This is a genomic window from Sphingobium sp. D43FB, from assembly GCF_002312805.1.
In the GTDB taxonomy this organism is placed as follows: Bacteria; Pseudomonadota; Alphaproteobacteria; order Sphingomonadales; family Sphingomonadaceae; genus Sphingobium.
In genome coordinates this window covers 55,516-103,686 of sequence record NZ_NMUA01000018.1, presented here as the reverse complement: position 1 = coordinate 103,686, position 48,171 = coordinate 55,516, and the positions used below count along the sequence as shown (strand labels likewise).

The window sequence follows — 48,171 nt, the reverse complement described above, 5'->3', positions numbered from 1 at the left end:
ATCAGCGACAATCAGAGCGAAGAATCGCCCTTGCCAGCGACAATCTAACCCGGCACCATGAACCCGCCGCGACAATCTGTTCTCATCCTGATAGTCGCTGACCTCTCACCCAGATCGTCGCGCTATATGCGGTAGAGCCTCAGCGTGTATCGCCTGAACTTTCCCTTCCGGCCGGACGTGATGCAACCACGCCTCGTCGGGCGCGCGGGTCGCAGGCGCCCGCGGCGAAGCCAACCACCATGCTGGGGCCTAAAGCAGGCGCGCGCACCGTTCCGCTGTTCCGCCACGGGCGCGTCGATGACACCCCCGATGAGGCCGAACCGGCATGATTCATCCCCGGCGCCTCTCCGGCTCGGCCGGGAACATCGCCCGCTATTATTCGGTGGGAGATTATTACTCGAAAGGCGAGGGAGAACCCAGCGAATGGGGCGGCCTCATAGCGCGCGAACTAGGCCTTGAAGGGCAGGTCGATCCCCAGCGCTTCAAGGAACTCTTGGCTGGCAGCGTCGCTGGGCAGACGCTGGGCAGACACAGGGCGGATGGTTCAGTTGAACATCACCCAGGGTGGGACTTTGCCGTTAATGCGCCAAAGTCGGTGTCGATCATGGCGCTTGTCGGCAAGGACGATCGAGTGCTCGATCTTCACGAGCAGGCTGTCGGCGCGGCGCTTGGCTGGCTCGAAGAACATGCGGCGTTTCGGTACCGCAAAGAATGCGGGATCACCCATGAGACGACCGGCCGCCTTCTCTTCGCGCGCTTCACCGAACATGCCAGCCGCGAGCTTGATCCGCATCTTCACACCCATGTCGTCGTGATGAACATCACCAACCGAGCCGATGGCGCGCAGATGACAAGCCTTGAGACGCGGGCCATGTTCGCCGAGCAGATGGTAGCGGGCCAGGTATACCGCAATGCCTTGGCCCATGGCCTTCGCGAACTGGGATATGAGATCGATGCTGATCCGCAGCGCGGGTTGTTCGAGATCAAGGACGTCCCTCAAAAGCTGATCCAGCGGATGTCGCAGCGCGCCCAACAGATCAACCAACATGCCGCCGAACATGGCCATGCCGGCCAGGCGGCGAGGGTACGGTCCTTTTACCAGACCCGCCGCTCCAAGGAGAAGATCGGCCTGGATGATTTGCATGCCCAATGGCGGGAACGGGCCGGGAAAGAGCTAGCGTCCCTCACCCAGCTTCGTCAATCCGCTGGATATGGCGAGCGAGCGGTATTTGCCGTCGAGCCGGCACTCGCGATCCGGGCCGCGCTGTTTGGGTTGCGGCACAGTGAGACGGGCGAGGCCGTCAACAATCAGGGCCAGATCATCCGATCGGGACTCGCCGCCCATGTCGGTGAGGTTAGGCTCAGCGACCTTCGGCCATATATCCAGGAGCATGAGGCGAGGGGAAAGCTCCTTGCAGGGCGCCATCAGAGCGGGGACGCGATCCTTACCCGCGCAAGGACCAGCCGCAGGACTGTGCGACTCGAACTCGCCCTCTCAAATCACTTGGCCCTTGCTATCGACGATGCGCCGCGCCTGGCGTCCAGCGATCGCCTGCTGCTCGCTCTTGAGGGGGCGGGCCTTACACCGCCCCAGGAACAGGCGCTCGCGCTGCTCGCAGGTTCCCGAGATCGGCTGCTTGGTATCCACGGCGTCGCCGGCTCGGGGAAGTCCACCCTGGTGCGCGTGCTGGCGGCATCGCTAGATCCGCAGACCAGGATCCAGGCAATCGCGCCGACCTCTTCGGCGGCGGCCGAGCTGGGAGAGAATGCAGGGATATCCTCGCGGACGGTTGCCAGTCTCTTGGCGTCCGGCGGTCAGAGGCTCGACGGCAATGATCTGCTCGTCCTTGATGAGGCGGGGCAGGTGGGTAACCGTCAGGCACTCAGGCTCCTTGAGATCAGCCGCGATACCGGCGCACGCATCCTCCTTCTGGGCGATAACAAGCAGACCGGCGCCATAGAGCAGGGCAAGGCGTTCTGGCTTCTCCAGACGCTGGGGCTGCCCAAGGCAGAGCTCACCGAACCTGTGCGCCAGCAGTCCTCCCTCATGAGAGAGGCTGTGATGCAGGCCCGGCTTGGAGATTATGCTGGCGCGATTGATCGTCTCGACAAGGTCGTGACGGGCATGACCGCTGATGCCCTCGCCGGAGACCTTGTTTCGCAATGGGTTCGTCTGAAACCTGCAAACCGCGACTCGACGAACATCCTTGTTCTCGACAACGCCACGCGCCTGGTCGTGAACGACCAGATCAGACAGGCCCTTCGTGCCGAGGGCGGGATTGCGGCGCAGGACAGTCGGTTGCAGGTCCTGACGCCGGCCCGGATGTCGGTCGAGCAAAGGAAGATGGCGCGCTTTTATTCAGGCGGCCAGACGGTAATGTTCAGCCGTGACGACCATCGCTTGGGCGTCACGCGCGAGGCCGAGTATCGGGTCGTGGGGGTAGGGCGGGAACCCAACGGTCGTCCCATCGTGCGACTTGCTGATGAGCAGGGCAGGCAGATCCGTTGGGACCCTCGACTGAGCCGCGCGACACAGGTGAATGTCTTCAACAGCGAACAGCGCGACCTTGCCCAGGGCGATCGCATCCAATGGCGTCTTGCGACCAAGGCGCTCGATCTCAAGAACGCCGAGCGCGGCACCGTCGAGCAATTGCAGGGTTCGGTCGCCGCAATCCGATGGGATCGGACCGGCGAGGTGCGCGAGGTCGATCTCTCACGGTTCAAGACATGGGATTATGGCTATGCCGAAACCGTATTTTCCTCGCAATCCAAGACTTACGCCCGCGTTTATATTTTGGCACCGGTCGCTTCACCCCTTGTGAACGGCCAAAACTTCTACACCGCGATCACCCGCGCCCGGTTTGGGGTTAAGCTCTGGACCGAGGATGCAAAGCGGCTGACAGATAAGCTCGAGCGTCGCTCCGGCGAGAAGAGTTCGGCCCTTGAAGCCCTTGGGAAACTGAACAACCGGAAGTCCGATGCACTCCAGGCACGGTTTGGTCCGCAGATCGAAAAGGCTCGGTTGTTAAAGGCGGAAGGACGCCGAGACCGCGCACTCGATCGTTCAGGTTACCCTGTAGAGACGGGTTCGGCCGCCGCAGTCCGCCAGGCTATGGAGACCATGGCTCGCCTGTCCCGAGCACTGGTGAAAGGTCAGCCCGAACAGGCCGATGAGCGACCGGCAACCAAACAGCATGATCCCGTGCATCAGCCACGAAAAGGTTTGGAACGATGATCACCAAGATTTCAAGGGCGTCAGTGAGTTTTGCGGTGCTGCCCGTATTCTTTGTCGGGATCTTTGCCATGCCCGCTAGCGCGAGAATATCCGTGCCCCCATCAACAGACGCCCAGGAGCTTTTGATCGGCCAGTGTATCCGTCACCATTCTGAGGGGCGTAGATGGCTGGCGCACACCCTCTTCGCGCTGCGGCAGAAAGAGGATGGTTGGATCGGGGCGCAGGTTCGCAACAGCAATGGTAGCTTCGACCTCGGCCCCATGCAGGTAAATGACTGGTGGGTTTCAAAAATTGCGGCGCTCATCGATCGCGATGTTGTGTCTGTCCGGAATTGGCTGACAGATGATCCCTGCTTCAATGTGGGTGCGGCCAAATGGATATTCCTCTCCGCACTCTCACAAACCAAAGACTATTGGCAGTCGATCGGCGTCTATCATAGCCCGAACAGACGGCGGCAGATCGCGTATGCGCGAGACGTGGCGAGACTTCTCAGGGTCATGCCTCGCACGGTGGCCGCCAGACCGAACATTCTTGGCACCGGCGATTGACGTATCCCACCTGTGTGGCGAGGCGGCCGACCATCTGGAAATGGCTATCAAGGCCTAAGAGCGATATGGTCTTTTTGGAGTGAAGTGGGTAGAAGAGGGGAGCGGAAAAAGCATTGCTAGGTTGCGATGTTTGGCCGCTGCCTCGGGATAAAAACTGGGGTAAAATCAAAATGGCGGGATGAAATATCTTTTCTTCTCATGGGATTAACACTTACTGATCGGTTGCTGCCGGGCCCACCAAATCTTCAAACAGATAAAATGCGCTGACAATTTCTTGTAAAGACAAGGGGTTGGCTTTTATTTTGGCTTGGACCGCGTGCGAGGCGCATCAGCGTTTTCGGACGTTAGCGGCAAGCATCATCATGGAATCTCTCCGTCTAACGGCAGCGTAGCGTTGCCACCGACGCCAACAGCATGACGCCGGCGGCGAATGCCATGGTCCAGATGGGTTCGGTCGGAAAGGCGTGGCGCATGATGGTGCCCATGACGGTGGCGACCAGCAGTTGCGGGATGACGACGAAGGCGTTGAACAGACCCATGTAGATGCCAAGCTTCGCCTGCGGCACGCTGGACGCGAGCATGGCATAGGGCATGGCGAGGGTGGATGCCCAGGCGATGCCGATCGCGACTTCCGAGAGCAGCAGCATTTGCGCGTCGCGCAGGAACAGGAAGGACAAGAAGCCCAGTGCGCCCAGCATCAGCGCGATGGCATGGGTGTTCGCCTGGCCGATGCGGCGGGCGAGCGGTTGGAGCAGGAAGGGGGCGGCGAGAGCGGCGACGCCATTATAGGTCGCGAACAATATGCCGACCCAGTTGGCCCCGGCATTATAGGCGGGGCTGGCGGGATCGGCCGATCCGAACATATATTGGGCGACGACCGGCGTGGTATAGATCCACATGATGAACAGTGCGGACCAGGTGAAGAATTGGACGAGCGCCAGTTTCTTCATCAGCGGCGGCATGGCTGCGAAATCGCCGACGACATGGCTGAGCAGATTGTCGTTGCGACCCTGACCATGGAGCCAGCGGGCGACGAGGCGCGCCACGCCATAGGCGGCCAGCAACGCGCCGAGCAGATACAGTTCCTTTTCCAGCGACCAGGTCCACACGATCGCCAATATGGCGACGCCTGTCGCGATCCAGCCTGCTCCACCCGCAGGCATGGCGCGTGTCGCCGGTGCGAGGCCTGCGGCGTCGTCATCGGCCCGCGCAAAACGGGCCATCTGGTCGGGCGCATATTCGCGCGTCGTCAGCACGGTCCATAGCACCGCCAGGAACAGCGCGCCCCCGCCGATGTAGAAGCTGATCCGTACCGTGTCGGGCACCCCCGGCCCGACGGCGACATTGGCGACACCCATCTGGTCAAGCATCCAGGGGGTGGCAGAGCCAATCACCGCGCCCGCACCGATGAAGGCGGTTTGCAGGGCATAGCCGGCCATATGCTGATCCTTGTCCAGCATGTCGCCGACAAAGGCACGGAACGGCTCCATCGAGATGTTCAACGATGCGTCGAGTATCCAGAGCATCATCGCTGCCGCCAGCAGACCGGGGGCATTGGGCATCCCGATCAGCGCTGCCGCCGCGAACAGGGCACCCACAAAGAAATAGGGGCGGCGACGACCGAACCGACACCAGGTCCGGTCGCTATAATGGCCGATGATCGGCTGGACCAACAGGCCGGTCAGGGGCGCAGCGATCCACAGCAACGCCAGATCGTCCAGGCTTTCGCCCAGCGACTGGAAGATGCGGCTCATATTGGCGTTCTGAAGGGCGAAGCCGATCTGGATGCCAAAGAAGCCGAAGCTGATATTCCACAGTCCCGCAAAACCCTGTCGGGGGCGGGTTATCTGTGTGCTGTCATGTTGCCCGTCCATCCCGCATCCGCCCCTTAACTTCGCATATTTCCCGGCAATTTCGATATTTTATTGCCCGTTTCTGATCCTATCGGAAAGTCGGACGTCGATGCAGGCCGCGGTTGGCAGCATAGAGCGCGCGCGGCCTGTAGGACAGGAAATAGGATGTCAGCGCCGGCGTGGTTTGCCGCCCGCTACGAAACGGATCGCCTGACCGCCACCGGGTGCCAGCGCGATCGTCAGCCGGTCGCCCTTCCTGACCGTCTTCTTCTCGATCACGATCGCGTGGCGCGCGTCGGTGCGATAATCCGCGCCTGGTCCGTCACGGTAGATTTCCGCGACATAGCTGCGCCCGGCATCCAGAAAATCGAGCGTCACCTGGCTGGCGCGGGCTTCTTCGTCGCCAACCGCACCCAGATACCAGTCATCGCCGCCCTTTTCCTTGCGCGCGATCGTGACATAGTCGCCGACTTCGCCGTTCAGGACGCGGGTGTCGGACCAGTCGGTCGGCACATCCTTGATGAATTGGAAGGGGCCGGGATATTTCGCGTAATTTTCCGGCGTATCGGCGGCCATCACCACGGGCGAATACAAGACCACATAGAGGGCGAGTTGCTTGGCAATCGTCGATTGGATCGTGCTGCCTTCCGACCCGGACAGGCTCAGCACGCCGGGCGTGAAGTCCATCGGGCCGCCGAGCATCTGGGTGAAGGCCAGATTGGCTTCATGTTCCGGCGGGTTCTTGCCGCCGACCCAGGCATTATATTCCATGCCCCGGCCACCTTCGCGCGACACCCAATTGGGGTAGGTGCGGCGCAGGCCGGTGTCCTTGACCGGTTCGTGGCTGTCGATGCTGACCTTATATTTGGCGGCGGCCTGTACCACGCGCAGATAGTGATTCACCATCCATTGGCCCTCATGCCATTCGCGATGTCGGGTGCCATCGGCATCGACGCGCTCGATCTGCCCGGCATCAGTGACATAGCCGGTCTTCACCACCTGTTCGCCATGGTCGGCCGCCCATTTAAAGGCGCTGTCGAGTTGCGCGTCATAATGGCTGGCCGATCCGCCGGTTTCATGATGGCCGATCAGCGTGACGCCCTTCGATCTGGCATAGGCCGCCAGCGCATCCGCGTCGAAATCCTCGGTCGGTTGGGAGAAATTCATGGCATTGCCATCGCCGAACCAGTTGCCGTCCCAGCCGACATTCCATCCCTCGACCAGCACGGCGGGGATGCCGCTGGCGGCGGCAAAGTCGATATAGCGGCGGACATTGGCGTTGGTCGCACCATGTTTGGGACCGCGCGCCCAGCTCCATTCGCCCTTGATCATGTTCCACCACACGCCGACGAACTTGCCCGGCTTGATCCAGCCCGACACGTCGCCCAGCTTGTTAGGCTCGTTCAAGTTCAGGATCATGTGGTTCATGTAGAGGCCCGCCGCATCGTCGGCGATGGCGATGGTGCGCCAGGGCGTCGAGAAACCCGCATCGCGCGAGACTTTGGCGGTGCCAGCGCCCGGCGTCAGGGCGGCGCGGAACATGTTGCCCTGCACCCGCGCCAGGTTCATTGCGCTATAGTCGACCAATGCCGCTTCATGCAGCGCGACATGGGTGCCGCTGGCCAGCTTTACCGTCATGACGGTCTGCGCCGTGCCGACCGCATCGAGCGACGTCTTGTCGTAGAGATATTCCTCCCGGTTCCATTCAAAGGCGGGCTTCCACCAGGCGGTGCCGGGCTGGGCGAAGGCGAACTGGGTCAGTTCCTCGGCGATATTGGCATGGTGCAGATTGGGCTGGTCGGGCAGCGTGTAGCGGAAGGCCACGCCATCGTCGAACAGGCGGAAGGTCACATCCATTTCACGCTGAAGGTCGCTCTTTTCGCGGAAGGCGAGGCGGATTTCGCTGTGATTGTCACGAATGGTCGACCATTCGCCCCAGGGCTGCGTCCATGTCGTGTCGCGCCGGTCGCGCTTCGTGTCCGCCAGCGTCAGGTTGCGCTCGATCTTGGGCGCGTCGGTGAGCATGAAGCCAAGGCGGCTGTCGGCGATCAGCGGCTGGCCGTCGCGCTGCACGGCGTAGCTGGGGCGGCCCTCGCCATCCAGGCTGACGGTCAGAGTGATGCGACCATCGGGCGAGGCGGCCTTGGCGACGACATCGGCGCGCGCGGCAATCGGGGCCAGCGACAGGGCGAAAAGCGGGATGGCCAAAATGCGGAGGGTGGGCGCAGTCAGTCGCGTCATGCTATATGTCCTTGATAGTGGGCGACGAGGGCGGCGGCGGCGGGGAAGTGCCATGCCGTGGCACCCCCGCATGTCAGCATCGGCTGCCAGCGTTCCGCATCGTGCGGCGTCCAACTGACCGGCTGATCGCCAAGGTTGAAGATGCAGAGCAGCTGTTCGCCGCCATGGCTGCGTTCGAAGGCGAGCAGGTCACCGGGCATCTCCCGAAAGTCCACGGTGCCGGCGCGCAGGGCAGGATAGGCCTTGCGCAAGGCGAGAACCTCACGAGTCCAGTGCAGCAGGGAGGCGGCGTCCACCTCCTGCCGGTCGACGGCGAGCGGGCGATGCGCTTCCCCGATCGGCAGCCAGGGTTTGGCGTCGGAGAAGCCGAGATAGGGCGCATCGGCGATCCACGGCATCGGCGTGCGGGCGCCGTCGCGGGACAGGGTTAGCGGCCAATTGGCGATGGCTTCGGGGTCTTGCAAATCCTCGAACGCGATATCGACCTGCGACAGGCCCAATTCCTCGCCATAATAGAGGAAGATATTGCCGCGCAGGCAAGCGAGCAGCAGCATCTTCATCCGGCAATAGGCTTGCGGGTCATGATCCTTGGCCCAGCGCGATACGGCGCGGGGGGCATCGTGATTTTCAAAGGCCCAGCTCGGCCAGCCGATCCCCTGTTCCGCTGGCCATTTTTGCAGCGCGCTTTTCATCAAGTCGCTCGTCAGCGCAGGGGCATAGAGGAAGTCGAAGCCATAGGCGGTGTTGAGGCGCTGGTCGCCCTGGGTAAAGGCTTTCATCTCCCGGTCGCTGTCCGCGCCGCCGACTTCGGCGACGGTGAAGCGATCAGGATAGGCGTCGAACACGCTGCGGACCTTTTCGAGGAACAGCGGGATGTTCGGGTGGCTCTGATTATAGGTTTTGAGCTGGAAATCGAACGGGCGGGTGCGCAGGCTGCCATCGTCGGGTGCGGGCGGATTATCGCGCAGCTCTGGATCGTGCATCGAATGGTTGATCGCGTCGATGCGAAAGCCATCGACGCCCCGGTCGAGCCAGAAGCGGATGATGTCGAACACGGCGGCCTGCACATCCGGGTGGTGCAGGTGCAATTGCGGCTGTTCGCGCAGGAAGCTGTGCATATAATATTGGCCACGCCGTGCGTCCCAGGTCCAGGCCGGACCGCCGAAGACGGACTGCCAATTATTGGGCGGCGATCCGTCCGGCTTGGCATCGGCCCAGACATACCAGTCGGCCTTGGCATTGTTGCGGCTGGCGCGGCTTTCTACGAACCAGCCATGCTGGTCGGATGTATGCGCCCAGACCTGATCAACGATGACGCGCAGGCCCAGCGCATGGGCACGGGCGACCAGCGCATCGAAATCGGCGAGCGTGCCGAAAATCGGATCGACATCGCAATAGTCCGACACGTCATAGCCGAAGTCGCGCATCGGGCTTTTGAAGAAGGGCGACAGCCAGATCGCATCGACCCCCAGTGACGCGACATAAGGCAGGCGGGCGGTAATGCCGTTGAGGTCGCCGATACCGTCGCCATTGGAGTCGGCGAAGCTGCGCGGATAGATTTGGTAGATGGCGGCACCCCGCCACCATGGTTCAGGCATGTCGGTCATTCAGGGGACTTTGCAGATGGGGAAGACGGCGCGCGGACAGCGCACAGGCTGTAGCCGAGAGGGGGGAGGGTGACGGCCAGGCTGCCGGGGGCAGCGGCAGGGCCAGCGCAGGGTGCGCCCGCCAGCGTGGCGAAAGCGTCCGAGCGGACATCGACCTGGACATGGGTCTGGATCGGCGCGGTCGATGTGTTGAAGGCGATCAGATATTCAGCGCCGGTGTCGGGATCGAAGCGGGAGAGGGCGAACAGGCCGGGTTCTTCCGATCGGGCGCGCACCACCTGCTTGCCCCGGCGCAGGGCAGGGTGGGCGGTGCGCAGGCGGGCGAGCGCGGCGATGGTGCGATAGAGGCTGTGCGAGGGATCGAAGCGGGGCGTGGCGGTCGTGGCATCCGTGCCGACGAGGCGGTTGTCATTGTAGATGGCGACCTTGCTGCCGAACATATCCTCGCGCGCGTCCTGATCGCCGCCGTCACCGGTAAAGCCCTGTTCATCGCCATAATAGAGCGTCGGTGCGCCGCGCAGCGTCAGCATCATGGCGTGGCCGAGCGTGACGCGGTCCAGCACTTCCTGTTCGCTGGCGGCGGGAAAGGCGCGGCGGACGAAGGTGGCGAAGCGGCCATTGTCATGATTGCTAATGAAGGTCGGCAGTTGCCGCGCGGTGGCTTCACCCTGGACATAGAGGGCATCGCCCTGGAGCATCTTTTCCCACAGGGCGGTTGCGCCCTTGCCCGCGACGGTCTGGATCGCGACCTGGTGGAAGGCGAAATCGAGGACCGAGGAAAAGCCGCCCTCGCGCGTGTGCCAGGCGAGTGGGCCGGACAGGATATCGCTTTCCGACACTTCGCCGAAGATGTGGAAATTGGGGATGCCTTTGGCTTTTGCGCGGGCCTGCATGGCGGGGACGAAGGCCCGCCAGAAATGCGGGTCGACATGGCGGGCGGTATCGACGCGGAAGCCATCGACACCGAAACGGTCGATCCAGTCGCCGAATATCTCGATCATCCCCGCAATGACGCGCGGATTTTCGGTCATGAGGTCGTCCAGCCCGACAAAGTCGCCCATCGTCGCGCTTTCGCCGCGATAGGTCGTTTCGCCCCTGTTGTGATAGAGGGTGACGTCGTTCAGCCAAGCGGGCGTCTTGGTCTGTTCCTCGCCCTTGGGGATATAGGGCGTATAGGCGTAGGACGGATCGGTCAGCTGGGCGAAATTGTCCGCGCGATGGTCATTATCGCTGGTGAAGCCGGGATTGATCGGCTGGCCGGTGACGCCGCCGCGCCGTTGATAGGGATAGTCCGCGCGCGAGCGGTAGGTGCAGGCGGAAACGGCGCATTCGCGATATTGGATGACGTCGGCGGTGTGGTTGGCGATGATGTCCATATAGACTTTCATGCCCCGCCTGTGCGCGGCCTCCACCAGTGCCGCGAAATCGGCGTCGGTGCCGAAATGCGGATCGACATGGGTGAAGTCGGTGATCCAATAGCCGTGATAGCCTGCGCTTTCCTGGCCCTTGGCACCCTGCACCGGCTTGTTGCGGAAGATGGGGCCGACCCAGATGGCGGTCGCGCCCAGCCCCTGAATATAGTCTAGCCGTCTGGTGAGGCCTTTGAGGTCGCCGCCATGGAAAAAGCCCTTGGCCGTGGGGTCATAGCCATGGGTCAACCGGTCGCCGCGAAAGTCGCCCTTGTCATTGCGCGGATCGCCATTGTCGAAGCGGTCGGGCAGGACGAAATAGATGATTTCATCCTCCGGCAGGCGGGCGCGAAAATCTGCGGGAGCGGGCGGTGCGGCGGGTGCTGACAGGGCGGGGGTGGCCAGCGCCATCAGCTCGGCAAACAGCATGGGATTGCGCTTTCGCATTCCTCTTCCTCCTCTGGTCCGCACTGGCCTGATCGCCACGGTCTTATGCCCCCTTCTTAGTCGGCCTTTGTCGGTGCGGCCAAGGATGCGACATACGTATTCAAAGCCCGGCTTTCCAAGCGTGCCGGAGCGGCGTAGGATCAAGCGATGGCCGTCAATGAGAAAATCACGTCGTTCGACATCGCGACATTGGCCGGTGTTTCCCAGCCGACCGTATCGCGCGCGCTGCGCGGCGACCCCACGGTCAGCGAGGGGACGCGCAAGCGGATCGAGGCGATCGCCCGCCAGCTCAACTATGCGGTGGACAAGAATGCGTCATCGCTGCGCCGGGGAAAGAGCAACACGCTGGCGCTGCTGTTCTTCGAGGATCTGCTGCCCGACGAAAGCTGGATCAATCCCTTCTTCCTGTCGATGCTGGGGCCGATCCTGCAAACCTGCGCCAAGCGGGGCTATGACCTGCTGACATCCTTTCAGCAATTATCGACCGACTGGCATGTCGATTATGAAGATAGTCGCAAGGCCGACGGCATCATCCTGCTCGGCTATGGCAATTATGAGATTTATCGCGTCCGGCTGGAACAGCTGGTGGCGCAGGGGACGCATTTCGTCCGCTGGGGTTCGGTCGATGACCATGCGTTGGGCATGACCATCGGTTGCGATAATCGGCAGGGTGGGCGCGATGCGGGTCGGCATCTGATCGAACGCGGCCGCCGCTCGATTGCCTTTCTGGGCGATGCGTCCAACCGCTATCCCGAATTTCGCGATCGTTATGCGGGGCTGACCGAGGCGATGGTGGAGGCCGGCCTGCCGGTCGATCCGGGTCTGCATGTCGATGCGCTGTCGATCGAACATTCCGGCCATGAGGCGGCGCGCCGCCTGATCGCGCGCGGCATTCCGTTCGATGCTATTTTCGCCGGGTCGGATCTGATCGCGATCGGCGCGATGCGCGCGCTGGAGGAGGCGGGGATGACGGTGCCGAACGATGTGGCGATGATCGGTTTCGACGATATTCCCGCGGTCAGCCTGACGCGCCCGCCGCTGACCACGGTTGCGCAGGATTATCTGCTTGCGGGCGAGGTGCTGGTCGATGCGCTGATCGCCCAGATCAAGGGCAAGCCGGTGACGCCGACGCTGCTGGCGCCACGGTTGGTCAGCCGGATGACCGCCTGATCGCGTTTCACAGATTCGCGCAGCCCGAACGGCGGAAATCGGCAATGTTGCTGAAAAAAAAGGGACCGCCCTCTCCTGAAAGAAGCGGCGGTCCCGGCACTGCCTGCGTGCAGTCAGGCAGATTAGAGGGGCATCCTCCCCCGCCGGGAAGGATTTGAGAAGCGTTAGAGCGGGATGACGTTAAGTCGCATTACTCCGTTCGCCCTGAGTAGGGGCTGAGCTTGTCGAAGACCCGTATCGAAGGGTCGGCTGCGCTTATATCCTTCGATACGCCATTTCGACTTCGCTTAATGCCTGTCCTGAGCGCCTGCCTTGGCAGGCAGTCGAAGGGGCTACTCAGGACGAACGGTTCTGAGTAAAGTCATCACGCTCTAGAATTTGTAGGTGAGGCCCAGATAATAATCGCGGCCATAGCGTTGATAGTCGATGACCTGGCGCGGGTCGTCATTCTGGTAGGTGACGAAGGGCTGGTCGGTCAGGTTCTTGCCCTGGAGCAGGATCGACAGGCCGGTGAGCGGACCCGACTGGAATTCATAGCCGATCTGCGCGTCCAATATGCCCTCCGCCTTGGCCGTGCGGAAGGTGGGGGCTGCCGACAGGCCAGCGACTTCGCCCAGGAAAGATGAGCGGTAGCGATAGCTGACTCGTGCCTGGAAGCCGCTGCGTTCGAAATAGGCGGTGCCGCTGGCGACCCATTTGGAGAGGCCCGGCAGGGTCACGGTCGCGCCGGGATTGCTGCCATATTTGACTTCGCTGTGGGTGTAGGAGCCGCTGGCGAAGAGGCCGAAACCGTCAAGGGTCTCGGTGAACAGCTTGAAGGGCAGCGATGCGGTGGCTTCCGCGCCGATGATCGTGCCTTTGCCGTTGTTGGCGGGTGCCTTCAACAAGCCGATGGCGCCGCCATTGGCGATGATTTCGTTGCGAATATCCGCAGGCAAGGCGGGCAGAAGCGACGAGAAGTCATAAGCGATATTGTTGTTGGGATCGACGAAATCCGTCAGATTCTTGAAATAGCCCGACAGCGAGACATAGCCGCCATTGCGGAAATAGCGTTCCACCGACAGGTCGATATTGGTCGATTGATAGGGACGCAAATTGGTGTTGCCGCCGTTCGAGCTGAACGGGCTGTTGAACGGGTCGGAACCCAGGCCGATCTTCGAGGGATCGAAGCTGAATTCCTGGTTCACCCGCTCCTGGTCGAGGCGCGGGCGGACCATGGCCTGCGCGGCGCCGAGCTTGATGAAGAAACCCGGTTCCAGCTCGACCGACATCTGCGCGCTCGGCAGGAAATCGGTATAGCTGGTCTTGCCCGAAGCAGGCACCACCGTGACGACGCCATTGGCGAAGCTGGAAATAGTGCCGACCGAGCGCTGCCTGGAATGGATCACCTGCGCGCCGAACGCGCCCTTGAGCGGCTTGCCGCCCAGTTCGCCGTCCATCGTCATCTTGGCATAGCCCGTGAACACATCTTCCTTCACGAAGTTATCGCGCACGAGCGATTGCGGGCGATTATCATATACCGCGTCGAGGACATTATTGTAGAGATAGAGCGGATCAAGCGTCAGCATCGCCGGAACGCCCAGATAGCCGAGCGAGACGTTGGAGCCGAGCAGCGCTTCGCTGGGAACGGGGGCTGAACCGGGGGTGCCGCCCGCGATGGTGCAATCGGTGCCGCCCGTCGGACACAGAAAATAGCTGGTGAAGGCACTGGTTTTCTTGCGACGGCTGTAATTGCCGCCGACTTCCCAGTTGCTGAAGATGCTGCCTTCAATCTCGCCCGTCAGGTTCGTGCGGAACGAGCGCAGATCGTCGATGAATTTGGGCTGGTTCAGGAAGCCCGCCTGCACCACGGCGGTCGTGCCATTATAGCCCCAGCCATTGGGATCGGTCAGGCTGATGATGCTGGTGTCGGTATAGTCGATGGTCGGCACGATCTGAAACAGGCCGTTGGACTGGCGATCGACGCGCACGGTGTCGGGCACGCCCGACCGCAGATAGCCGGTGCCCGAATAGGTTTCGAGCAGGAAGTCGGTGCGCTTGGCGCGCGACCAGCTGGCATCGACGTTCAAGTAAAGCCTGTCGTTCAGGCGGAACTGGTTGTTCCAGCCCAGCGAGATGGTGTCGGCGGTGCGCTTGTTATAATCATTGCGCTGCACGCCATAGACGTTGCTGAAGGTCGCGCCGGTGACGAAGCCATCTTCCACCGTCACATCGCTGACGCCGACATTGGTGCCCCAGACCAGCGGAAATTCGATGCCGCGCAGACGCTGTTCTTCCTCAAAATGCGAATAGAGGACGTCGACGGTCGAATGGAAATTGTCGCTCGGCTGCCATTCCAGCGTGGCGACCGCGCCATAGCGCTTCAACAGGTTGGATTGGACATAGGGTTTGGCGCCGCCGATGATCAGGTTGTTGGCTGCATCGGTCGGATAGCCCCAGGCGTTGAAGCGCTCATTTTGCGACGGGGTGTGCGAGGCGGAAAAGCCGATGGCGAGGCCCAGCGTATCGTCGGCATATTGATCGACATAGGTGGCCGACGCGCGATAGCCATAGCGTTCGCCATCCGGGTTCAGCTTGTCGAGGCCGTTCATCTGGCCACGCAGGGCAACGGCGATGATGCGGTCATTCTTGTCGAGCGGGCGGAGCATCCGCAGGTCGACCGTGCCGGAAATGCCGGCCGCGATCAGGGCTGCGTCGGAACTCTTGTAGACATTGACGTTCTGGAAGAATTCGGACGGATATTGATCATATTCCACGCCGCGATTGTCGCCGACGGTCACCTGTTCGCGCCCGTTGAGCAGGGTGGTGGAAAAGTCGGGGCCAAGGCCACGGATCGACAGGCGCTGGTCGCGCCCTTCGAGACGTTGGGCGGTGACGCCCGGCAGGCGGGCGAGCGAGTCCGCGATCGAGACGTCGGGCAGCTTGCCGACATCTTCGGCCGTGATGGAATCGACGATCAACACCGAATCGCGCTTCATCTTGGCAGCGGAGGCCAGCGATGCGCGGATGCCGGTGACGACGATGGCATCGACGGGTTGGTCGGCGGCGGCGGCCGCGTCGGTTGTTTGCGCGGATGCGATCGACGTTACGGAAAGCGAAACGCCCGCCATCAAAGCCGCGCGCAGAACAGAACCAAATATAGTGTGCATTGCAGAAACACCCCTCCCCAAGACGCCTGTGACGGCGCTTCTTGCCGCTTTCGCGGGTCTGAGAGGACATTAGTCCTGCGATGCCCGATCTGCACAGCATCCCACATACGTATTCAGGGGATTTGGCGGTATTGGACCTGTAGCTTGGCCGACCAATAGTGATTTCCAGGGGCGGCCTGTCGGCGACAATCGAATAGCCGAAATGGGTATCATCGCGTTACCGCGCCGTTGGCGTGGCTGCCTCGTCCATGCTCTCGCCATTCCCATGCGTCACGCGCGTCGGCATAAGTTCCTGGATCATGCCCCAATATCCGCGCGTCACATGCGCGTTCGCCGCATAGGCTGGATCGGCCATCAGATGGAGATGCAGGCGGCGCAGATTATGCCAGGGGACGGACGGGAACAGGTGATGTTCCAGATGATAGCTGACGTTGAACGGCCCGATGAGGAGCCGGTCGAGCAGGGTCGGGATGACGGTGCGGGTGCCGTTGAGTTCGTGATTGTCGGGGAGGCCGTTATGTTCGGCCATGGCGCGGATGCGGTTGAAGACATTGACCCAGAAAAATTGCGGGATCAGCAACAGGCCCAATATCTGCCAGCGAAAGGGCGACCACAATATCGCGCCATAGACCAGCACGGCCCACGCGACATAGCCTAGGCGCAGCGACAGGCGGTAATCGAAACCGAAGCGTTTGGGATTGTGGAAATTGGCGATGGGTGCCCAGATACGTCCAGCGCGCGCCACCCGATAATAGTTGAGACCGGTGATGCTGCGAACCAGCAGCCAGAACATCGCGCGCGGGGATTTGGGGAAATGCTGGTCCGGGTCGCGCCGCTGAATGCGATGGTCATAATCATGGATGGTGTTGGTGTGGCGGTGATGCTGCAAATGGTTGGCGCGATACAGGTCCAGGCTGAGCATCAGCGGAAAGGCGACGAAAATATCGCCGACCAGATCGTTGACGCGGCGGTTGCTGAACAACAGGCCGTGGCAGGCATCATGCATCATCACCGCCAGACACTGAATGCGGGTGCCGATGATCAAACCAGCGACCAAATAGACCGGCACGCTGTCGATCTGGATCGCGATGGCCATGGCCGCGACGATGATCACCCATTGGAATGCAAGCAGCAGCGCATTGCGGCTGTTGTTGATGACGGACAATTGCCTGATGAGCGGCAAGGTGCCTCGGCGCGAATAGCGATACCCCGGCGGGCGATCCCTGATGATGTCGTCCATGGGCATCGTCTCCGAAGGTAGCACCAGCCGGTGGTGGACCGTAGAAACCGCGTAAACCCGCGTCAAGCACAGGGCGGCTGTTCGCGGCCTATCGGATTGGCGGGGTTGAACACGGCGCCCCATGCCATCGTTTTTTCCAATCGCCGGAGTTCGAGGGCGCGGTCGGTCCTTCTGTCCTTGACAGTATCGCTCCCCTTCTAATACTAACGATCGTTATCAAAAAAGAGTCGGCGATGACCGAAGGAACGAGGCGAGATGGATCCCAGGGGCAAGCTTGCGGTCATTACTGGAGGGGCGTCTGGATTAGGCGCTGCGCTGGCTGCGAAACTCCAGGCGGAGGGCGCGCGGACGGTCGTGATGGACGTTTACCCACCGGCCGATGCCGGTTCGCAATTTCTGGCCTGTGATATCACGGACGCGCAGGCTGTCGAAAAGGCGCTGGACGGCCTGGACGGCGCGATCGCCATTCTGGCTAATTGCGCCGGGATCGGCGGCCTCGGTCCGATTGCGACGCCGGATGCACCGGGCAATGCCGCCGATTTCCGTAGGGTGCTGGACGTCAACCTGATGGGGGCCATGCATGTGACGCGCGTGGTGGCGCATCGCATGATCGGCAATGCGCCTGACGGCGCGGACGGCGAGCGGGGCATCATCGTGAACGCCTGCTCGATCGCGTCGTTCGAGGGGCAGGAGGCTATGGGCAGCTATACTGCGTCCAAGGCGGCGTTGGCGGCGCTGACGCTTGTCTGGGCGCGCGATCTTTCCCGGTACGCCATTCGGTGCGTCGGCATTGCGCCCGGCTTTTTCGATACGCCGATGACAGCCCATTTGCCGCCCGATCTGGTGGAGGAACTGGTCGATGGCGCGGAATTCCCCAAGCGCGCCGGGCGCGCCGAAGAGTTTGCAGACGCGGCGCTGTTCCTGATCCGCAATCCTTACATCAATGCCGAGGTGCTGCGTCTCGACGGCGGCGCGCGGCCACCGGCGCGCACCCGCTGGACGGCCCCGGCCTGATTTGACTTGAAAGGCAGTTCCGACATGCAACCGTTCGACCCCGCCATAGCCGCCGCCGCACGCCAAGCCTTCGCTGCGATCGTCGGCGTGGACCATGTGTTTTTCAACGAGGAGGATCAACTCTCCTATCAGGACAAGTTCGCGGTCGATGATGCCCTGCATCATCCCGCAGGTGCTGTCGCGCCTGCGACCGTCGAGGAAATCCAGGCGATCCTGAAGGTGGCAAGGGAGCGCAAATTGCCGCTCTGGCCGATCAGTCGCGGCAAAAATCTGGGCTATGGTGGCAGCGCGCCCTTGCTGGCGGGATCGGTCATTCTCGATCTCTCGCGCATGCGGAAGATCGACTATGACGAGGCCAATGGCACCGTTTTGCTGGAGCCGGGGGTCAGCTTCTACGATCTGTATGATTTCCTGAAATCGAAAGGCATGAAGCACTGGCTATCGGTGCCGGGCAATAGCTGGGGGTCGGTGCTGGGCAATGCGTTGGATCGCGGCGTTGGCTACACGCCCTATGGCGAGCATACGACCAAGATTTGCGGCATCGAGGCGGTGATGGCCGATGGGATGGTGGTGCGGACGGGCATGGGCGCGCTCGATGGCGCGCCGACATGGCAGCTCTACAAATTCGGCTTTGGCCCATCATGGGACCAGATGTTCGTGCAGTCGAACTTCGGCATCGTGACCAAGATGGGCCTGTGGCTGATGCCCGCGCCGGAATCGCTGATGGGCATGGATCTTGAGTTCGAGCGGCCGGAGGATCTGGGTCCGTTGGTCGATGCGCTAGCGCCCTTGCGGCGTGAAGGCCTGCTCCAGCAATCGCCGACCATCGGCAACTGGCTGCGTGCGGCAGCCACCCTTACGACACGTGGCGAGTGGACGGACAAACCCGGCGCCCTGTCTGACGAGGTCATCGCGGCGATCCGCAAGAAGTTCAATGTCGGCTGGTGGGGCGTGAGCCTGCGCCTATATGGCCGCGAGGATATGAACAAGGCCGCCTATGCGGTGCTGGAGCGGGAGATGGGCAAGCTCAAGCCGATGAGCCTGCGCCCCACCACCTGGAAAACCGGAGAGCCGATCGAGGCGACCGGCTGGACCGGCACGCCGCTGACCTTTCCGATGCAGAATGCCAACTGGCATGGCGGGCGCGGCGGCCATATCGGCTTTTCGCCGATCTTGCCCCAATCAGGCAAAGCGGCACTGGCGCAGTTTCAGCGCACCTATGCCTGTTACAAGGAGTTTGGCATGGATTATCAGGCGAGCTTCGCCTTTGGCGAGCGCCACCTCATCAATGTGAACGCGGTGCTGCTGGACAAGGATGATCCGGCGATGATGAAGCGGGTCGATCCTTTCCTTAAGCGGTTGATCGCGGATGCCAAGGCGCAAGGCTATGGCGAGTATCGCACCCATCTCGATTATATGGATGCCGTCGCGGACACCTATGACTTCAATGGGGGCGCGCTCGCCAAGCTCAATCGCACGGTGAAGGATGCGCTCGATCCACAGGGCATCATCGCGCCGGGCAAGAGCGGCATCTGGCCCACGTCGATGATGGGAGCGAAGGCATGACCGGCATGGGCGTGGGCGCAATGCGGCGGGCAGGGATACTGATCCTGCTGGGGGTCAGCGCGTGCAGCAGCGGCGCGGACAACAAGGCTGTCGCGACCGAGCAGAGCAAGGGGCCACCGCCCATGCCTGCGCCAGAGACGATATCATCCCGGCCCAACGTCGGGCCGGGCGAGCGGCTATATCTGGAAAAATGCGCCATGTGTCATGGCCCCGCTGGCATGGGCACTGGCCTGCTGGCGCGGCGGACGGAGCAGCCACTGCTTGAAAAGCGCACGGACCTGACGTCCGAGTTCGTCATGCAAGCAGTACGGATGGGCATCGGCAATATGCCCGCGATTCCGCGCGGTGAGGCGAGCGATGCGGAACTCAAGCAGATCGCCGATTATCTGTCGGCCGAAAAGGAGAGCGGGCAATGATGCCGGTGTCGAGGCGCGGCCTGGTTGCGGGTGCCGCCATTGCTGCGGCCGCCGCTGTGACGCTGCGTTCGCCCGTGCTGGCCCATGAAGGGCAGCCGGTGCTGCTCTATGATACGAGTCTCGCTGCAAGCGCGCGCTTTGCCGCCCATGTCGGCAGGCTGGGCGGGTCGGCTCAGCCGATGGACGGTGACCGGGTGCGCCAGGTGCAGGCCTTGGTTCAAACCCGGCCAGCCGCCTTCTTCGGCGTATCCCGTCAGGCCGATGCGGTGATGGTGAGCGAGGTTGCACAGGAGGCGGGCTATCGCCGGATTTCGCTGATCCAGCATCGCGTCGCAGGCGATATGGTGCCGATCTGCGTGCCCGAAGCTACATCGCTTGCAACCTTGGCGCGGCTGGCTGGCGGGCGCTGGCCGGAGGCGTTTGCGGAATTGGCCATTGGTGGGATCGAGCGATGCGAGCCGCTATCCTATGCCAGTGCCGCCGAGCCAGCCTTCAGCTGGGTGCTGACGCTGCGATGAGCGCGGGCCAGTTCAGCTTCATCAAGCTGTACGTCGCCAATCTCGAGTCCATGATCGCCTTCTACACGGCCGTTTTCGATATGGCTGTTCATATCCGCATCGATGGGGCCGATTTCGAGGAAGTCCTGCTGCGGCAGGAGGGGCATGGCTTCATGCTGGGCCTGCTGAACTGGAAGAGCGGTGGAAATGGGGATGAGCGGCCAGCGGCGGGCGTCATCGGCTTCGTCACGCAGGATGCCGATGCTGCTGTCGCGCGAGCGATCAAGGCCGGGGCGAGGATCAAGCGCGCGCCCTTCGACATTCCAGGCACGCGCGTCGCGTTGATCGATGATCCGGAGGGGCATGAGATCGAATTGGTGCAGTTTCTCTAGCCCTGCCGCGTGACAGTCCCCGGCCAACAAAAAGAGCGCCCCGGCCAATGTGGACGGGGCGCTTCTTTGTCTGTCGAGCGGCATGTCAGAATTTGCGCTTCACGCTGAAGATGATTTCGCGCGGACGACCGGGCTGTCCATAGGCATTACCTGATTGGGCGAAGCGGTCATATTTGTTCACGAAGTAAAATTCGTCGGTGAGGTTGGTAGCAGCGAGCGCCGCTTCCCATGCATCGTCGGGCGTGCGGTAGGTCAGGCGCGCATTGAGCAGCCCGCGCGATTCCACGCGGCCGAATTCGAAGTTCGGGATATTGTTGGGGATCGTTGTTTCGAACTTCGATTGCCAGGTATAGTCGAGGCGCGGCGTGAGCGAGCCATGCTTGCCCAGTTCGACCTCATATTGCACGCCGGCCGCATATTTCCACTTCGAGACGAATGGTGCCTCGGTGGTTCCGGGGATGATGCCGCTGCCCAACGCCGCGCTTGTGAAGCGGAAATCGGTGTAGCTGACGGAGCCGTCGATCGAGAGGCCAGGCACGGGCCGCGCGTCGAATTCCAGTTCCAGACCGTCGATCTTGGCGTCGCCGATGTTCCGGGTGGCCGAACAGAAGGGGAAACCGGGCGGGCTGATGTCTGGGCAGCTCGACGTGAGCCCCTGATAATTTTTGTAGCTATTGTGATAATAGGCGCCGTTCAGGCGCAGTTTCCGATCCAGCCACATGCTCTTGAAGCCGGCTTCATAGCTGGTCGAGGTTTCCTGTTCGAACGGAACCAGTTGTTGCGCGAGATAGGGACGCGGATTGACGCCGCCGCCCTTGAAGCCCGTCGCGACCTGCGCATAGAAGCGCACGTCCGGCGCAACCTCATAATCCACAGCGACGCGATAGTCCCAGCGTTTGCCGGCAAATTCACCGACAAGACCATCCAGCGAGGCGACGCGGGGATCGGTCGGCAGGCCGGGGATGGGGCTCATGCGGCGGAATGTGTAGCTTTTATCTTCGTCGGTATAGCGAATGCCGCCCGTGATGTTGAGCTGATCCGTGGCATGAAGGACGCCGTGCAGAAAGGCGGATTTGGACGTCTGTTCGAACGGGTCGTCATAGAAGAAATCGAGCCCCGCGACGCCGACCTGGATGCGTCCGCTCTGGTTGCTGTCGCCCTTATAATAATAAACGCCGGTCGTGACCTCGAGCAGATCGCCGAAGTCGGCTGACAGGCGGAGTTCCTGCGTGAACTGTTCGTGCAGGAAGCCGCTCGCATTGTTCGAAATATCTTCGGGCGAATTGTCCGCATCCCAGGAGCTGGCACCCTTGGCGTAACGATAGGCCGTGATCGACTTTAACGAAAACATGTCGGACAAAGTGATATCGAGCGTGTTGGAAACGCCCCAACTGCGCAGATTGCTCTGACCCTTGTTCGTATATTGATTGGCTGTGCCGGGAAGGCCGGTGTAATTGGCATAGCTTGTGTAGCTGTTTGGCGCGGTGAGATAATTGCGCCCATCGACGGGGGGCAGGAAGAGCGCCTTGCCCGGCGATGCTTCCGAACTGTCCTGCGTGAAATCGGCAATCAGGTTATTCTCGATCCGGTCGGATGCGATCCAGCGCAAGGCGCCGCGCACGGCATAGATATTCTGGCCGCCCTCCGTGCCGATCACGCAATCATCGGCAGGCGAGGCGAAGGTGCCGCCGGGTGCCGGAACCCCGGTAACGCAGCCATAGTCCAGCCGCTTGAAGAAGCCGTCGACATGACGGGCCAGGCCGGAGATGCGCGCATAGAGCTTGTCTTGCGCCAGGGTGATGTTCGTTGCGCCGCGCAGGCCCACGCGGTTGAAGGAGCCGTACAAGGCTTCGACATAGGCGTCGGAATCATCATCGGGACGGCGGGAGAAGAGTTTGATCGACCCGCCGATGGAGTTTTTGCCAGACAGCGTGCCTTGTGGCCCCCGCAAAATCTCGATGCGGTCCAGATCCACCAGATCGAACGCCGCACCCGAACTGATGCCGTAATAGACGTCATCGATATAGATGCCGACACCAGGTTCATTCGGGAACTGGAAATCGGTGGCGCCGATACCCCGGATGTTGACGGCTGCGGTCTGCGCGCCGCCGCCCTGACCACCAGCGGAGAAGGTGACGCTCGGCGCGCGCTGCGCGACGGACTCGACGCTGGTCTGGCTGCGTGCTTCCATAAGCGATGCGTCCACGGCCGTAATGGCAAGCGGCGCTTCCTGCACGCTTTGATTGCGGAACTGTGCGGTGACGATGATATCGCTGATACCCTGATCATCGCGCGCGGATGCGGCCGCATTTACCTCCTGAGCCAGGACAGGCGTGGCGATCGACCAGGCCATCGCACCAAAGGCAACGCCGAACCGGACCGAGAGCAGCTGATTTTTAGACATATTTCCTCCCCAATGCCTCAAGGGAGTGCCTGCATTGCCGACTACCATCATGCAGCGGATCAGGGCTTATTGCCACCGTCATCGCTGCACGCGGGTAAGGTCGGACACCCTATGGCAGACCTCTCCTTCACTCGACTCTAGCCTGCGGAACCGCTTGCTGGTCATGCGATAACCATAACGAACGTTATCAATATGGGCAAGAGCAAGAATGACAATAATATCGTTCGTTATTATTAATTGTATCGGTTCCGTATGCGCGGTTCGCACTTCGAGATTGACGATCGTGATGGATGCGAGGCTCGGAATGCCCAGCAATCAAAAGCTAACGCCCGATCTTATTGTCGTTGGGGTCGAGTTTCAGCATGTCCGCGCTCTTCATCGCGGGATCCCAATGTTCGACGATCCTGCCATTTTCGATGCGGAACAGGTCGAACCAGCTGGTGTGATAGCCTTTGCCGTCACCGTCTTTCTCGGTGCGGACGAAGGTGAAGTTCACCATGTCCCGCTCGGCGATGATCGATACCAACGGCAGCTCGATGTGCGGCAAAATCTCGCGCTGTGGGCGTGATCCGCGAATGAAGGCCTGCAAGGCTTCGACGCCGCTCACCACATTGGGATTATGCTGGATGTAATGCGGGCCGATGAAATCCGGTGCGCGGTCGGCATGGCCCGCTTGCAGCACGGTGCGATACATATCGTAGCATAGCCGCTTATTGGCGGCGAGAACGGGATCGTCGCTGTGCAGCAATTGCGCGTGATCGGCCGCGATGACGGGCGCGGTCTGGCCGTCGGGCGCGTCGATGGCTGGCTTCAAACTCGTGATGCGTTCGCTCATGTCATGCTCCCCTGTTATATTGCGATCACCAGGGCTTTGGCCATTTTCGGGTGTCGTCCCAATGTTCGACGATCATGCCATCTTCCAGCCGGAACATGTCGAAGGCATGGCCTGTATAGGTCGCGCCCGGCACGTTTGGATCGTCCTGCTCCTGCTCCCAGATCATCACGACATGATCGCCCTGTGCCACGGTGCGAACCAGCTCCTTGTGACGGGGCGGATTGAAGTCGGCTGGCGTATCCTTGATGATGTCGACCAGCCGCAACAAATGCTCCCGGCCCGAAGGCATGTTGACATTATGCTGGATATAGCCGGGCGCGATGTAGCGCAGAACCGCCTCGCGGCTCCCTTCGCGGATCACTTTTTGCCACATGTCGATGACGATGCGGCTGTTGCGTTCTTCGAGCGTTTCCTCGGCGGTGGTCATGGCGATCTCCCGTCAGGTGAGCGCGTAGTAGCGCAACACATTGCCGTCGGCGCGGCGCTCGCCGACGCCAACGAATACATGTTTGGTCAGCCAATCATGCTTGCCGACCGAACATTCGAAACTGGGGTTGCCGCGCAGATAATAGTCCTGCTGCTCGACTGGCTCGCCCTCGCGAAAGGCCCAGTCGCGCAATTTCTCCATCGTGTCGGGCTTGCGCCCCCACAGGAAGCCACGATTGTTGAGGAGGATCAGCGTGCCATCCTCCTCCTCCAACATGTAGCGCGCATCGAACACCGCCACATCGTCGGGCCGGAAATAGGCATAGTCGCCGCCGGACCCCGGCACGGCCTTGCCGCGCAACCGTGGCCCCTCAAAGGTGCCGCTTTCCACATAGACCGCGCTGCGCGTGCCGCCCCAAGGGCTGTTCGCGATGGTCTGGACGCGCGGGAATTGCAGCCGCACTTCCATCGCAAATTCCAGCTTTGGGTTGTCGATCGTCGAAAAAATATTGTCCATTGCGCTATATCCCTCAACCCAGTTCGAGCGTGCCGCCATCGACGAATAGATTGGCGGCAGTGATGAAGCTTGCATCATCCGATGCGAAGAACAGTACGGCACGAGCAACCTCTTCGGGCCTGCCCATGCGGCGCATCGGTATGGCATCGATCATCTGTTCGCGCAGCCTGTCCACCGCGTCTCCGGTGAGGCCGGGGTTGCGATAGAGCAGGGGCGTTTCGATGGGGCCGGGACTTACCAGATTGACGCGGATGCCCTCGCGCACCAGTTCGCCGGCGATCACCTTGAGCGCAGCGGCGAGGCCACCCTTGGCAGCGGCATAAGTGGTGTTGCCGGGCACGAAGGCATGGCCGCCGATCGACCCTGTAACCACGATGGATCCGCCAGCTTCCATCAGCGGCAGCGCGTTCTGGATCGTGAAGATGCAGCCGCGTAGATTGACGGCGTGAACCGCGTCCCAATCCTGCGGCGTAATGTCGCGCACGGGCGCGAAACCGCCAACGCCCGCATTGGCGAAGAGGATATCGAGCCGCCCATGTCGCGCCTTGATGGCGGCGATCACCGGGTCCAGGCTCGCCAGATCCGCAACATCCGCCCGGTAGCCCGTCGCGCCCGCGATACTGGCGACGGCGCTGTCGATCGTCGCCTGATCGCGCCCGGTGAGGTGGACGATGCCGCCCTCCGCCGCAAAGGCCTGGGCGCTCGCCAGCCCTATGCCGCTATTGCCGCCGACGACCAGTATGACCTTGTCGGTAAAGCGCATGGGTCTTCTCCTGTTTGGGGTCAGAATGGCGAGTGGGGGTTGGGGCTGTCCGCAGGCACATCCTGCATCACGTCCCAATGTTCGACGATCTTGTCGCCCGCGATGCGGAAGATATCCATGACGGCGAAACCGGCGTCGCCCGGCCACCGACAGACATGATAATGGACGATGACATGATCGCCATCGGCAAAGCGCCGCTTGATGTCGTGGGTGGCGTTGGGGCTTTCGGCCCGCACCTTGCGCAGAAAGGCTTTGAGCGGTTCGATTCCGGTATCGACCAACTGATTGTGCTGGATGTAATCGGCCGCGATGTAGCGATCGGCAGCGTCGGCATCGAAGGGGATCAGCACATGATCGAACATGTCCTGGACCAGCTTCAGGTTGCGCTCTTCCTGCAGCGTTCTGCTCATTGCACCATCCTCTCACGGCGCGTCTGTGCGGCCTCTTGCTTAAACGGTAACGATCGTTATTAAATCGCGCAAGATCAAAATGGGGTGAGGAGAGGGTGATGGAACGCGCAGAGTATGAACACTATGTGCAGGCATTCAATGATCGGGACTATGACAAAGTCCTGGATTTTTATGCGCCAGGCGCCCGGATCGGCTTCTTCGGCATCGATCTGAGCGACCGGGATGCTTTCAAGCGTTTCTACAGCTTCCTGCACAGCTATGTGAAGGAGAGCGTTGTCATAGAAAGGTTCGCCAGCAGCGACGAACTTGTCGCGCTGGAAGGGATCATCCGCGTCGAAGGCTTGCGCGACCTGACTGCCGATGTGCTAAAAGCGCAAGGGTTGGAGCAGTTCGTGCCCATCGCCAAAGGCGAGGTTCAGAACATGCGGCAATATATTCACTATCATCTTGCGGATGGAAAATTCACCAGCGTCGGTTGTACGATGGCATGATGGCGGGTGGTTGACTCATGAACACCCAGATGTGTTAGGCGAGACATATGTCGAAGAATATTGGACGCAAAGCATCCGACGCCATGGATAAACCACCGACGCCGCAAGCGCGCGAAAGCGCTTCGGCCGACGCGCTGCATGGCGTGCTGAAGCTTGCCAACAAGTTGATGGCCCCCTTTTCGACCTATCTGGAACATCGGCACAAGATCAGCCTCAATGAATTTCGCCTGCTGATGCTGATTGGCCGCTTCCCCCATTCCGCAAGCCATGAACTGGTTGAACTGACGGGCGTGAACCCCATGAGCGTTTCGCGCGCGGTAGCGGCGTTGCAGAAGCATGGCCGCATCATGGTGGACAGGGACGAGACGAACCGACGCCGCAAGACGTTGAGCCTGACCGCGGAGGGCGAGCGGCTATACAAGGCCATGCGGCCGCAAACCGATTCCGTTGCCGACTATCTGGTTTCGGCTCTGAAACCGGCGGAAATCGCGAACTTCAACGCGATGCTCGGCAAGCTGATCGACACGCTGGAGGCGCGGGACGAAAATGGGGTTTCGCTGTTCCTGGAGCGGACCAAGCCGCCTGAGGAATAGAGGCGCTCATTCCTGACTGGAGCGCAGCATAGCCATTGCCGCCAGCACCAGCAGGAAGCCCCCCGCCAATATGCTGATAAGCGGGAGAATGGTGAAGGAGGGGAAGAGCGAGACCGCGCCACTACCGGCCGCCGTAACCCCAAGCTGCAGCGTGCCAAGCAGGCCTGCGGCGGCACCGGCACCCTGATCGGATGCATCAAGCGCGGAAATAGCGGCAGGCGTCAGCATCAGGCCTGATGCGGCGAAGATCAGCATCGAATAGCTTTGCACCATAGCGAGCGGTACGTCCCCGCTCGTAAGTGCCGCGAGCGCGATGGCCCCCGTCGCTACGGTTGCGATCAGCACGACGATCGTGACCAGCCGCCGCACGCCGAGCCGCCGCATGAGGCCAGGCGCAAACTGCGTTGCGATGATCGAGACGATAGCGTTCAGCGCCAGCAGCAGGCTGTATTGATGCGGTGTCAGCCCATAGCCCTGCGAGAAGAGGAAGGGCGCGGCAGTCACGAAGGCGAAAGGAATCGTCGTCGCCATGCCCGCGACGAAGGCCCAGGCGACGAAGGCACGCTTTGCCAACAGGTAAGCGCAGGCTTGCACGATCGATCGGGAAGCGACGCGGCGGGCGGGCGGCAATGTCTCAGGCAGGAACAGCACCACGCAGAGCAGCGCGACCGATCCGACGCTCGCCAGAATGACGAACAGCCCCTGCCAGGAAGTCGCGCGGAGCAGGTAGCTGCCAGCAAGCGGCGCAAGCACGGGCGATATGCCGATGATGAGGAAGGTGAAGGCCATGAGCCGCGCGGCGTGGTGGCCACTATGCTGATCGCGGATCATCGCCCGCACGCTGGAGGTGCCTGCGCAGGCACCCATGCCTTGCAGAAAGCGCAGCGCGATCAACTGGTCGATGTCGTTTGCCAGAGCGCAGCCCAGGGAGGCCGCCGCGAAGAGGGTAAGCCCGCCGATCAAAGGCCTGCGCCGACCGAAGCGATCACCGAGCCAGCCGAGCGGGATTTGGGCGATGGCCAGCCCCAGAAAGAAGGCGGAGAGCGAGCGCTGCACCGCGCCGCTATCGGCCGCCATCGCCTGCGCCATGTCGGGCATGGCGGGCAGATAGAGATCGATCGCGAACGGGCCGAGCGCGGAGAGCAATCCAAATGCCAGTCCCATGAGCAAGGAGGGTCCGGCTGCGGCGCTCGATGCGCCGCCGCTTCTGATGATCGTCATCCTATATTCCCCGCCGTCTTATGTCGTTTGTTGTCGCTCGCTCAGCGCTTGATGATGAGCGAGTCGGGGCGCTTGCGCGGCACCCATTGCCCACGACCGGGGAAATTCTTGAGTACTTCGCCATCCCACAGGCGCACGGTGCGTTGCTGGAAGCGCCACTGGCCGTCGGTGTCCCTGACGGCCAGATCATCATACCAGCCTGCAAAGCGCAGCAGATAAGGCGGCTCGCCGTTGCACTCCGTGACGAAGGCGAAGCTGCGCATTTTGCAGCTGCCGTCCTCCTGCGGCATATATTGCACCTGCGTCACATGATGCTGGCGACCGGGAAAGCCAGCGGCGTTGCGATAATGTTCGGCGATGCCGCGAATGCCATCATGGCCTTCCCACACATCGGGTTCGTCGAACACTTCCTCGCTCATGCGCGCGTCCGGCGTGAAGCAGGCGACCAGCCCCTCCACATCGCCCGTATCGAGCGCCCAGCTATAGGCGGCGATCAGATCCTGCAGGGCGATACGGTCCTCGATTGCTAGCGATGGCAATTTTCTTTCCTCTCCACTTCAGCACATGTTGACGAGATACTAACAATCGTTACTATCAAATGCAACGACATTGCAAAAGTCAGTGAGGGGATGGCCATGGGCAAGATCATCGTAACCGGAGCGTCCGGCTCCTTTGGCGGCGCTGCGGCAGAGCTATTACTGGCGGCCTGTGCACCGGAAGACCTCATATTGCTCTCCCGCACACCGGCCAAGCTCGCGCATTTTGCGCAGCGTGGTGCAGATGTGCGCCATGCGGATTTCGATGATCCTGCGACGCTTGCCGCCGCGATGCGGGGCGGCGAGCGGATGCTGCTCATCAGCACGGCGCGCGTGGGATCGCGCGTCGGCCAACATCGCAATGCGGTAGAGGCAGCCGTCGCGCAGGGCGTACGGCATATCGTCTACACCTCGCTCATCTCGGCGGACCAGCCGGACAATCCGGCGATCGTGAAGAATGATCATCGCGCGACGGAAGAGATTATCGAGGCATCGGGCGCGCAATGGACGCATCTGCGCGATAGCCAATATGCCGAGGCGGTGGCGACGGCGATGGCCATCCCCGCGTTGCTGTCCGGGCACAAGCCGGACAATTGCGGCGACGGCAAGGTCGGCTTCGTCAGCCGGGATGATTGCGTGGCAACGGCTGCAAGCGTGCTGACGCAGGATGGGCATGGCAATTGCGCCTATGACATCACCGGGCCGGACCTGATCTCGATCCCCGAAGCGATGGCGATGGTGACCGAACTATCCGGCAAGCCCATCACCGTCGAGCAAGTCGATGACGAAGCGATGTTTGCGTATTTCGATTCGCTCGGCGTGCCGCGCCATGCCTCCGACATCATGCCGGAGGGGCCGATCCCCTGGTCGAGCGATGATATGGTGACATTCGGCCAGTCGATCCGCGAGGGCTATTTCGGCCGACTGAGCGACACGGTCGAGCGCATCACGGGTCGCAAGCCCAAATCCCTGCGCGAGGTGATGATCGCGCATCAGGCAGCGTGGCCCGTCTGATGCTTGCGATCGTCAAGTCGCTGCGTGGCTTGTCCGCGCTGGTGGGGGTTGCGCTGGTGTCGGCCTGTGCGGGCGGTGCCTCGTCGGAATATGGCGCGGGCGATGACTGGGCTTTCCCCGGCGGCGATGTGCATGACAGCCATTTTTCGCGCCTGACCGATATCGAGCCTGGCAATGTCGCCAAGCTGGGCCTGGCCTGGAGCTATGACCTTGGCACCAACCGCGTGCAGGAGGCGACGCCCGTCGTCATCGATGGGGTGATGTACACCAGCGGCAATCTGGGCCGGGTCTATGCTCTGGATGCTGCCACTGGCAAACCGCTCTGGATCTTCGAGCCCGAGGTGGACATGCAGGTCAATCGCGCCGCTTGCTGCGATCAGGCCAATCGCGGCGTCGCCGTCTTAGGCGGCAAGGTTTTCGTCGGGTCGCTTGATGGCAAGCTGTATGCGCTCGACGCCAAGACCGGCAAGACGCTCTGGTCGGTTGATACCATTGTCGATCATGACCGTGGCTACACCATCACCGGCGCGCCCGATGTGGCGGGCGATGTGGTGGTGATCGGCAATGCCGGGGCGGAATATGATGTGCGCGGCTATGTGACGGCCTATCGCGTGAGCGATGGGACGCAGGCCTGGCGCTTCTTCACCGTTCCGCGCGACCCCGAAAGCGGGCCGCAGGAAAATCCTGAACTGGAAGATGCGCTCAAGACTTGGGATCCGAAGAGCCGCTGGGACATTGGCGGCGGCGGCACGGTTTGGGATGCGATCAATTATGATCCCCAATTCGACACCGTCTATATCGGCGTGGGCAATGGCGGCCCCTATGCGATCAGCCGTCGCTCGCCCGCAGGCGGCACCAATCTTTACCTCTCCTCGATCGTCGCGCTGGACCGCAAGACGGGCCGGGTGAAATGGCATTATCAGGAAACGCCCGGCGATAGCTGGGACTATACCGCGACGCAGCCGATGGTGCTGACGGACATGGAAATCGACGGCAAGGTCCGCCCGGTCATCCTGCACGCACCCAAAAATGGCTATCTGTTCGTGCTGGACCGGGAGACTGGCAAGCCGCTGCGGATCAACGCGCTGGTGCGCACCAATTGGGCGAAGGGCTTTGACCTCAAGACCGGCAAGCCCAACCTGACCCCGGACGAGTCCGAATATTGGAAGGGGCCGAAGATCATCTTCCCGGCGTCGGCAGGCGCGCGCAATTGGTATCCGCCTGCTTATGATCCGGCGCGCAAGCTCTATTTCGCGGCCGTGCTGGATATGGGCAATCTGATGTTCACGGTTCCGCCGGACAAAGCGAGCGACCCCCGACGGCCGCGTGCGCTGAATGTCGGCACCAGCCTTATCTTCACGCCGCAATTGCAGGATGTGTTGCCAACGCTGCCGCCGCCGCTGCGCGCGCAGGTCGAGGCGTTGCCTGCCTGGAAATGGGTGAAGGAAAAGCCCTTTTCGTCCGAGCTGCGCGCGATCGATCCGCTGACGGGCAAGTCCCGCTGGACGGTGCAGATGGAGGGATGGCAGGATCGCTCCGGCGTCTTGTCGACAGCCTCCGGCCTGATCTTTCATGGCACGATTGGCGGCAAGTTGATGGTGCGCGATGCCGACAGCGGCAAGCTGTTGAAGGAAATCCAGACTGGCAGCTCGATCATGGCGGCGCCGATGACCTATCGGGTGAAAGGCGTGCAATATGTCGCGGTGGCGACCGGCTTTGGCGGCGGTGGCTGGTCCTATGTGCCGAATTATTCAGCCGCTTATCGCAATGGCAATGCCAATCGCATTCTGGTCTTCCGCATCGATGGCGGCCCGGTGCCGCAGCCTGAACCTCTGCCACCCACGGAGGTTGCTTCGCAGCCGCCTGCGCAGGCGGCGGGCGTCACGCCTGCGGTGCTGGCACGCGGGCAGGGGCTGTTCTTCGAGAATTGCGCGATCTGCCATTCCAACCAACTGCGCGCCAATGTGCCGGACCTGCGCCGGATGCAGCCGGGGGTGCATGATGCCTTCCAGCAGATCGTGCGGGAAGGGCTGCTGCTGCCCAATGGCATGCCACGGTGGGACGATATTCTCACCGCCCAGGACACAGCGGCCATCCATGCCTGGCTGATTGCCGAGCAGGGCAAGACGCGCGCGGCCGAGTTGAAACTCAAGGCTGCAGGCAAACCGCTCGACGCGCCCAGTGCGGCGATCATGTCCAGCTTTTAAGGGAATGAAGGCCGTATGATGCAAGAACCGGACATCATCGTCGTGGGCGGCGGATCGGGCGGTGCGGCGATGGCCGGGCGGCTTGCCGATGGCGGCCTGACGGTGACGCTGGTAGAGGCCGGGCGCACCGATCGGCATTATCGCTCGCGCATTCCTGCGCTCACCAGCGCGGTGGTGCAGAACCCGGAGTTCGACTGGTGCTATAAGGTGGAGCCAGACCCGACCCTGGGCGGCCGCGCCGACATATGGCCAGCGGGCAAGCTGCTGGGCGGCGGCAGTGCGCTCAATGGCATGATGTTCATTCGTGGGCATCGCTGGGATTATGACGAATGGGCGCGGGAAGGGGCGCTGGGCTGGGATTATGCCTCCGTCCTCCCCTATTTCCGCCGCATGGAGGATAATGAACGCGGCGCGGATGCCTGGCGCGGCACTGGCGGGCCGATTGCTGTGTCGGAAGGGCGGGCGCGCTATCCCATTACCGATGCGTGGATCACGGCGGCGCAGCAGGCAGGCATTGCGCGCTCAACCGATCTGAATGGCCAGCAGGCCGAGGGCGTCGATTATGTGCAGGTTTCGCAGCGCAGTGGCACGCGCTGCTCGGCTGCGCGTGGCTATCTGCATGAGCGCAAGGGCGGCAATGCGCCGCACATCCTGCTTGAGGCGCAAGTGCTGCGCATCATCGTGGAGGATAAGCGGGCGACCGGCATCGTCTATTGGCAGGATGGGCAGGAGAAGCGGCTGACGGCGCGGCATGGCGTGGTGCTGAGCGCAGGCGCGATGAACACGCCGCGCCTGCTGATGCTGTCTGGCATCGGCCCGGCCGATCATCTGCGCGCGATGGGCATCGATGTGGTTTGCGACCGACCCGGCGTGGGGAGCAATCTGCAGGATCATGTCGGCACGCATATCGTGAATGATGTCGATGCGGTGACGCTCAACAGTGATGCGAAGGGACTGCGCGGCGCGTGGCAAGTCATGAAGTTCGCGCTGGCCCGCAAGGGCGCGCTGACCACGGCGATCGGCCATGCGCAGGCTTTCGTGAAGAGCCGGGCGGATTTGTCCGCGCCCAATCTCCAGATTTCCTTTGCGGCCTTTGCCTTTGATTTTGACGAACAGGGTCGGCTCATGCTGCGCCCGAACCCGTCAATCTCGACGCTGGTCGGCCTGATGCGGCCCCGGAACCGTGGGCGGATCACGCTGCGCTCTGCCGACCCGCTGGCACCACCGGTCATCGCGCATCAGCAGTTGAGCAGCACGGATGATATCGACCAGATCGTCGAGGGCATTGGCATTGCGCGGGATATTTTGCGGCAGGCCGCTATGGCGCCCTTCATCAAGGGCGAGTTGCGGCCCGGCGCGGCGATGACGGACCCGGCGCAGTTGCGCGATTATGTGCGCATGGCGTCGATCCCGCTCTACCATCCCGTCGGCACGGCAAAGATGGGGCACCGCGACGATCCGATGGCGGTGGTCGATAGCGACCTCAAGCTGATCGGCGTGGAGGGGCTGTGGGTTGCCGATGCGTCGATCATGCCGACGCTACCGCAGGGCAACACCAATGCGACCGCGATCATGATTGGCGACAAGGGCTCGGATCATGTGATCCGCACGCTGCGCAAGAACGAACATATAGGAGGATGATAGTGGCGAACTTCCCGAAAACCATCCACTTTACCGGATTGAATACACCGGTCGGCATCGAATGGTCGGCGCGCAATCTCGATGTGATCGGGGACATTCCCGCCGAGGTGGATGGCGCGTTTTTCCGCGCGGTGCCCGATCCTGCCGTGCCGCCCATGTATGCGGATGATATCGTGCTGTCGGGCGATGGCATGGTTGCCCGCTTCGCCATCAGCGGTGGCAAGGTCGATTATGCGATCCGCTATGTCGAGACCGAGCGCTACAAGCTGGAGCGCGAGGCGCGGCGGGCGCTGTTTGGCCAATATCGCAATCCGTTCACGGATGATCCCGCCGCCCAGGACAAGGACCGCACCGTCGCCAATACCACGCCGGTCTGGCACGCAGGGCGGCTGTTCATGACCAAGGAGGATGGGCTTGGCTATGAGATTAATCCGCATACGCTGGAGACGGTCGGCCGCTGGGATTATTACGGCGCGCTGCGCTCGCAAACCTTCACGGCGCATCCGCGCATCGATCCGCAGACCGGCGAGATGTTCTTCTTCGGCTATGAGGCGGGCGGCCTATGTACCAAGGATGTGGCCTATTGCATCGCGGACAAGGACGGCAATCTGACGAGCGAGCAATGGTTCGAGCAGCCCTATTGCTCAACCATTCACGACTTCGCGATCAGTGAAAAATACGCGATCTTCCCGATCTTCCCGACAACCGCCGATCTTGAGAGGCTCAAGGCTGGCGGCGCGCATTGGGCACATCAGCAGGAGTTGGAGAGCTGGGTCGGCATCATGCCGCGCTATGGCAAGGTGGAGGAGATGCGCTGGTTCCGCGGACGCCCTGGCATTTCCGCTTTTCATCTGGTTAACGCCTTTGACGATGGCGATCTGGTCCATCTCGACCTGTGCCTTTCGGACACCAATGCGTTCGGCTTCATGCGCGAGGCCGGGGGCATCCAGCGCGATCAGCGGGAGATTGGCGGCGGGCTTACGCGCTGGACCTTTGACATGAGCAAGGATGGCGAAAGCTATGCGGAGCGGGTGATGGGGCCGCCCGGCGACATGCCGCGCCTGCGCGATGTCGATCAGGGCCGGCCTTATCGCGCGGCCTGGTATATGAGCATGAATCCGCAGGGTGGCCCGCCGCTGCCGGGTGGTCCGGTGGGTGCTGCGTTCAACGCGATGTTGCGCATCGAGCCGGGCAATGGCCGGATCGACATGATGCCGCTGGATTTCGGCATGGCGATCAGCGAGCCAGTCCATGTCCCCTCGGCTACGCCCGATCATGATGGCTGGCTGCTCGCGGTCGTCGACCGTCAGAGCGGGGAGGATATGTTCCAGTCCGAACTGTGGATCGTGGAGGCCGGGGATATCGCCAAGGGGCCGATTGCGCGCGTGCCGATGCCATTGCCGATGCGGGCGCAGGTGCATGGCAGCTGGGTATCGCGCGCGCAGCTTGATGGCGCGCGGGTGCCACAGGCAGAGCGTGTGGCCTGAGCCATGCGGCTGGCGAGCAAGGTCGCGCTCGTCACGGGCGCGGGGCGCGGTTTAGGCCGGGCCTATGCGCGCGCGCTGGCGGCGGAAGGCGCGCAGGTCATCGTCAATGATCTGGGGGCAACAGCCTGGGCGAGGGCGGCGATGATCGGCCTGCGCGGGCCGTCGTCGCGGAGATCATGGCGGCGGGAGGCATGGCGTCCGCCGACATGAGCGACATATCCGACTGGTCGGCAGCGCAGGCGCTGGTAAGCGGCATTTGCGCGCAGCATGGCCGCCTCGATATCCTCGTGAACAATGCCGGGATTAGCCGATCGGGGCTGCTGGGGGATTTGGGCGAAGCGGATTGGGATCGGCAGTTTGGCGTCAATGTGAAAGGGGCGACGGCGCTGATCGACGCCGCGGCGCGCCAGTGGCGCACGCAAGCGCCCACGCCGCGCGCGATCGTCAATATTTCCTCACCTGCCGGGCCGCACCCGATCCCGCCCATCGGCCTTTATAGCGCGACCAAGGCGGCGATGGCGGCGCTGACGATGAGTGCAGCGCAGGAACTGGCGCCGCTTGGCGTGCGGGTAAATGCCTTGTCGCCCATCGCAAGAACAAGGCTGATCGAGAAGGCACCGCAAGCCGTTCAGGAGATGATGGCGGCGCGCGAGGGCTATGATCCGTTCGCGCCCGACCATGCCGCGCGGCTGCTCTTATGCCTGTGCCTGCCTGATGCGCGATTCACGGGGCGGTTGCTGGGGTGCCGGGGTGATGAGGTGTATCTCTACCGGCCCTGGTCAGCGGATTATCGCCTCGACAATGGGGGCGCACCGTGGACGATCAGTGCGCTGGAGCAGGCGCTTGGATCACTGCCGCAGCAAGACATGTGCTGGATGATGACGGCGGACGGGCTGGTCGAACAGCCCTGGCCGCCAACCACGCTAGGCTGACGGCCAGGCTTCGCGCACCGCTGCGACCCGCGCCTCGAACTTGTCGCGATGGGTGGGATGGGTGATGATGTAGAGCCTTTTTGCGATGATGCCCTCCAGCACCATCTGGCCGACTCTGTCGGGGGCCATCCAGCTATCCGAAGCGATGCGTTCGCGATCTTCCGGCGTCACTGCGCGATCTGCCACACTGCCCTTGAAGCGCACCGGTCTGTTGCCGTCGATATCCAAGATATTGCTACGCACAAGGCCTGGGCACAGCACGCTCACACCGATGCCAGCTTGGGCAAACTCTGGGGCCAGCGCCTCACTCAGCGCAACGATTGCAGTTTTGGTGGTGCCATAAATCGCCATTGCCGCGGGCACGGTTGCGAGCCCGGCAAGGGAGGCAGTGTTGACGATGTGACCGCCCGATGGATTGGCGCGCAGCAGCGGTTCGAAGGTCATGATGCCGTTGATGACGCCGCCCAGATTGACCTGAAGCCCGAAATCCCAGTCGGCATAAGTCACCTGATCCCAACTACGCTGGATGCCGACGCCGGCATTATTGACCAGAATATCGACCCGCCCGAACTGATCGACCACCCCCTGCGCTGCCTGTGCTATGGCCGCCCGGTCGCTGACGTCGGTCTGAATGAAGGCGAGGCGGCTTTCATGGTCGCAAAGCTCGGCTTGCGCATGGGCAATATGATCGGCGCGAAGATCAAGCACGGCCACTTGCGCGCCCGCGCCGAGCAGTGCCCTCGTGATACCAAGGCCGATGCCGCTTGCCCCGCCGGTGACGACCGCGACTTTGCCATCGAACGGCGTCATTCAGAGGATCTTGTAATAGCGCACGACATTGCCATCCGTCAGCCGCGCACCTGCGCCGATGAAGGCGTGGCGGGCGAGCCAATCATGCTTGCCCTTGGGCACGTCGAAGCTCGTCAAAGTGCGGAAATAATATTCGGATGGATCGACACGCTCATCGCTGGCGCCATTGGCGATGCGGCTGAAGCGCGGCATCACATCGGGCGTGCGACCCCAGATGAAGCCTCGGTTGTGGAGCATGATCGGCGTGCCATCGGCCTCTTGCAGCAGATAGCGCGCGTCGAGCTGCACGACGCCGTCGCTGCGGAAGGTGGCATAGTCCCCGCCACTTGCAGGCAGCACCGTGCCATTGAGGGTCGGCCCGCGAAATTCGCCCGCCGAGACGGTGACCATCCCTTTGTCGGGGCCGGTGGGCAGGTCTTTCAGGCGGGGCAGGGGATGAAAGCGCAGGCGCACTTCCAGCGCAAATTCCATGCCCGGCATGTCGGGGACGGTCTCGATCTGATCGAAGAGGGACATGATCTGCTCCGTCATGACAGGATCTTGTGCCGTGCGCGCTGCGCGGCTGGCACTAGCCAGGTTGCGGCGAGGCACGCGGCGGGTGCTAGGGCCGCGAAGAGGAAGAAGCCGCCGACGCTGATGCCCGACGCGATCAGCCATCCGCCGACCATCGGCCCGCCGATCGCGCCAATGCGCGCTACCGCGACGCCAAAGCCGATGGCTGTCGCCATATAGCGGGCGGGGAAGAAATCGGTCGCGATCGCGATGAGGGCGAGGTGAACGCCCGCGATGGCCCCTGCGGACAGGAACAGCAATATGCCCCAGATCCAAGGGTCCGGCTTTACAAAGGAGAGGCCAAGAAATGCCAGAACGATGGTCGTATAGGCAGCGCTCAGCACGAAGGTCACCCGGCTCTTATCCACCAATTTGGCGATCAGCAGGCCAGCGACAAGGCCACCGAGATTGACGATCGACATGAAGCGGGCGGAGAGATCGACCGAGAAGCCGGCCTGGGGCAGCAGTGTTGGTATCCAACTGCTGGTTAGGTAAATGGCGAAGGCGTTGAGGCCGTAGATCAGCACGAAGATGGCGGTCGCGACGAGTAGCGGTGGGCGCAATATGTCCAGCAACTGGCCACCCTTGCGCGCGGGCATGGCGGTTGCCGGTTCGTCCTGCCGTTCGGGTACCATGCCCTTGCGCGGGAACAGGAAGAACAGCGTTACCGCAAGCAGGACCGTGGCGATGCCGGGCAGCAAAAAGATGGCGCGCCAGCCGCCGAACGACACCAGCAGCGGCACGACAAGGCCGGATGTAATGCCGCCAATGGCGATGCCCAGCGATACGATCGTGATCGTGCTCGCTCGCTTGCCCTCCGGCGCCCAAAGCGCGACCTGTGCGGTGACGTTGGGGAGGCAGGCTCCGAGCATCAGCCCGGTCAACAGCCGCCAGACCGAGAAGCCGGTCACGCTGGTCGCGGTGGCCGTGCCCATGGTTGCCAGCCCGATCAGCGCGACGGTGACGATGATCGTCGGGCGACGGCCATAGCGATCGCCAATGGGCGCGAGCAGAACCGCGCCAGTACCCAGCCCGACGAGGACGGCGGAGAGCGCGAAGCCGAAGCTGGCCGCCGGAATGCCCAGTTCCCGTACGATGTGCGGCAGCGCGAGCGGGAGAGCGGCCAGATCATAGCCATCGACGAACAGGATCATCGCGCTCAGGATGAGGCCGAGCAGCAGCCTTGCGCCAAAAGCACGGGCTGGCTCGACCATGGGCAAGGCAGCGGTGCTTTTTGCGGTCATGCGCTTTGCACCTGTTCAGCGAGCATGGCGGGCAGATCCCAGTCGATATCGAGATAGCGGCCCGAAAGCGCATCGAAACGCCCTGACGCGAGATCGACAGCCAGCGATTGCAGCTTTTTGCGCGCGGCGGCGCTGGCTTGCGGCGTGATGCTCTCCAGCAGCGCGACAAGCGGCGCAGCATGCGCGCGGGCATTGGGCGAGGCGAGTGTCTGGCTCGACATCTCGGTCAGGATCGTGCCGGGCTGAATGGCAAAGGCGCGGATGGCCCGGCCTGCCTGCTCGGCATCCAGATGCTCGGTCAGGCGGATGAGGCTGGCCTTGGCGACGGCATAGGCTGAGGCGTTGGGCGCAACGAAGGTTCCGGCTTGAGAGGCAATATTGATGATGCGGCCATGATTTGCCGCCTCCATGCCCGGCAAGGCGCGCGTCGTGCAGAGCAGCGCGCCAAGAAGATGGACGCTCTGCGCGCTCCACCAGTCGGCAACATCGATATGACCGATCGGACCGATTGGACCCTGCACGCCGGCATTGTTTACAAGGATGCTGATGGGGCCAAGTTGCTGTTCTGCGCACGCGAAGGCTGCATCCACGCTGGCGCTATTGGTCACGTCGCAGGCGACTGCGATGGCGCGGCCGCCGCGCGCGTTCAGATCGGCCGCCACCTTGGCGATCTCCCGTTCCGACCGTGCGGCGACCGCCACGGCCGCGCCAGCACCAGCCAGCGCCTCGGCAATGGCTTGTCCGAGGCCCCGCCCTCCGCCGGTGATGAAGGCGACTTCACCCTGCAACCTTGGGGCCGTCATGGCCGATGGCCTGTGATGCCGTCCCACGGGGAGGGCATATGATAGGGGACGGTGATGAAATTGGCCTCGATCTGGCGGATGGCGTCTTCCTCAATGCGGAACAATTCGGACATGTAAAAACTGTGCGGACGGCGGATGTGGGATTCGATCTCGGCGCCGTCTGTCAGCTTGTAATGGGCGAGGCGGCCGCAATGATCGATGAAGCCATGGGCGAAGACGAGGCCGCGCTCCTCGTCGATCAGCGGGAAGCGGCGGCCACGCAGGCGATCATCATAGCGATAATAGCCCATGCGGAACTGCTCTTCGCAGCCGAGATGGGCATTTACGAGCGGGAAATCGGGGTTGTTCGTGGTCTGCACGCCATTTTCGACACGCTCGCAATCGGGATGGAAGCGGGTGAAAAGCTGCCCGTCATTCTGTTCCAGCGTCGAAAAATAACCGTCGGCGATCGCCCTCAGCCGCTCGCGCGTCATGCGCTTGTCGGCCGGGATTGCGCTTTCGAAAGCAGGTTTTGGCTCAAAGCGCGGGTTGGGGAAAACCAGCGCTTCATCGACCTGGCGGACGATCAGCATTTCCACTTCCGTAATCGCGTCTTGCCCGTTCACGCCGATACGCAATGCCATCGCTGAATCATGCTGGCTTTCCTGCACGGTGCTGAACAGGCCGACCTGGCCGGTCGTGCAGTCGGCAAAGCGCAGATCATAATCACCGCGCCCGGTGATCGTGCCCCACAGGCCGTCGCCGATTGCGAGTTCGACGTTGTTCTCGGTGGCCCGCACCATCGGCGCCCAATCGACCTTTGCGGGATCGCGGGCCACAAGCGCGGCGAGATATTGATCCAGTACCGCGTAGAGGCGCTCGCGCGTCCAGGCCGCGATCAGGGCGTTTCGCATTATCCTCTCCCGATGGGATGTGCCGATGCCGCTCTTTGGGCGGTTAATGGTAACGAATGATATGATTACGCCATGCCATATCTCTACTGTCAAGCACCGAATGGCACGTCAATGCGGTTGAAATAATAATAACGTTCGTTATTGTTATACGCAGAATCGAGGAGAGGACAGCAAGATGATACCCCACGACATCCGCATCGCGCACCCCGACAAGCTCTATATCGGCGGGCAATGGGTGGAGTCCGCAGGTGGAAAGTCGATCGAGATCGTCTCCCCCAATAGTGAGGATGTGATCGCCCGCGTGGCCGAGGCGGTCGAGGCGGATATGGACCGTGCGGTCACGGCTGCGCGCAAGGCGTTCGATGAGGGGCCATGGCCAACGCTCAGCCCTGCCGAGCGCGGTGCGCTGGTGCGCCGAATGGGTGAGGAATTGCAAAAGCGGGAGCCGGAGCTGGCGCGCGCCTGGACGCTGCAGGTGGGCGGCCTGGCAAGCTTCGCGCCGATCATGACTGGCGGCGCGACCGCCAGCTTCATGCAGATTGCGGGCTATGCCGACAGCTTCACGTTCGTCGAGCGGCGCCCGTCCTTTCAGGTGGACACCGCGATCGTCGCCTATGAGCCCACAGGCGTCGTGGCGGCGATCGCACCGTGGAATGCGCCCTATGGCATCATGGCGAGCAAAGTCGCTTATGCGCTGGTGGCGGGCTGTACGGTGATCATGAAGCCGTCGCCGGAGACGCCGCTGGAAGCCTATATCATGGCCGAGGCGGCGCAGGCCGCTGGCATCCCGGCCGGCGTGGTGAACCTGGTTTGTGGCGGGCGCGATGCGTCTGATCATCTGGTCAATAATCCCGGCATCGACAAGGTGACCTTCACAGGCTCCACCGGTGCGGGAAAGCGCATCGGCGAGGTCTGTGCGAGCCGTATTGCGCGCTGCACGCTGGAATTGGGGGGCAAATCCGCCGCGATCGTGCGCGATGACTTCCCGATCGACGTTGCGGCCGCCATATTGGGCAACACCATCACCATCATGAGCGGTCAGGTCTGTGCGATGCTGAGCCGCGCAATCGTCCCCAGGAAGCGCCATGACGAACTGGCCGATGCGATCAAGGCCGTGATGCAGGGCATCCGCATCGGCCATAGCGAGGATATGGCAACGCAGCTTGGGCCACTCGCTATGAAGCGACAGTTGGAGCGCGTCGAAGACTATGTCGCGATCGGCAAGGGTAGCGCTGATCTTGTTACGGGAGGCGCCCGGCCTGCGCATATGGACAAGGGCTATTTCATGGAGCCGACCTTGTTCGCCAATGTCGATAATCAGAGCCGCATTGCGCAGGAAGAGATTTTCGGGCCGGTGCTGTGCCTGATTCCGGCGGAAGATGAAGAAGACGCGATCCGCATCGCCAATGAAAGCAACTATGGCCTCAATGGTTCGGTCCTGACCAATGATGTCGATGCGGCCTATCGCATTGCCCGGCGTGTGCGGGCAGGGGGCTTTGGCCAGAATGGCATGAAACTGGAATTCGGCTTGCCATTTGGCGGGTTCAAGCAGTCCGGCATTGGCCGCGAAGGCGGCGTTGAGGGGCTTGCAGCCTATCTGGAGAGCAAGACTATTTTGTTAGATGGTGCGCCGGCCAATTTGTAGATGGGCGTTTGAAGCAAAGCCCGTCATCCGTCAGCGACCGGCGGCCTCCGCCGGTTGCACGCCACTCGCGTCGATCACGCGCTTTGCCTCCGTCGGCCATTGGTTTCCGACCACAGCCACATTGTCCGTGGCGCGATTGTTGAGATAGGCGCTCCATTCGCCGTTGAGCTTGCCGCTATTATACCAGTTGGCCGTGGCGACATTGTCCAGCGCCGTGCGCCGCGGTGCGATATGCGACTGGGTGTTGAGGTTGAGCCACACGCCGCCGACCCGGTCGATGACATTGTTGCGCACGGTGACATAGCGCGACCCTTCGTCCAGATAGATGCCGATCCCGCCCGATCCGGCGATGTCGGATATGTAATTTTCCGCGATCAGCGCGCTGGGATCGGCGGACAGATGATAGATGGCGCCGCCGTCGGGGAACCATTGTTTCACCCGGCTGACCCGGTTCCCCATGACCACGGTGTCGCGCAACGTCGTGGGCGTATCATAGACGATGTTGCCGGGCTGGTCATAATAGCCGCGTTGCTTGCGCCAATATTCGGCGCTGCCGCCCGGATCATTGGCACCCCACCCCCAGCCGACATCGATGCCGTCATAAGGCGCGTCGGAGACGTCGTTGTTCAGGATGAGCGTGCCGGACGCATAGGTGACGAGGATCGCCGACTGTTCCTTATAATCGCGCGACACCCCTTCGATCCGGTTGTTGCGGATGACGATGTCGCGCAAGCCCATTTCAGGCCGGGTTGGATGATGCGCGTCCGGTTGCCCCCCGCCCGCCATGATGGCACCGCCCGCCAGGTCGGCAAATTCGTTGTTCGTGATCTCGATCGCCGACGTGCCAAGGCCCACGCCGCTTTCATTGGCTTCAGGATTGGTCCCGATGCCGAGCGCGATCTGCCCCAGTTGCGAAAAGCGGTCGTCGTCAAAGACGATGCGCCGGGCCGCAGCGACCTGTACTGCGGCGGGCTGCTGACTCCACCGGTTGCGCATCCGTTCGAACGACGCGCAGCCCCAGCTGCAATCGCGGATCGGATCGGCGGGATAATCGACCAGTTCGCCCGCCAGATAGGCGCCGCTCTGCTGGCTGGCATAGCCCTCTGGCCCCGACGGCTGTAGCCAGCTCGTATGGCTGAATTGCAAGCGACGAAATTCGAGGTCGCGGACGGGTTCGTCATAGCTGCCCGCGATCGACAGCAGATGTTCCAGCCGCGGCAGGACGATGTCGATCCGGCTCATATTTTCGCCCGGCCGGGGCTTGTAATAGAGTTGCCCGGCCTTCGGATCGACGAACCATTGGCCCGGCTCCCGCAGGAAGGCGAGGGCATTCACCAGGAAGAGGCGCGCGACTTCGGCCGATACCGGTCGCGCCATCGTGTCATAGCCGACCAGATTATTGCGCCACCCCGGTTGCTGCATGACAATCCTGTCGCCTTCGATACGGTCGACCATGGCATGGCGATGGGTGAACCAGCTCATGCCTTCCACTTCGATGCGGCTCTGACCGGGGAGTTGCGCCAGAAAGCGCCATGCCGCATCCTTGATCTCCAGTCCCCAAGGATGGAAAGCGACGGCGGTCCGCGGGATTTCGACCGATGCCCGTGGCGCGAGTTCCCTCGCGACGATCAATTGCCGGGGGTCCGTGCCCGCAGGAACGCTGGCCGCCCAGATATTCCGCTGCTTGTCGACTTGCCGCCAACCGGTGACCGGTTGACCGCCTGACAGGATGGCACGTGTGCCCGGCGCGCCCTCCCACCGCACCGTATAGCCATTCTGACCGCCGTCCCCCGCGCCAAAGCGCAAGGGGGCGTTCAGGCGGTAGGTTCCCGCCGCCAAGGAGACCGTCACATCATGGTCGCGATTGAGGCTCCGCACCGCCTGCTGCGCGCGGACCAGCGAGGCAAAGGGCTTGCGCGCCGATCCATCGCCGTCGTCCGATCCCTGCGGCGACACATGCAGGATGATCGGCGTCGGTGCCGGGCGGTTCGGGATGACCACCCGGAAATGCCTGTCTTCGGGCCGCTCAGGTGGGGCCACGCGGGGAATGTCCGGCATGGCGGGCAATTGCGTCATTGCAGGACCGCTCGATCCGGCCGAGATGGCGAACAGACATAACCACCGCATCCGCATTCCTAGCATCTCCATCCTTTACCCAACGTCAGCGTCTAAGCGCGATCGTCGCAATCACCCAAGGGTAGCAGTTCAGCGGGCGGAGCCATAGGCATTGGCACGGCAGCGCGACAGAAAAAGGGGGAAACGCCGCCTGTGATGCGAATGGGGGGCATGAGGCCACCCGATGGCTGTCTGTCTGATGGCGGAAGAGCGGAGGCGATTCGGCTCGGCTCACGCGATGCACGCGCAATAGGCCAGTTCTTTGCCGACCGCTTAAATGGTGAGTCCAGCTGGGTTCGAACCAGCGACCTACTGATTAAAAGTCAGTTGCTCTACCGACTGAGCTATGGACCCGTTTAGCGGTGGAGGTCGCCCTAATAGGGGGAACCGCGATGGTCAACCTCTTCGCGTGTGCTTTTGCAGGCGGGCGTGCAGATGGCGGATGGTGAGGCCTGAAAGGGGATCGCGCCAGCGCGGGGCGATGGCGACGAGCGGGGTCAGCACGAAGGCGCGCTGGCGGAAGGCGCTATGGGGGATGGTGAGCAGGCGACTGCGCCAGATGCCGCCCGACCAGAGGATGATGTCGATATCGACACTGCGTGCGCCCCAGCGGCGATGGCGGCGGCGACCGAGCCTGTGTTCGATCGACTGGAGCAGGGAGAGTAAAGCGGGCGGGGGCAGGGGGCTTTCGACCAGCAGCGCGCTGTTGGCATAGAGGCGCGAGGATGGTCCCATTGGCGGTGTTGTGATGGCAGGGGCGAGCGCGATGACGCGCATCTTCTCGCCGATCAGCGCGGCCGCTTCGTCCAGCAGGCGCGCAGGGGTGCGGCGTGCGGAGAGCGGCCGGTTGGACCCTAAGGCCAGGGCATAAATGTGCGTGCTTGTGTCGGCCATCGATCAGCGCCTATCTGCTGCCCATGATCCTGGAAAGCCCCCTTGAACCGACCGAACCGCCGCGCGACTGTCCGCTCTGTCCCCGCCTTGTCGCCTTGCGCGAGGAATGCCGCGTCGAACATCCCGATTGGTGGAATGCGCCGGTGCCGGCCTTTGGCGATCCGTTGGCGCGGATCGGCATCATCGGGCTTGCTCCGGGCAAGCAGGGGGCGAACCGGACGGGGCGGCCTTTTACCGGGGATGATTCGGGCGTATTGTTCTTCGAGACGCTAGCGAAGTTCGGGCTGAGCGAGGGTGCCTATGATGCGCGGGTCGATGATGGGCTGGTGCTGAAGGACGCGATCATCATCAATTCGGTCCGCTGCCTGCCGCCCCAGAACAAGCCGGTTCCCGACGAAGTGCACAAGTGCCGACCGTTTCTGGCGCAGGGCGTTGCAGCGCTGCCCAAAGCGCGGGTGTTCGTGGCGCTGGGCCAGATCGCGCACCAGTCGGCGGTCAAGGTGTTGGGCGGCCGGCTGCCCAAGGCGCGCTTTGCCCATCTGGCCGAACATCGCATGCCAGACGGGCGGATGCTGATCGATAGCTATCATTGCTCGCGCTATAATCAGAATACCGGTCGACTGACGGCGGAGATGTTCGAGGCGGTGTTTGCGCGGGCGGTAGAGCTGGCTGGGCTTACTGGCTGATCCAGACATCGACCGGCACGGCGTCCTGGCACAGGGCGACGCGGATCGGCAGTTCCTCGACGGGGCCGCCCGCCATGGCGCGATCATAGACGGCTTTTTTCGCGGCGCCGCTGATCTGCAAGAAGATGTGGCGGCTGGACAGGATGGCATGGGCGGTCAGCGAAAGCCGCTGATGCGGGGCGGCGGGCGGCGTGACCGCGATGGTCAGCGCTGTGCTGGAGAGGCCTTCGTCCAATTCCTTGGCCTCTGGGAAGAGCGAGGCGGTGTGGCCGTCATCGCCCATGCCGAGCAGGATGATGTCGAGCGGCCAGGGGAGGGCGGCGAAGTCCGCTTCCGCCGCTGGCTGGCCGAGATAGGCGTCGGCGGCGGCGTTCTTCATCGGCACGAAGCGCGCGGCGGCGGCTGGTCCTTGCAGCAAGCTGTCGCGAACGAGCTTTTCATTGCTGTCGGGGTCGGTCGGATCGACCCAGCGTTCGTCGACCAATGTGACGATGACTTTGCTCCAATCGGACAGCGAAGCGGACAGTGATTCGAGTACTGGGCGGGGGGAGCGGCCACCCGACAGGGCGAGGGTTGCGACGCCGCGCGTGGCGATGGCTTGTTCCAAAACCGTGGCGATGCGGGTGGCGATGTCGGCGGCGGCCTGGGCGCTGTCGGTGAAATGATGTTCGGTCGGCATGGAAATTAATCCCCTGTTTCCGGGAGGGTGCAGATGTCGATCCATTGTCCGCCGGTCAAGGCGGCGAGCCGGTCGGGCGTCAGTTCGACCGAGGTGGTGCGGGAACCGGCGGCGGGGAAGACGGTATCGAAGGCCTGCAAAGATATGTCGCAATATATCGCAAGCGGCGCGGTCAGGCCGAACGGGCAGACGCCGCCGACCGGATGGCCGGTGATCGCCTCGACCTCGTCCGCGCCCAGCATCCGGGGCTTTGCGCCAAGGGCAGCCTTGGCCTTACCATTGTTGAGGCGCGCGTCGCCGCGGGTGCAGACAAGGACGACGGTATCGCCGACGCGCAGCGACAGGGTCTTGGCGATGCGGGCGGGTTCGACGCCAAGCGCGGCGGCGGCTTCCAATACGGTGGCGGTGCTGATGCCCTGATCGATGATCGTCACGTCAGGCGCATGGGTAGCGAAGAAGGCGCGGACGGAGGCTTCGCTCATGCGCGAGTCTCCAAGGCGCGCTCCCAGGCGAGGGCATGGGCGACGATCAGGTCGAGATTGGCATAGCGCGGCTGCCAGGGGAAGGCGGCAAGGATGGCGCGATTGTCCGAAATCAGCGCGGCAGGATCGCCCGCCCGGCGCGGGGCCATGACGCGCGTGATGGGATTGTTGGTGGCGCGGTCGACGGCATCAAGCACGTCCAGCACTGAAAAGCCCCGACCATAGCCGCAATTGAGCAAATGATTGCGATCCGGCTCCACCATCAGCGCTTCGAGCGCCAGCACATGGGCGGCGGCAAGGTCGCTGACATGAATATAGTCGCGGACGCCCGTGCCGTCCGGGGTGGCGAAGTCGGTGCCGAAGATGGCGACGCTTTCGCGCTTGCCCAGCGCGGCTTCGACGGCGACCTTGATCAAATGAGTCGCGCCCGCTGTCGACTGGCCGGTGCGCCCCTGCGGATCGGCCCCTGCGACGTTGAAATAGCGCAGCGCGCAGAAGTTCATCGGATGCGCGGCCGCGACGTCGCGCAGCATATATTCGGTCATCAGCTTGGACATGCCGTAGGGATTGATCGGCTGTTGCGGGGTGTCTTCCCGCACCGCTTCCACATCCGGCGTGCCATAGGTGGCGGCGGTGGAGGAAAAGATGAAATGGGGCACGCCGACGCGCACCGCGCTGTCGATCAGGTCGCGGGTCTTGGCGCTGTTGTTATGATAATATTTGAGCGGGTTTTCGACCGATTCCGGCACGACGACGGACCCCGCGAAATGCATGATCGCGGTGATGCCATGGTCACGCAGCGTCGCTTCAACGAGCGGCTGGTCGGCAATGTCGCCCTGCACGAAAGGCACATCGTCAGGAACCGCCCAGCGGAAGCCGGTGACGAGATTGTCGATGACGATGACGCCATAGCCCGCGTCTTTGAGCGCCAGCACGGCATGGCTGCCGATATAGCCAGCGCCGCCCGTGACCAATATCGTCGGCTTTTCGCGCATAAGAAAAACGTCTCCCCAACTGCTGCCGGGGAGACGTAGCTTAGCGTCGTTAAGATTTACAGTCCGATCATGCCGCCGCGCGGTCTGGCACCGACTGGTAGAAGGTCGCGCC

General features: G+C 62.5%; 43 protein-coding genes and 1 tRNA gene (1 of these 44 only partly in view). 18 read left to right on the top strand and 26 right to left on the bottom strand.

Going from position 1 to position 48,171, the window contains the following annotated elements; genetic code table 11:
- The first annotated feature begins 325 nt into the window (after positions 1 to 325).
- Positions 326 to 3,235 (top strand): MobF family relaxase, encoded by a 2,910-nt coding sequence (gene mobF, locus SxD43FB_RS15715; RefSeq protein WP_096063008.1) that lies wholly within the window; start codon positions 326 to 328, stop codon positions 3,233 to 3,235.
- Positions 3,232 to 3,783, top strand: a complete 552-nt coding sequence (locus SxD43FB_RS15710; RefSeq protein WP_096063007.1) for a lytic transglycosylase domain-containing protein — start codon at positions 3,232 to 3,234, stop codon at positions 3,781 to 3,783. The genes mobF and SxD43FB_RS15710 overlap by 4 nt, the downstream gene beginning before the upstream one ends.
- 377 nt (positions 3,784 to 4,160) lie before the next feature.
- On the opposite strand, the gene SxD43FB_RS15705 is transcribed toward SxD43FB_RS15710, so the two are convergent.
- The 4 genes from SxD43FB_RS15705 to SxD43FB_RS15690 all read right to left on the bottom strand — a co-directional run bounded on the left by SxD43FB_RS15705 (position 4,161) and on the right by SxD43FB_RS15690 (position 11,340).
- Complete coding sequence (locus tag SxD43FB_RS15705) at positions 4,161 to 5,657, bottom strand: MFS transporter (RefSeq protein WP_096063006.1); 1,497 nt, start codon at positions 5,655 to 5,657, stop codon at positions 4,161 to 4,163.
- A 147-nt stretch (positions 5,658 to 5,804) separates the two neighbouring features.
- On the bottom strand, positions 5,805 to 7,877 hold the full coding sequence (locus tag SxD43FB_RS15700) for a glycoside hydrolase family 97 protein (protein WP_096063005.1): 2,073 nt from the start codon (positions 7,875 to 7,877) through the stop codon (positions 5,805 to 5,807).
- Positions 7,874 to 9,484 (bottom strand): alpha-amylase family glycosyl hydrolase, encoded by a 1,611-nt coding sequence (locus tag SxD43FB_RS15695; RefSeq protein ID WP_096063004.1) that lies wholly within the window; start codon positions 9,482 to 9,484, stop codon positions 7,874 to 7,876. The genes SxD43FB_RS15700 and SxD43FB_RS15695 overlap by 4 nt, the downstream gene beginning before the upstream one ends.
- The gene (locus SxD43FB_RS15690) at positions 9,481 to 11,340 is read right to left on the bottom strand and encodes an alpha-amylase family glycosyl hydrolase (protein WP_096063003.1); all 1,860 of its coding nucleotides are present in this window, start codon (positions 11,338 to 11,340) and stop codon (positions 9,481 to 9,483) included. The genes SxD43FB_RS15695 and SxD43FB_RS15690 overlap by 4 nt, the downstream gene beginning before the upstream one ends.
- Positions 11,341 to 11,487: 147 nt before the next feature.
- On the opposite strand from SxD43FB_RS15690, the gene SxD43FB_RS15685 reads away from it, so the two are divergent.
- The gene (locus SxD43FB_RS15685; RefSeq protein ID WP_069066739.1) at positions 11,488 to 12,510 is read left to right on the top strand and encodes a LacI family DNA-binding transcriptional regulator; all 1,023 of its coding nucleotides are present in this window, start codon (positions 11,488 to 11,490) and stop codon (positions 12,508 to 12,510) included.
- Between the two features lie 371 nt (positions 12,511 to 12,881).
- On the opposite strand, the gene SxD43FB_RS15680 is transcribed toward SxD43FB_RS15685, so the two are convergent.
- Positions 12,882 to 15,659 (bottom strand): TonB-dependent receptor, encoded by a 2,778-nt coding sequence (locus SxD43FB_RS15680; RefSeq protein ID WP_096063002.1) that lies wholly within the window; start codon positions 15,657 to 15,659, stop codon positions 12,882 to 12,884.
- Between the two features lie 217 nt (positions 15,660 to 15,876).
- Positions 15,877 to 16,899, bottom strand: coding sequence for a fatty acid desaturase family protein (locus SxD43FB_RS15675; RefSeq protein ID WP_096063001.1), 1,023 nt, complete (start codon positions 16,897 to 16,899; stop codon positions 15,877 to 15,879).
- A 255-nt stretch (positions 16,900 to 17,154) separates the two neighbouring features.
- Between SxD43FB_RS15675 and SxD43FB_RS15670 the strand changes: the two genes are divergently transcribed.
- Genes SxD43FB_RS15670 through SxD43FB_RS15650 form a run of 5 tightly spaced genes read left to right on the top strand, consistent with a single transcriptional unit; the run spans position 17,155 to position 20,784 of the window.
- The gene (locus tag SxD43FB_RS15670) at positions 17,155 to 17,913 is read left to right on the top strand and encodes an SDR family NAD(P)-dependent oxidoreductase (RefSeq protein ID WP_096063000.1); all 759 of its coding nucleotides are present in this window, start codon (positions 17,155 to 17,157) and stop codon (positions 17,911 to 17,913) included.
- 6 nt (positions 17,914 to 17,919) lie between these two features.
- The gene (locus tag SxD43FB_RS15665) at positions 17,920 to 19,479 is read left to right on the top strand and encodes an FAD-binding oxidoreductase (RefSeq protein ID WP_255245753.1); all 1,560 of its coding nucleotides are present in this window, start codon (positions 17,920 to 17,922) and stop codon (positions 19,477 to 19,479) included.
- Positions 19,476 to 19,895, top strand: a complete 420-nt coding sequence (locus SxD43FB_RS15660; protein WP_255245752.1) for a cytochrome c — start codon at positions 19,476 to 19,478, stop codon at positions 19,893 to 19,895. The genes SxD43FB_RS15665 and SxD43FB_RS15660 overlap by 4 nt, the downstream gene beginning before the upstream one ends.
- Entirely contained in the window at positions 19,892 to 20,413 is a 522-nt protein-coding gene (locus SxD43FB_RS15655; RefSeq protein WP_096062998.1) for a hypothetical protein, read from the top strand. The genes SxD43FB_RS15660 and SxD43FB_RS15655 overlap by 4 nt, the downstream gene beginning before the upstream one ends.
- Positions 20,410 to 20,784: a VOC family protein gene (locus tag SxD43FB_RS15650; RefSeq protein ID WP_176482803.1), complete on the top strand. Its 375-nt coding sequence runs from the start codon at positions 20,410 to 20,412 to the stop codon at positions 20,782 to 20,784. The genes SxD43FB_RS15655 and SxD43FB_RS15650 overlap by 4 nt, the downstream gene beginning before the upstream one ends.
- Before the next feature lie 85 nt (positions 20,785 to 20,869).
- Here SxD43FB_RS15650 and SxD43FB_RS15645 read toward each other — a convergent pair whose 3' ends face one another.
- From SxD43FB_RS15645 to SxD43FB_RS15620, 6 genes are all read right to left on the bottom strand, one after another.
- Positions 20,870 to 23,188, bottom strand: a complete 2,319-nt coding sequence (locus SxD43FB_RS15645; RefSeq protein WP_176482802.1) for a TonB-dependent receptor — start codon at positions 23,186 to 23,188, stop codon at positions 20,870 to 20,872.
- Between the two features lie 322 nt (positions 23,189 to 23,510).
- Positions 23,511 to 24,023 (bottom strand): nuclear transport factor 2 family protein, encoded by a 513-nt coding sequence (locus SxD43FB_RS15640; protein ID WP_096062995.1) that lies wholly within the window; start codon positions 24,021 to 24,023, stop codon positions 23,511 to 23,513.
- A 25-nt stretch (positions 24,024 to 24,048) separates the two neighbouring features.
- Positions 24,049 to 24,450 carry a nuclear transport factor 2 family protein gene (locus SxD43FB_RS15635; protein ID WP_096062994.1) on the bottom strand — a complete coding sequence of 134 codons (402 nt, stop codon included), beginning with the start codon at positions 24,448 to 24,450 and terminating at the stop codon, positions 24,049 to 24,051.
- A gap of 12 nt (positions 24,451 to 24,462) precedes the next feature.
- The gene (locus SxD43FB_RS15630) at positions 24,463 to 24,966 is read right to left on the bottom strand and encodes a DUF3237 domain-containing protein (protein WP_096062993.1); all 504 of its coding nucleotides are present in this window, start codon (positions 24,964 to 24,966) and stop codon (positions 24,463 to 24,465) included.
- Between the two features lie 13 nt (positions 24,967 to 24,979).
- A complete protein-coding gene (locus SxD43FB_RS15625) occupies positions 24,980 to 25,729 on the bottom strand; it encodes an SDR family oxidoreductase (RefSeq protein WP_096062992.1) in 750 nt (249 codons plus the stop codon).
- Between the two features lie 20 nt (positions 25,730 to 25,749).
- Complete coding sequence (locus tag SxD43FB_RS15620) at positions 25,750 to 26,139, bottom strand: nuclear transport factor 2 family protein (RefSeq protein WP_096062991.1); 390 nt, start codon at positions 26,137 to 26,139, stop codon at positions 25,750 to 25,752.
- 98 nt (positions 26,140 to 26,237) lie between these two features.
- Here SxD43FB_RS15620 and SxD43FB_RS15615 point away from each other — a divergent pair, with 98 nt between their 5' ends.
- The gene (locus tag SxD43FB_RS15615; protein ID WP_096062990.1) at positions 26,238 to 26,630 is read left to right on the top strand and encodes a nuclear transport factor 2 family protein; all 393 of its coding nucleotides are present in this window, start codon (positions 26,238 to 26,240) and stop codon (positions 26,628 to 26,630) included.
- Between the two features lie 47 nt (positions 26,631 to 26,677).
- The gene (locus SxD43FB_RS15610) at positions 26,678 to 27,223 is read left to right on the top strand and encodes a MarR family winged helix-turn-helix transcriptional regulator (protein ID WP_096062989.1); all 546 of its coding nucleotides are present in this window, start codon (positions 26,678 to 26,680) and stop codon (positions 27,221 to 27,223) included.
- Positions 27,224 to 27,229: 6 nt separating this feature from the next.
- On the opposite strand, the gene SxD43FB_RS15605 is transcribed toward SxD43FB_RS15610, so the two are convergent.
- Positions 27,230 to 28,444 (bottom strand): multidrug effflux MFS transporter, encoded by a 1,215-nt coding sequence (locus tag SxD43FB_RS15605; RefSeq protein WP_096062988.1) that lies wholly within the window; start codon positions 28,442 to 28,444, stop codon positions 27,230 to 27,232.
- A 41-nt stretch (positions 28,445 to 28,485) separates the two neighbouring features.
- Positions 28,486 to 28,983 carry a nuclear transport factor 2 family protein gene (locus SxD43FB_RS15600; protein WP_096062987.1) on the bottom strand — a complete coding sequence of 166 codons (498 nt, stop codon included), beginning with the start codon at positions 28,981 to 28,983 and terminating at the stop codon, positions 28,486 to 28,488.
- 96 nt (positions 28,984 to 29,079) lie between these two features.
- On the opposite strand from SxD43FB_RS15600, the gene SxD43FB_RS15595 reads away from it, so the two are divergent.
- From SxD43FB_RS15595 to SxD43FB_RS15570, 6 genes are read left to right on the top strand one after another with little or no spacing between them, the layout of a single operon-like run.
- Positions 29,080 to 29,994, top strand: a complete 915-nt coding sequence (locus SxD43FB_RS15595) for an SDR family oxidoreductase (protein ID WP_096063016.1) — start codon at positions 29,080 to 29,082, stop codon at positions 29,992 to 29,994.
- Positions 29,982 to 32,201 (top strand): PQQ-dependent dehydrogenase, methanol/ethanol family, encoded by a 2,220-nt coding sequence (locus tag SxD43FB_RS15590; RefSeq protein ID WP_255245751.1) that lies wholly within the window; start codon positions 29,982 to 29,984, stop codon positions 32,199 to 32,201. Before SxD43FB_RS15595 ends, SxD43FB_RS15590 begins: the two co-directional genes overlap by 13 nt.
- 15 nt (positions 32,202 to 32,216) lie before the next feature.
- Positions 32,217 to 33,842 carry a GMC family oxidoreductase N-terminal domain-containing protein gene (locus SxD43FB_RS15585; protein WP_255245750.1) on the top strand — a complete coding sequence of 542 codons (1,626 nt, stop codon included), beginning with the start codon at positions 32,217 to 32,219 and terminating at the stop codon, positions 33,840 to 33,842.
- Between the two features lie 2 nt (positions 33,843 to 33,844).
- Positions 33,845 to 35,329 carry a carotenoid oxygenase family protein gene (locus tag SxD43FB_RS15580; protein ID WP_096063013.1) on the top strand — a complete coding sequence of 495 codons (1,485 nt, stop codon included), beginning with the start codon at positions 33,845 to 33,847 and terminating at the stop codon, positions 35,327 to 35,329.
- A gap of 3 nt (positions 35,330 to 35,332) precedes the next feature.
- Complete coding sequence (locus SxD43FB_RS15575; RefSeq protein WP_096062986.1) at positions 35,333 to 35,539, top strand: SDR family NAD(P)-dependent oxidoreductase; 207 nt, start codon at positions 35,333 to 35,335, stop codon at positions 35,537 to 35,539.
- Complete coding sequence (locus tag SxD43FB_RS15570) at positions 35,536 to 36,261, top strand: SDR family NAD(P)-dependent oxidoreductase (RefSeq protein ID WP_255245749.1); 726 nt, start codon at positions 35,536 to 35,538, stop codon at positions 36,259 to 36,261. Before SxD43FB_RS15575 ends, SxD43FB_RS15570 begins: the two co-directional genes overlap by 4 nt.
- Here the strand turns inward: SxD43FB_RS15570 and SxD43FB_RS15565 are convergent.
- From SxD43FB_RS15565 to SxD43FB_RS15545, 5 genes are read right to left on the bottom strand one after another with little or no spacing between them, the layout of a single operon-like run.
- Positions 36,253 to 37,071: an SDR family NAD(P)-dependent oxidoreductase gene (locus SxD43FB_RS15565; protein ID WP_096062984.1), complete on the bottom strand. Its 819-nt coding sequence runs from the start codon at positions 37,069 to 37,071 to the stop codon at positions 36,253 to 36,255. The two genes, SxD43FB_RS15570 and SxD43FB_RS15565, sit on opposite strands and share 9 nt — an antisense overlap.
- Positions 37,072 to 37,602, bottom strand: a complete 531-nt coding sequence (locus SxD43FB_RS15560; RefSeq protein WP_237236474.1) for a DUF3237 domain-containing protein — start codon at positions 37,600 to 37,602, stop codon at positions 37,072 to 37,074.
- Positions 37,599 to 38,867 (bottom strand): MFS transporter, encoded by a 1,269-nt coding sequence (locus tag SxD43FB_RS15555; RefSeq protein ID WP_255245748.1) that lies wholly within the window; start codon positions 38,865 to 38,867, stop codon positions 37,599 to 37,601. The genes SxD43FB_RS15560 and SxD43FB_RS15555 overlap by 4 nt, the downstream gene beginning before the upstream one ends.
- Positions 38,864 to 39,670: an SDR family NAD(P)-dependent oxidoreductase gene (locus tag SxD43FB_RS15550; RefSeq protein ID WP_096062983.1), complete on the bottom strand. Its 807-nt coding sequence runs from the start codon at positions 39,668 to 39,670 to the stop codon at positions 38,864 to 38,866. The genes SxD43FB_RS15555 and SxD43FB_RS15550 overlap by 4 nt, the downstream gene beginning before the upstream one ends.
- Entirely contained in the window at positions 39,667 to 40,563 is an 897-nt protein-coding gene (locus SxD43FB_RS15545; RefSeq protein WP_096062982.1) for a hypothetical protein, read from the bottom strand. Before SxD43FB_RS15545 ends, SxD43FB_RS15550 begins: the two co-directional genes overlap by 4 nt.
- A 175-nt stretch (positions 40,564 to 40,738) precedes the next feature.
- Between SxD43FB_RS15545 and SxD43FB_RS15540 the strand changes: the two genes are divergently transcribed.
- Positions 40,739 to 42,208 carry an aldehyde dehydrogenase gene (locus SxD43FB_RS15540; RefSeq protein ID WP_096062981.1) on the top strand — a complete coding sequence of 490 codons (1,470 nt, stop codon included), beginning with the start codon at positions 40,739 to 40,741 and terminating at the stop codon, positions 42,206 to 42,208.
- 30 nt (positions 42,209 to 42,238) lie between these two features.
- On the opposite strand, the gene SxD43FB_RS15535 is transcribed toward SxD43FB_RS15540, so the two are convergent.
- The 3 genes from SxD43FB_RS15535 to folK form a co-directional block, all read right to left on the bottom strand.
- Positions 42,239 to 44,335 (bottom strand): right-handed parallel beta-helix repeat-containing protein, encoded by a 2,097-nt coding sequence (locus tag SxD43FB_RS15535; RefSeq protein ID WP_176482800.1) that lies wholly within the window; start codon positions 44,333 to 44,335, stop codon positions 42,239 to 42,241.
- A gap of 266 nt (positions 44,336 to 44,601) precedes the next feature.
- Positions 44,602 to 44,677, bottom strand: a tRNA-Lys gene (locus SxD43FB_RS15530).
- A 42-nt stretch (positions 44,678 to 44,719) separates the two neighbouring features.
- Positions 44,720 to 45,217: a 2-amino-4-hydroxy-6-hydroxymethyldihydropteridine diphosphokinase gene (folK, locus tag SxD43FB_RS15525; RefSeq protein ID WP_096062979.1), complete on the bottom strand. Its 498-nt coding sequence runs from the start codon at positions 45,215 to 45,217 to the stop codon at positions 44,720 to 44,722.
- Between the two features lie 23 nt (positions 45,218 to 45,240).
- Between folK and SxD43FB_RS15520 the strand changes: the two genes are divergently transcribed.
- Positions 45,241 to 45,903: a uracil-DNA glycosylase gene (locus SxD43FB_RS15520; RefSeq protein ID WP_096062978.1), complete on the top strand. Its 663-nt coding sequence runs from the start codon at positions 45,241 to 45,243 to the stop codon at positions 45,901 to 45,903.
- Here the strand turns inward: SxD43FB_RS15520 and pgl are convergent.
- From pgl to SxD43FB_RS15500, 4 genes are all read right to left on the bottom strand, one after another.
- A complete protein-coding gene (pgl, locus tag SxD43FB_RS15515; RefSeq protein WP_096062977.1) occupies positions 45,893 to 46,582 on the bottom strand; it encodes a 6-phosphogluconolactonase in 690 nt (229 codons plus the stop codon). The genes SxD43FB_RS15520 and pgl overlap by 11 nt on opposite strands.
- Positions 46,583 to 46,587: 5 nt before the next feature.
- Complete coding sequence (locus SxD43FB_RS15510) at positions 46,588 to 47,064, bottom strand: YbaK/EbsC family protein (RefSeq protein WP_096062976.1); 477 nt, start codon at positions 47,062 to 47,064, stop codon at positions 46,588 to 46,590.
- Positions 47,061 to 48,059, bottom strand: a complete 999-nt coding sequence (gene galE / locus SxD43FB_RS15505) for a UDP-glucose 4-epimerase GalE (protein ID WP_096062975.1) — start codon at positions 48,057 to 48,059, stop codon at positions 47,061 to 47,063. The genes SxD43FB_RS15510 and galE overlap by 4 nt, the downstream gene beginning before the upstream one ends.
- Before the next feature lie 67 nt (positions 48,060 to 48,126).
- On the bottom strand, positions 48,127 to 48,171 hold the 3' end of the coding sequence (locus tag SxD43FB_RS15500; RefSeq protein ID WP_096062974.1) for a 3-hydroxyacyl-CoA dehydrogenase NAD-binding domain-containing protein. The gene runs 2,133 nt beyond the window's last position; the window shows 45 of its 2,178 coding nt (coding positions 2,134–2,178); its start codon lies beyond the right edge, outside the window; its stop codon occupies positions 48,127 to 48,129.

Bases quoted from the DNA above. Each gene is read 5' to 3' on its own strand.
- mobF (WP_096063008.1), top strand. From the start codon at position 326: ATGATTCATCCCCGGCGCCTCTCCGGCTCGGCCGGGAACATCGCCCGC.
- SxD43FB_RS15710 (WP_096063007.1), top strand. From the start codon at position 3,232: ATGATCACCAAGATTTCAAGGGCGTCAGTGAGTTTTGCGGTGCTGCCC.
- SxD43FB_RS15705 (WP_096063006.1), bottom strand. From the start codon at position 5,657: ATGGACGGGCAACATGACAGCACACAGATAACCCGCCCCCGACAGGGT.
- SxD43FB_RS15700 (WP_096063005.1), bottom strand. From the start codon at position 7,877: ATGACGCGACTGACTGCGCCCACCCTCCGCATTTTGGCCATCCCGCTT.
- SxD43FB_RS15695 (WP_096063004.1), bottom strand. From the start codon at position 9,484: ATGACCGACATGCCTGAACCATGGTGGCGGGGTGCCGCCATCTACCAA.
- SxD43FB_RS15690 (WP_096063003.1), bottom strand. From the start codon at position 11,340: ATGCGAAAGCGCAATCCCATGCTGTTTGCCGAGCTGATGGCGCTGGCC.
- SxD43FB_RS15685 (WP_069066739.1), top strand. From the start codon at position 11,488: ATGGCCGTCAATGAGAAAATCACGTCGTTCGACATCGCGACATTGGCC.
- SxD43FB_RS15680 (WP_096063002.1), bottom strand. From the start codon at position 15,659: ATGCACACTATATTTGGTTCTGTTCTGCGCGCGGCTTTGATGGCGGGC.
- SxD43FB_RS15675 (WP_096063001.1), bottom strand. From the start codon at position 16,899: ATGGACGACATCATCAGGGATCGCCCGCCGGGGTATCGCTATTCGCGC.
- SxD43FB_RS15670 (WP_096063000.1), top strand. From the start codon at position 17,155: ATGGATCCCAGGGGCAAGCTTGCGGTCATTACTGGAGGGGCGTCTGGA.
- SxD43FB_RS15660 (WP_255245752.1), top strand. From the start codon at position 19,476: ATGACCGGCATGGGCGTGGGCGCAATGCGGCGGGCAGGGATACTGATC.
- SxD43FB_RS15655 (WP_096062998.1), top strand. From the start codon at position 19,892: ATGATGCCGGTGTCGAGGCGCGGCCTGGTTGCGGGTGCCGCCATTGCT.
- SxD43FB_RS15650 (WP_176482803.1), top strand. From the start codon at position 20,410: ATGAGCGCGGGCCAGTTCAGCTTCATCAAGCTGTACGTCGCCAATCTC.
- SxD43FB_RS15645 (WP_176482802.1), bottom strand. From the start codon at position 23,188: ATGTCTAAAAATCAGCTGCTCTCGGTCCGGTTCGGCGTTGCCTTTGGT.
- SxD43FB_RS15640 (WP_096062995.1), bottom strand. From the start codon at position 24,023: ATGAGCGAACGCATCACGAGTTTGAAGCCAGCCATCGACGCGCCCGAC.
- SxD43FB_RS15635 (WP_096062994.1), bottom strand. From the start codon at position 24,450: ATGACCACCGCCGAGGAAACGCTCGAAGAACGCAACAGCCGCATCGTC.
- SxD43FB_RS15630 (WP_096062993.1), bottom strand. From the start codon at position 24,966: ATGGACAATATTTTTTCGACGATCGACAACCCAAAGCTGGAATTTGCG.
- SxD43FB_RS15625 (WP_096062992.1), bottom strand. From the start codon at position 25,729: ATGCGCTTTACCGACAAGGTCATACTGGTCGTCGGCGGCAATAGCGGC.
- SxD43FB_RS15620 (WP_096062991.1), bottom strand. From the start codon at position 26,139: ATGAGCAGAACGCTGCAGGAAGAGCGCAACCTGAAGCTGGTCCAGGAC.
- SxD43FB_RS15615 (WP_096062990.1), top strand. From the start codon at position 26,238: ATGGAACGCGCAGAGTATGAACACTATGTGCAGGCATTCAATGATCGG.
- SxD43FB_RS15610 (WP_096062989.1), top strand. From the start codon at position 26,678: ATGTCGAAGAATATTGGACGCAAAGCATCCGACGCCATGGATAAACCA.
- SxD43FB_RS15605 (WP_096062988.1), bottom strand. From the start codon at position 28,444: ATGACGATCATCAGAAGCGGCGGCGCATCGAGCGCCGCAGCCGGACCC.
- SxD43FB_RS15595 (WP_096063016.1), top strand. From the start codon at position 29,080: ATGGGCAAGATCATCGTAACCGGAGCGTCCGGCTCCTTTGGCGGCGCT.
- SxD43FB_RS15585 (WP_255245750.1), top strand. From the start codon at position 32,217: ATGATGCAAGAACCGGACATCATCGTCGTGGGCGGCGGATCGGGCGGT.
- SxD43FB_RS15575 (WP_096062986.1), top strand. From the start codon at position 35,333: ATGCGGCTGGCGAGCAAGGTCGCGCTCGTCACGGGCGCGGGGCGCGGT.
- SxD43FB_RS15570 (WP_255245749.1), top strand. From the start codon at position 35,536: ATGAGCGACATATCCGACTGGTCGGCAGCGCAGGCGCTGGTAAGCGGC.
- SxD43FB_RS15565 (WP_096062984.1), bottom strand. From the start codon at position 37,071: ATGACGCCGTTCGATGGCAAAGTCGCGGTCGTCACCGGCGGGGCAAGC.
- SxD43FB_RS15560 (WP_237236474.1), bottom strand. From the start codon at position 37,602: ATGACGGAGCAGATCATGTCCCTCTTCGATCAGATCGAGACCGTCCCC.
- SxD43FB_RS15555 (WP_255245748.1), bottom strand. From the start codon at position 38,867: ATGACCGCAAAAAGCACCGCTGCCTTGCCCATGGTCGAGCCAGCCCGT.
- SxD43FB_RS15550 (WP_096062983.1), bottom strand. From the start codon at position 39,670: ATGACGGCCCCAAGGTTGCAGGGTGAAGTCGCCTTCATCACCGGCGGA.
- SxD43FB_RS15545 (WP_096062982.1), bottom strand. From the start codon at position 40,563: ATGCGAAACGCCCTGATCGCGGCCTGGACGCGCGAGCGCCTCTACGCG.
- SxD43FB_RS15540 (WP_096062981.1), top strand. From the start codon at position 40,739: ATGATACCCCACGACATCCGCATCGCGCACCCCGACAAGCTCTATATC.
- SxD43FB_RS15535 (WP_176482800.1), bottom strand. From the start codon at position 44,335: ATGCGGTGGTTATGTCTGTTCGCCATCTCGGCCGGATCGAGCGGTCCT.
- folK (WP_096062979.1), bottom strand. From the start codon at position 45,217: ATGGCCGACACAAGCACGCACATTTATGCCCTGGCCTTAGGGTCCAAC.
- SxD43FB_RS15520 (WP_096062978.1), top strand. From the start codon at position 45,241: ATGATCCTGGAAAGCCCCCTTGAACCGACCGAACCGCCGCGCGACTGT.
- pgl (WP_096062977.1), bottom strand. From the start codon at position 46,582: ATGCCGACCGAACATCATTTCACCGACAGCGCCCAGGCCGCCGCCGAC.
- SxD43FB_RS15510 (WP_096062976.1), bottom strand. From the start codon at position 47,064: ATGAGCGAAGCCTCCGTCCGCGCCTTCTTCGCTACCCATGCGCCTGAC.
- galE (WP_096062975.1), bottom strand. From the start codon at position 48,059: ATGCGCGAAAAGCCGACGATATTGGTCACGGGCGGCGCTGGCTATATC.